Annotated in this window: 46 protein-coding genes, 1 pseudogene and 1 riboswitch (2 of these 48 running past the window's edge); of the genes and pseudogenes, 25 read left to right on the top strand and 22 right to left on the bottom strand. The window is 42.0% G+C overall.

The annotated features are described in order from the left end of the window. From AN394_RS01060 to AN394_RS01040, 4 genes are all read left to right on the top strand, one after another. A protein-coding gene (locus AN394_RS01060) for a TonB-dependent receptor (RefSeq protein ID WP_054562985.1) crosses the window boundary here: on the top strand, nt 1-2,142 show its 3' portion. Its footprint begins 675 nt before the window's first position; only the last 2,142 of its 2,817 coding nucleotides appear in the window; its start codon lies beyond the left edge, outside the window; its stop codon occupies nt 2,140-2,142. 272 nt (nt 2,143-2,414) lie between these two features. Further along, a complete protein-coding gene (locus AN394_RS01050) occupies nt 2,415-3,752 on the top strand; it encodes an MFS transporter (RefSeq protein WP_054562984.1) in 1,338 nt (445 codons plus the stop codon). 77 nt (nt 3,753-3,829) lie between these two features. Next, entirely contained in the window at nt 3,830-6,274 is a 2,445-nt protein-coding gene (locus tag AN394_RS01045; protein ID WP_055020600.1) for a glycoside hydrolase family 127 protein, read from the top strand. Nucleotides 6,275-6,284: 10 nt separating this feature from the next. Continuing rightward, nucleotides 6,285-6,710 carry an FKBP-type peptidyl-prolyl cis-trans isomerase gene (locus tag AN394_RS01040; protein WP_055020599.1) on the top strand — a complete coding sequence of 142 codons (426 nt, stop codon included), beginning with the start codon at nt 6,285-6,287 and terminating at the stop codon, nt 6,708-6,710. Between the two features lie 84 nt (nt 6,711-6,794). Here AN394_RS01040 and AN394_RS01035 read toward each other — a convergent pair whose 3' ends face one another. Then, nucleotides 6,795-7,769, bottom strand: a complete 975-nt coding sequence (locus AN394_RS01035) for an arabinan endo-1,5-alpha-L-arabinosidase (protein ID WP_235576230.1) — start codon at nt 7,767-7,769, stop codon at nt 6,795-6,797. A 133-nt stretch (nt 7,770-7,902) separates the two neighbouring features. On the opposite strand from AN394_RS01035, the gene AN394_RS01030 reads away from it, so the two are divergent. Further along, complete coding sequence (locus AN394_RS01030; RefSeq protein WP_055020597.1) at nt 7,903-8,931, top strand: family 43 glycosylhydrolase; 1,029 nt, start codon at nt 7,903-7,905, stop codon at nt 8,929-8,931. A gap of 43 nt (nt 8,932-8,974) precedes the next feature. Here AN394_RS01030 and AN394_RS01025 read toward each other — a convergent pair whose 3' ends face one another. After that, the gene (locus AN394_RS01025) at nt 8,975-10,603 is read right to left on the bottom strand and encodes a sodium:solute symporter (RefSeq protein WP_055020596.1); all 1,629 of its coding nucleotides are present in this window, start codon (nt 10,601-10,603) and stop codon (nt 8,975-8,977) included. A gap of 261 nt (nt 10,604-10,864) precedes the next feature. Between AN394_RS01025 and AN394_RS01020 the strand changes: the two genes are divergently transcribed. The 4 genes from AN394_RS01020 to AN394_RS01005 all read left to right on the top strand — a co-directional run bounded on the left by AN394_RS01020 (nt 10,865) and on the right by AN394_RS01005 (nt 14,160). Continuing rightward, nucleotides 10,865-11,587, top strand: a complete 723-nt coding sequence (locus AN394_RS01020) for a FadR/GntR family transcriptional regulator (RefSeq protein ID WP_054552285.1) — start codon at nt 10,865-10,867, stop codon at nt 11,585-11,587. 45 nt (nt 11,588-11,632) lie between these two features. Beyond that, nucleotides 11,633-12,412: an SDR family NAD(P)-dependent oxidoreductase gene (locus AN394_RS01015; protein WP_054562977.1), complete on the top strand. Its 780-nt coding sequence runs from the start codon at nt 11,633-11,635 to the stop codon at nt 12,410-12,412. Between the two features lie 128 nt (nt 12,413-12,540). Continuing rightward, nucleotides 12,541-13,248: a sulfite exporter TauE/SafE family protein gene (locus AN394_RS01010; protein WP_055020595.1), complete on the top strand. Its 708-nt coding sequence runs from the start codon at nt 12,541-12,543 to the stop codon at nt 13,246-13,248. Nucleotides 13,249-13,275: 27 nt separating this feature from the next. Beyond that, nucleotides 13,276-14,160 (top strand): SMP-30/gluconolactonase/LRE family protein, encoded by an 885-nt coding sequence (locus AN394_RS01005; RefSeq protein ID WP_235576229.1) that lies wholly within the window; start codon nt 13,276-13,278, stop codon nt 14,158-14,160. Here the strand turns inward: AN394_RS01005 and AN394_RS01000 are convergent. Genes AN394_RS01000 through AN394_RS00990 form a run of 3 tightly spaced genes read right to left on the bottom strand, consistent with a single transcriptional unit; the run spans nt 14,155 to nt 16,449 of the window. Further along, a complete protein-coding gene (locus AN394_RS01000; protein ID WP_055020594.1) occupies nt 14,155-15,042 on the bottom strand; it encodes a LysR family transcriptional regulator in 888 nt (295 codons plus the stop codon). The genes AN394_RS01005 and AN394_RS01000 overlap by 6 nt on opposite strands. A 54-nt stretch (nt 15,043-15,096) precedes the next feature. Further along, nucleotides 15,097-15,963: a pirin family protein gene (locus AN394_RS00995; protein ID WP_055020593.1), complete on the bottom strand. Its 867-nt coding sequence runs from the start codon at nt 15,961-15,963 to the stop codon at nt 15,097-15,099. A 60-nt stretch (nt 15,964-16,023) separates the two neighbouring features. Beyond that, on the bottom strand, nt 16,024-16,449 hold the full coding sequence (locus AN394_RS00990) for a DoxX family protein (protein ID WP_054562973.1): 426 nt from the start codon (nt 16,447-16,449) through the stop codon (nt 16,024-16,026). A 128-nt stretch (nt 16,450-16,577) separates the two neighbouring features. Here AN394_RS00990 and AN394_RS00985 point away from each other — a divergent pair, with 128 nt between their 5' ends. Next, the gene (locus AN394_RS00985; RefSeq protein WP_055020592.1) at nt 16,578-17,114 is read left to right on the top strand and encodes a hypothetical protein; all 537 of its coding nucleotides are present in this window, start codon (nt 16,578-16,580) and stop codon (nt 17,112-17,114) included. Nucleotides 17,115-17,140: 26 nt separating this feature from the next. Here the strand turns inward: AN394_RS00985 and AN394_RS00980 are convergent, their stop codons facing one another. From AN394_RS00980 to AN394_RS00950, 7 genes and pseudogenes are all read right to left on the bottom strand, one after another. Continuing rightward, the gene (locus AN394_RS00980) at nt 17,141-17,983 is read right to left on the bottom strand and encodes a DUF4198 domain-containing protein (protein WP_054562971.1); all 843 of its coding nucleotides are present in this window, start codon (nt 17,981-17,983) and stop codon (nt 17,141-17,143) included. A 9-nt stretch (nt 17,984-17,992) separates the two neighbouring features. Next, a complete protein-coding gene (locus tag AN394_RS00975) occupies nt 17,993-18,493 on the bottom strand; it encodes a DUF2271 domain-containing protein (protein WP_055020591.1) in 501 nt (166 codons plus the stop codon). Next, nucleotides 18,493-19,125 (bottom strand): PepSY-associated TM helix domain-containing protein, encoded by a 633-nt coding sequence (locus AN394_RS00970; protein ID WP_055020590.1) that lies wholly within the window; start codon nt 19,123-19,125, stop codon nt 18,493-18,495. The genes AN394_RS00975 and AN394_RS00970 overlap by 1 nt, the downstream gene beginning before the upstream one ends. Before the next feature lie 196 nt (nt 19,126-19,321). Further along, nucleotides 19,322-19,711, bottom strand: a pseudogene (locus tag AN394_RS00965) (YbaN family protein); the annotation flags it as partial. Beyond that, nucleotides 19,711-20,289 carry a biliverdin-producing heme oxygenase gene (locus tag AN394_RS00960; RefSeq protein WP_054562968.1) on the bottom strand — a complete coding sequence of 193 codons (579 nt, stop codon included), beginning with the start codon at nt 20,287-20,289 and terminating at the stop codon, nt 19,711-19,713. The gene AN394_RS00960 and the pseudogene AN394_RS00965, both read right to left, overlap by 1 nt. Nucleotides 20,290-20,646: 357 nt before the next feature. Next, the gene (locus AN394_RS00955) at nt 20,647-21,966 is read right to left on the bottom strand and encodes a porin (protein WP_054562967.1); all 1,320 of its coding nucleotides are present in this window, start codon (nt 21,964-21,966) and stop codon (nt 20,647-20,649) included. Nucleotides 21,967-22,071: 105 nt separating this feature from the next. Then, the gene (locus tag AN394_RS00950) at nt 22,072-22,557 is read right to left on the bottom strand and encodes a MarR family winged helix-turn-helix transcriptional regulator (RefSeq protein WP_054562966.1); all 486 of its coding nucleotides are present in this window, start codon (nt 22,555-22,557) and stop codon (nt 22,072-22,074) included. 329 nt (nt 22,558-22,886) lie between these two features. Here AN394_RS00950 and AN394_RS00945 point away from each other — a divergent pair, with 329 nt between their 5' ends. From AN394_RS00945 to AN394_RS00925, 5 genes are all read left to right on the top strand, one after another. Continuing rightward, a complete protein-coding gene (locus AN394_RS00945) occupies nt 22,887-23,738 on the top strand; it encodes a D-hexose-6-phosphate mutarotase (RefSeq protein ID WP_054562965.1) in 852 nt (283 codons plus the stop codon). Nucleotides 23,739-23,806: 68 nt separating this feature from the next. Continuing rightward, nucleotides 23,807-24,340, top strand: a complete 534-nt coding sequence (locus AN394_RS00940) for a PH domain-containing protein (protein WP_054562964.1) — start codon at nt 23,807-23,809, stop codon at nt 24,338-24,340. Further along, nucleotides 24,303-25,865: a PH domain-containing protein gene (locus AN394_RS00935; RefSeq protein WP_235576228.1), complete on the top strand. Its 1,563-nt coding sequence runs from the start codon at nt 24,303-24,305 to the stop codon at nt 25,863-25,865. Before AN394_RS00940 ends, AN394_RS00935 begins: the two co-directional genes overlap by 38 nt. Before the next feature lie 79 nt (nt 25,866-25,944). Beyond that, on the top strand, nt 25,945-26,187 hold the full coding sequence (locus AN394_RS00930) for a hypothetical protein (RefSeq protein WP_054562962.1): 243 nt from the start codon (nt 25,945-25,947) through the stop codon (nt 26,185-26,187). Nucleotides 26,188-26,272: 85 nt separating this feature from the next. Continuing rightward, nucleotides 26,273-29,095: a hypothetical protein gene (locus AN394_RS00925; RefSeq protein WP_055020588.1), complete on the top strand. Its 2,823-nt coding sequence runs from the start codon at nt 26,273-26,275 to the stop codon at nt 29,093-29,095. A gap of 1 nt (nt 29,096) precedes the next feature. Here AN394_RS00925 and AN394_RS00920 read toward each other — a convergent pair whose 3' ends face one another. Further along, nucleotides 29,097-30,236, bottom strand: coding sequence for a lipopolysaccharide assembly protein LapB (locus tag AN394_RS00920; protein WP_055020587.1), 1,140 nt, complete (start codon nt 30,234-30,236; stop codon nt 29,097-29,099). 271 nt (nt 30,237-30,507) lie between these two features. Between AN394_RS00920 and AN394_RS00915 the strand changes: the two genes are divergently transcribed. Further along, entirely contained in the window at nt 30,508-31,122 is a 615-nt protein-coding gene (locus AN394_RS00915) for a PQ-loop domain-containing transporter (RefSeq protein WP_054562959.1), read from the top strand. A gap of 45 nt (nt 31,123-31,167) precedes the next feature. Here AN394_RS00915 and AN394_RS00910 read toward each other — a convergent pair whose 3' ends face one another. Next, nucleotides 31,168-33,678, bottom strand: coding sequence for a zinc-dependent metalloprotease (locus AN394_RS00910; RefSeq protein ID WP_055020586.1), 2,511 nt, complete (start codon nt 33,676-33,678; stop codon nt 31,168-31,170). 265 nt (nt 33,679-33,943) lie between these two features. Here AN394_RS00910 and AN394_RS00905 point away from each other — a divergent pair, with 265 nt between their 5' ends. The 5 genes from AN394_RS00905 to AN394_RS00885 all read left to right on the top strand — a co-directional run bounded on the left by AN394_RS00905 (nt 33,944) and on the right by AN394_RS00885 (nt 41,979). Beyond that, complete coding sequence (locus tag AN394_RS00905) at nt 33,944-35,116, top strand: efflux RND transporter periplasmic adaptor subunit (RefSeq protein ID WP_054562957.1); 1,173 nt, start codon at nt 33,944-33,946, stop codon at nt 35,114-35,116. Nucleotides 35,117-35,125: 9 nt separating this feature from the next. Next, nucleotides 35,126-38,263, top strand: a complete 3,138-nt coding sequence (locus AN394_RS00900) for an efflux RND transporter permease subunit (protein WP_054562956.1) — start codon at nt 35,126-35,128, stop codon at nt 38,261-38,263. A 134-nt stretch (nt 38,264-38,397) separates the two neighbouring features. Next, a riboswitch (cyclic di-GMP riboswitch) is annotated at nt 38,398-38,481 on the top strand. Between the two features lie 107 nt (nt 38,482-38,588). Next, nucleotides 38,589-39,158, top strand: coding sequence for a hypothetical protein (locus tag AN394_RS00895; protein WP_055020585.1), 570 nt, complete (start codon nt 38,589-38,591; stop codon nt 39,156-39,158). Between the two features lie 274 nt (nt 39,159-39,432). Then, nucleotides 39,433-41,511 carry a S9 family peptidase gene (locus tag AN394_RS00890; RefSeq protein ID WP_055020584.1) on the top strand — a complete coding sequence of 693 codons (2,079 nt, stop codon included), beginning with the start codon at nt 39,433-39,435 and terminating at the stop codon, nt 41,509-41,511. A gap of 66 nt (nt 41,512-41,577) precedes the next feature. Beyond that, nucleotides 41,578-41,979, top strand: a complete 402-nt coding sequence (locus tag AN394_RS00885; protein ID WP_095209738.1) for a hypothetical protein — start codon at nt 41,578-41,580, stop codon at nt 41,977-41,979. 58 nt (nt 41,980-42,037) lie between these two features. Here AN394_RS00885 and AN394_RS00880 read toward each other — a convergent pair whose 3' ends face one another. Beyond that, nucleotides 42,038-42,511, bottom strand: a complete 474-nt coding sequence (locus AN394_RS00880; RefSeq protein WP_054562953.1) for a Dps family protein — start codon at nt 42,509-42,511, stop codon at nt 42,038-42,040. A gap of 365 nt (nt 42,512-42,876) precedes the next feature. Here AN394_RS00880 and AN394_RS00875 point away from each other — a divergent pair, with 365 nt between their 5' ends. Beyond that, on the top strand, nt 42,877-43,086 hold the full coding sequence (locus tag AN394_RS00875) for a hypothetical protein (protein WP_054562952.1): 210 nt from the start codon (nt 42,877-42,879) through the stop codon (nt 43,084-43,086). A gap of 4 nt (nt 43,087-43,090) precedes the next feature. On the opposite strand, the gene AN394_RS00870 is transcribed toward AN394_RS00875, so the two are convergent. After that, nucleotides 43,091-43,696 (bottom strand): lipase/acyltransferase domain-containing protein, encoded by a 606-nt coding sequence (locus tag AN394_RS00870; RefSeq protein ID WP_055020583.1) that lies wholly within the window; start codon nt 43,694-43,696, stop codon nt 43,091-43,093. Nucleotides 43,697-43,704: 8 nt separating this feature from the next. Beyond that, nucleotides 43,705-44,241, bottom strand: coding sequence for a YaeQ family protein (locus AN394_RS00865; RefSeq protein WP_054562950.1), 537 nt, complete (start codon nt 44,239-44,241; stop codon nt 43,705-43,707). A 91-nt stretch (nt 44,242-44,332) separates the two neighbouring features. On the opposite strand from AN394_RS00865, the gene ylqF reads away from it, so the two are divergent. Next, nucleotides 44,333-45,277 carry a ribosome biogenesis GTPase YlqF gene (gene ylqF, locus AN394_RS00860; protein WP_054562949.1) on the top strand — a complete coding sequence of 315 codons (945 nt, stop codon included), beginning with the start codon at nt 44,333-44,335 and terminating at the stop codon, nt 45,275-45,277. 730 nt (nt 45,278-46,007) lie between these two features. Continuing rightward, nucleotides 46,008-49,457, top strand: coding sequence for a PAS-domain containing protein (locus tag AN394_RS00855; protein ID WP_055020582.1), 3,450 nt, complete (start codon nt 46,008-46,010; stop codon nt 49,455-49,457). Here AN394_RS00855 and AN394_RS00850 read toward each other — a convergent pair. After that, complete coding sequence (locus AN394_RS00850) at nt 49,454-52,426, bottom strand: DUF3857 domain-containing transglutaminase family protein (protein ID WP_055020581.1); 2,973 nt, start codon at nt 52,424-52,426, stop codon at nt 49,454-49,456. The two genes, AN394_RS00855 and AN394_RS00850, sit on opposite strands and share 4 nt — an antisense overlap. Nucleotides 52,427-52,570: 144 nt before the next feature. Continuing rightward, nucleotides 52,571-53,740 (bottom strand): DUF547 domain-containing protein, encoded by a 1,170-nt coding sequence (locus AN394_RS00845; protein ID WP_055020580.1) that lies wholly within the window; start codon nt 53,738-53,740, stop codon nt 52,571-52,573. Between the two features lie 132 nt (nt 53,741-53,872). Here AN394_RS00845 and AN394_RS00840 point away from each other — a divergent pair, with 132 nt between their 5' ends. Beyond that, complete coding sequence (locus tag AN394_RS00840) at nt 53,873-54,397, top strand: DUF2569 domain-containing protein (RefSeq protein ID WP_054562945.1); 525 nt, start codon at nt 53,873-53,875, stop codon at nt 54,395-54,397. A 1-nt stretch (nt 54,398) separates the two neighbouring features. Here the strand turns inward: AN394_RS00840 and AN394_RS00835 are convergent, their stop codons facing one another. The 3 genes in view from AN394_RS00835 to AN394_RS00825 are tightly spaced (at most 57 nt apart) and all read right to left on the bottom strand, a layout consistent with a single transcriptional unit that may run on beyond the window. Beyond that, nucleotides 54,399-55,679, bottom strand: a complete 1,281-nt coding sequence (locus AN394_RS00835) for a PAS domain-containing sensor histidine kinase (RefSeq protein ID WP_055020579.1) — start codon at nt 55,677-55,679, stop codon at nt 54,399-54,401. Continuing rightward, nucleotides 55,680-57,056: a sigma-54 dependent transcriptional regulator gene (locus AN394_RS00830; protein ID WP_055020578.1), complete on the bottom strand. Its 1,377-nt coding sequence runs from the start codon at nt 57,054-57,056 to the stop codon at nt 55,680-55,682. 57 nt (nt 57,057-57,113) lie between these two features. Then, nucleotides 57,114-57,671, bottom strand: the 3' end of a protein-coding gene (locus tag AN394_RS00825) for an ABC transporter permease (RefSeq protein ID WP_055020577.1). 1,893 nt of this gene lie beyond the right edge of the window; the window shows 558 of its 2,451 coding nt (coding positions 1,894-2,451); its start codon lies beyond the right edge, outside the window; the stop codon is at nt 57,114-57,116.

Below are 57,671 nucleotides of genomic sequence, written 5' to 3'. Positions count from 1 at the left end.
ACCATCACAGCGGGTGCTGCATTCCCATTCTTTACTGATAAACCACAGTACAACTACTCACCGTATTCACGTGTTCCAAATGAATTCTGGACTCAAGGTACTGAGTTAGGTCTACCTACTGCGGCTGGTTCTACTTTAGACGTAAATGGTGAGCCAACTGAATACCTATTAGCACGTGATGCTATTTTTGGTACTTCATTCACCGGTCTTCGTAAGCGCCCGGCAGCGTCTGTATCTTTACAGTGGGCACCAGATGAAACCCTAGAAATCACAGCTGAAGGTTTCTACACAGGTTACGAAAACGAATCGCAAAACGCGATGTGGTTCTCAAATACGTTTGAAAACGGTAACGGCTTCATTGAAACACCAACTGTGTTTGATGGCACTAACGTAGTTAAAGAAAAGCAAGCGATTGGCGCTGGCGGTTTCCAAAGTGGTGACTTTTCATATGGTAAAACAGATAGCTACTTATATGCGCTAGGTGCAGAGTGGCTAGCAAGCGATTACCTAACCATTAATACAGAAGTTGTTTACCAAGACAGTGAGTACGAAACAGATTTCTTCGCAATGCGTTTTGATCGTGTAGCGACGGGTCTTGACGTTGATTTTAATGATAAAGACGGCGTACCAGGCATCGCGTTTTGGGATGATCCAAACACAGCGGTAAACGAAGCAGATATGGCTGCTATCGAAAACTGGAATGCAGGTACTATTTATGACAATGGCGGTGGTAATGCCGGCGATGCACTAACATTCACATTTGATGCTGAATACCTAATTGGTGGTACTTATTTTGATAAAGTGAAATTCGGTGGTCGCTACGAAAAACGAACTGCGCAAGAGTACACACGTGGTCAAGATACTGGTATTGCAAACACATCTGTGGCTAGCTTAATTGAGCAGCTAGCAGCAGCGGGTGCAGCAGGTGATGGTTCTGGTATTGTGTTCCAAGTTGATGATTATTTCGATGGCCGTGCTGACGTATTCGACAGCTTTGTAACTGCTGACGGTGGCTACATGCTTGATAACGGCGATGCTGTTCGTAGCGTATATGGCCTTGAGGCTGAAGATGTATACAAAACATTTGATATCGAAGAAAACTCATACGCGCTATATGCCACAACTAACTTCTTCTTAACGGAAGATATTAGCGGTGAGTTTGGTTTACGTTATGTAAGCTACGAGCAAGATATGGACTTTGTTGCTGAGTCTGGCGGCATGAACTCAAATGTATTTGAAGAAAGCTCAGCAAGTGCTGATAGCAGCGCATTACTACCAAGCTTAGTACTTAACTGGAACATCACTGATGATGTAGTGGGCCGTGTAGCGTACACAGAAACATTACGTATGCCTAACTTTGCTGACTTAAACGCGCTGCAATACTGGTACGATCCTTTAACAGAAGGTGCTACATACGGTACAGGTAATGGTGGTAACCCAGAGCTTAAACCAACAGAATCAAAGAACTATGATGTATCACTTGAATGGTACTTCGCAGATACAAGCTCACTTTACGCGGCTTACTTTAAGCGTGAAATAGAAGGCTTAGTTGTTGCGGGTCGTAAGCAAGTTGTGCGCGAAGGCGATGATGGCGTAACACGCCCATATGTATTAAGTGCACCAGTGAATGCTTCAAACGGTGAACTGTCTGGTTTAGAAGTTGGTTTAGTTTACTTCCCAGAAAACTTACCAGAGTACTTAAACGGCTTTGGTGTGCAAGCAAGCTACACCATGCTTGACTCAGAGCAAGATACACCTGAATTCAATGAGTTAGGTGAAATTTCTGGTTATGTTGATTCACAAATGGCAGGTGTTTCTGATGAATCGTACAGCATCGTAGGTATCTACGAGCGTGATTCATTCGACATGCGTTTATCATATGTATGGCGTTCTGAGTTCTACACAGGTAACGAAGCGGCAATCTTTGCTAACCCGATTCAATTCTGGAATCGTCCAGAGCAAAGCTTAGACTTCCAATTTAGCTACAATGTGAATGATGATTTAGTGGTTACTTTTGATGCAACGAACATCCTAGATGACGTATATCAGAGCTACTACGGTGAAGGTAACGACAACCTATTTAACTTTGGTAACGGTATCTACTCACGTACATTCGCACTAGGTGCACGTTATTCTTTCTAAATTTCTTTTATAGACCTAAAAACCCCGGCTCTGCTGGGGTTTTTTATTGGTTTTTATAAACCAAACCATCGGTCGAAAAGAGTTGCGATTTAATAAGTATGATAATACTATTAATTAGATTAGCATTAAATTTACAAAAATAACGAACGCAATGGCCAAGCTGTGTAATATCTAGGGCTATAAATTTATTTGATACGCAATGTTGAAAGCTTTTTAGCATTGCTTGAAATAGTGAGCGGCGGCTCATTATTGACCAATTAGGGTGTTGTTGTATGGAATCTCAAAAGTTATCCGTTGTAGAAAAGGTCGGCTTTGGCGCCGGCGACATGGCAGTAAATGTCATGGTTGCAGCGTTATTCTATTTTATGTCTTTCTTTTACACCGATATCTACGGGCTTGATCCGGTTGATATGGGTGTGTTGTTCTTAGTGGCGCGTTTTGTTGATGCCTTTACCGATCCATTAATGGGGGTGATCACCGACAAAGTGAAAACCCGTTGGGGTCAGTTCCGTCACTGGTTCTTATTTTTATCTGTTCCATATGGTTTGTCGGTCGTACTGTTATTTACCACGCCTGATTTCGACTACAACATGAAGTTAGCGTGGGCTTATGCCACTTACTTGTTTGCGACCTTGATGTTTACCGGTGTTGCTATTCCTTATATCTCTTACATTGGTGTATTAACTGCCGATCCTAAAGAGCGTTTGTCAGCCAATGGCTACCGTATGTTCTTCGCTAAGATTGCCAATGTAGTGATCGTATTTTCAGTGCCGCTACTTGCCTCATATTGGGGAGATGGCAGCTTGTCGTATGGTTATAAACTGGCAATGGCATTGGTATCGGCATGTGCCGTAGCACTATTTTTGTTTTGCTTCTTTACTACTCGCGAACGTATTACCCATGAGCCACAAACCGAAGGCGTACTTACGCAATTAAAAGTACTTATTAAAAACGACCAATGGTTACTACTGTGTGCAGCATGTGTGCTTGGTACGCTTGGCTATGCGATTCGTGGCAGTGTTGCTATGTATTACGCAACCTATTACTTAGGTGTACCAGATTTAGCAGGTGCCTTTACCAGTGCAGGTATTGCAGCATCTATTGTCTCAATGGTGGCAAGTACGTGGATCACCCAGCGCTACTGTAAAATGAAGCTATTCCGTCAATCACAAATTGCAGTGCTATTTATTTCATTACTAATGTACTTTGTAGTGCAGCCTGGCGATGTGATGACGGCGTTTGTGCTTTATATCATTTTGTCATTTGTGGTTGATTTACATGCGCCAGTGTTCTGGTCTGCAATTGCTGAAGCCGTTGATTACGGTGAAATTAAAGACGGCGTTCGTGCATCGGGTCTATCATTTGGTGGTATTTCATTCTGCCAAAAAGCCGGGGGCGGTTTAGCGGGCTTAGCGGGTGGTTTATTACTGGCATTTTTTGAGTACAAGCCTAACGTTGAGCAAACTGAATTTACCCTTATGGGCTTAGCACTGATGCTAACTATCATTCCGGGTGTTTTCCACGCCTTACTAGGTCTGATTTTGAAAAAATACAAAATTACCGATGAGTACTATACGGATATGGTTATTCATAAGCGCCTACCAAAATAACCACTCTTTAAACGCACACACTAAATAAGTGTGTGCGCTTTGCTCTTTAAAATAATAATTCGCTGGGAGACAACAGTATGAACACATTCAAGGTTAGCTATTTAGCAAGCGTTTGCGCTGCAATATTAACTGTTAGCGGTTGCAGTGAAATGCCAACAGAAAGTAAACAAGCCGCTTCAGTGGAGCATGCTGAACATACCAGCGAACAACATTTATTTGCCCTAAATCAAGTAAGTTTAAGCGCCAGCCCGTTTTTACATGCGCAGCAAACGAATGTGCGTTATTTATTAGCTCTTCATCCTGATCAGCTGCTTGCTCCTTATCTGCGTGAAGCAGGTCTTGAGCCAAAAGCGCCTAACTATGGCAACTGGGAAAGTACTGGCCTTGATGGCCATATTGGCGGTCATTATCTTTCAGCCTTAAGCCTTGCGTGGGCAGCCACAGGTGACGAAGAATTAAAGCAGCGTTTAGATTATATGCTAAGCGAGCTGGATCGCGCCCAGCAAGCCACTGGTGGTTACTTAGGCGGTATCCCAAATGGCGATGAAATGTGGCAGCAGATTGAAAAAGGTGAAATCAAAGCCGATTTATTCAGCTTAAATGACCGCTGGGTGCCTCTTTATAACATCGATAAAATCTTCCATGGCTTGCGTGATGCATACGACGTTGCTGGCAGTGATAAAGCCAAACAAATGCTATTTAAGTTAGGTGAATGGTTCTTAGCGACCACTGCTAAGCTAACTGATGAACAAGTTCAACAAATGCTGTATTCAGAGCATGGTGGCTTAAATGATGTGTTTGCTGATATGTACTTTATTAGTGACGATGAGCGTTACTTAAAACTAGCCCGTCAGTTCTCTCATAACATCATTATTGAACCCTTATTACACAAAGAAGATAAGTTAACTGGCCTGCATGCAAATACGCAAATTCCAAAAATTATTGGCATGTTGAAAGTAGCAAATGCCAGCGATGATAAAGCATGGCAGAAAGGTGCTGACTTTTTCTGGAAAACAGTCAGCCAAGAGCGCTCAGTATCAATTGGTGGTAACTCGGTACGTGAGCATTTTCATGATAAAAGTGACTTCACGCCAATGGTTGAAGATGTTGAAGGCCCAGAAACCTGCAACACTTACAACATGATGAAACTTAGTAAGTTATTATTTTTAAAAACCGGTGATACGCGTTATTTAGACTATTATGAGCGCGCCACATATAACCATATTTTATCGTCACAACACCCAGAGCATGGCGGTCTTGTTTACTTTACCTCAATGCGCCCTGGGCATTACCGTATGTATTCGTCAGTGCAAGATTCAATGTGGTGTTGTGTAGGCTCAGGTATTGAGAATCACAGCAAATATGGTGAGCTGATTTATAGCAATACCGGTAAAGAGCTATGGGTAAACTTGTTTATTCCTAGCACGTTAAACTGGCAACAGCAGGGTTTGCAAATCACGCAAGAAAGCCAGTTCCCAGATGATAACAAGGTCTCACTGACCGTGAATCGTTTGTCTGAGGGGCAAAGCTCTGAGTCGGTGATTCATATTCGTAAACCGTCTTGGCAGCAAGGTGAGCTGAGCTTTACTTTAAATGGACAAGCTGTAAGCGCAACCGAAAAAGACGGTTACTACAGTATCAGCCATGCTTGGCAAAGCGGTGATAAGCTTGCCTTTGAACTTAGTCCTAAGCTTTATACTGAGCAGCTACCTGATGGTCAGCATTATTACTCTGTGATGTATGGGCCTGTTGTAATGGCTACCAAAGTACAAGCATTTGCAAATGAGCAGCTTAACTTTGTTGCTGACAATAGCCGCATGGGCCACATCGCCGCTGGGCCAACTTGTCCGCCAGAGGCTCTTCCAATCATGCTGAGTGAGCCAGAACAATTTATTGCCGATCTCACTCGTAAACCGGGCCAAAAGCTCGCATTTATCGCCGATAAAAATGTGGCGATTGCCAAGCAAGGTATCGATAACACTAAGAGCACAGAGCTAATTCCGTTCTTCCGCTTACACGATAGTCGCTATCAAGTGTATTGGCCTCAGCAAAGCGAAGCAGAGTTCACGCAATTTGTTGCCGATGCAAAAGCGGCTGAGCAAGCGAAAGAGGAACTTCGTTTATTAACCGTTGATCAAATTACACCGGGTGAACAACAACCTGAAGTCGAACACGATTTTAAAGGTGAGGGAACCCGTGCAGGTGTTAATAATGGTCATCACTGGCGCGATGCGACAGGTTGGTTTGAGTATCAGCTTAGTAACCCAGAACAAAAAGCGGTTGCTTTGCGTGTTCGCTATTTTATTGGCGATGTAGATCGTCATTTCTCTATTAATTTAAATGGAGAGCAATTAGCTGCAGTTAGTTTGCCTGTAGGTAAACCGATGGATGAGTTCTACACCATTGATTACCCATTAACAGAAGCAATGAAAAAGTCGAAAACGCTTACCTTACGTTTTGCTGCCGACAAAGATTCTGTTGCCGGTGGTATCTATGGTATTCGTTTAATCAACGCACAATAAAGAGTTGGCTATGTTAAGCAACAATGTGTTTGCGACGGCTAAAGAGCATGTTTTACCGTCGCTTTTAGATAACAGCGCAGAGCAACACTGTTTTTACCAAACCCCGACAGGACTTGGTTATCGAGTGATTGAGCAAGGTCAGGGGGATAAACCTAGTTGGGATGCCACAGTGACTGTGCATCAACGAGTTACCCTTAAAAATGGTCGAGTGTTATTCGATACTCGCAAGCAAGGTGCTGCTGTAGAGTACGAAATTGCAGAGGCGATAGTGGGCTTACAAGAAGCATTGCAACTAATGAATAAAGGCAGCCGCTTTGAGGTGCTAATACCTGCGCATCTTGCACGTGATGTGTACAGCGCATTTATTGAAGAAAAGCATCAGCAAGGCTGCCAAAGCCCCATGCTCGTTGATATTACCTTGGTTGATTTTAGTTAATAACACCTACTTTCAACCTCAAACTAGGTCATTAAAGCAAATAAAAAACCTGCAATTTTGCAGGTTTTTTTGTGTGTTGGATAATTACTTCTTAAGCTTGGTTTTAAGCTTATTTAGGTCGGCTGGGTTAACAACCGGCCAATCGTTTTTCCAACTCATAGGTAAAATACGTAGTTTTTGCACGCCGTTATCGGCTGTTTCGTAGGCGTGTAATACTAAATAGTCTTTGCCATCAAAGGTGTACGCAGCGTTATGACCAAGAGCTGCCCAGTCTTTATTACCTTCAATAACTAAACTGCCACCGCCATCAACCATAGAGCGACCTTGTTGATCTAAGTATGGGCCTTCGATGTTTTTGCTGCGACCTACGCGTACGTTATAAGTACTCTCTACGCCACGGCAGCATTTATCAAACGAAACAAATAGGTAGTAATAGTCATTCTTTTTAAAGATATAAGGTGCTTCAATCGGGCCATGTTCCGTGTTTGGGCGACTCGCAATGTGATGCCACTTTTCAGGTTTTGCTAAGCGCACCATGTCATCATCAAGTTTTACTAGTTTAAGACCACCCCAGAACGAACCAAAGCTCATCCACGGTGTGCCATTGTCATCTTCGATTATTGCAGGGTCGATAGCGTTCCAATCGTCACGTTCAGGCACTGATTCAACCACTATGCCGTAGTCAATCCACTTGTAATCAGGTGATGATGGGTCAAGTGTTTCATTAACCGTTACACCAATTGCCGAAGTGTTTTTGCCGAATGCAGAGACTGAGTAATAAAGGTAAAACTTACCATTTTTCTCATACACATCAGGTGCCCATAAGTGGCCATCAAAACTTGGTGAAATACGCTTTGCCCAACTCGGCTCATCTTTAAAAACGCGGCCTGTGAGTTTCCAGTTGGTTAAATCTTTAGATTCATAATAGGTAATACCAGGGCCTGTGCTAAATACATAGTACGTGTCGCCTTCTTTGGTCATTACCGGATCATGTACTTCAACTTGCTTTGCAGATACGGCTGCGGCAGAAAAAAGTAGCCCTGTTGAAAGCCACTTCATTGCGTGTGTCACCTTACTTACGGGTCTCATGCTTGAATACCTTTTGTTGTTTTAACTCTTGTGTTCATTCAGCTACTATATAATATGTAATACAATATTAACAATAAAATCGAGACGAAATACAGGACACATTATGCTCAAAAAATTATCTCGGCTAACGCTTCTTAGTGCGTTAAGCGCCTCGTCATTGTCAGCCCTTGCTGATGCTAATAGTAGCAAGACTTTAGCGCCAATTGATAACCCCATTGTACTCAAACGGGCTGATCCTTGGTTAGTTCGTGATGATAAAAGTGGCTGTTACACGTTTATAGGTAGTTCGCCGAAATTTGATGAAATTGAGCTGCGCCAAGCTTGTCGTTTAAACGATTTAAAATTAGCTGAGCCGAAGGTTATTTGGCAAAAGCGCGATAAAGGCCCAATGAGTGTCAATATTTGGGCCCCTGAGCTACATCAGATAGATGGCAGTTGGTATATCTACTTCGCCGCAGGTGATATCGAAAAGCCGTTCAGTATTCGCATGTATGCACTTAAAAACGACAGTGCTAATCCGATGCAAGGTGAGTGGCAAGAAATGGGGCAAGTAATTAGTCACCTTGATAGTTTTTCGCTTGATGCCACAAGTTTTACGCACAAGGGTAAGCGTTACATGATTTGGGCGCAGCAGAACCAGCCTGCAACTTATAACTCAGCTTTATGGTTAGCTGAAATGGACTCACCAACATCAATTAAAGAACCCATTATCGCGATTACTGAGCCAACCCTTGATTGGGAAGTGCAAGGCTACAAGGTGAATGAAGGTGCTGCAGTCATCACCCACGGCGATAAAATATTTGTCACTTATTCAGCCAGTGCCACCGATCATCGATATGCGATGGGCTTGCTATGGGCAGATGTGAATGCTGATTTGCTTGATCCTGCTAGTTGGCATAAAAAGGCTGAGCCGGTGTTCACCACCAATGCTGAGCTAGGTCGCTTTGGCCCTGGGCACAACAGTTTTGTAAAAGCTGAAGATGGTGTAACCGATTTAATGATTTATCACAGTCGTGACTATAAAGAGCTGAAAGGCACACCGCTTACAGACCCAAATCGCCATGCGCGAGCACGCATTATTACGTGGGATAAGAACGGTTTTCCAGTGTTTTCACCAGAACTCGCTGATTAAAAAAGGGCGCCAATTGGCGCCCTACAACTTTGGGAACGAACGATTACCAGAAGCGGTAGTAAATAAAGGCAGTAATACCAATAATACCCGCGGTATGAATGTAATCCCACTTATCTAAGCCGGCCGCTACTTCTTTCATAGTTGCTTTATCTAGGCTTGAGAAAGTAAGACCTTTCAATTGTTCTTCGTCTGCTTGTTTGGTGAAAATACTCACCACAATCATAATCGCAACGACCACAACAAATAGCAGAATACAGTAATATAACCAGTTCATTGTGGTGATCCACGCAAATGATGAACCTGTTAAATCATCTTTAAATGGCAGTAACACTAAGCGGATCATACCAAGCACAAAACCTGATACTAAGCCCACAAAACCCGCTGTTGGAGTGATGCGTTTACTACATAAACCGAGTAAAAATACTGCTGCAATTCCCGGTGCAATAAGAGACTGCACACTTTGCAGATATTCATAAAGCACATCGGCAATTAAGCTCATGACGGGTATCCACAGAAGACCTAATACAACAATCACGATAGTGGCAATACGGCCTACTTTCAGAAGGTGCTTCTCAGATGATTCAGGTTTGAATTTCTTATAGAAATCAATGGTAAATAAGGTTGCTGATGAGTTAAATAATGATGCTAAAGAGCTCATAAGAGCCGCTACTAAACCACCGATTACAATCCCCTTTACGCCGGCTGGTAATAGCTCAGCAACGAGAGTTGGGAAAGCTTGGTCAGCACTTTCATAGCTAATAATACCTTTAACATTCAATGCGTATGCAATCATGCCTGGTACTAAGAAGATAAATACAGGAAGTAATTTTAAGTAACCGGCGAACATGGTACCGCGACGGGCTTCTTTAATACCTTTTGCAGATAAAACACGTTGTACGATGTATTGGTCGGTACACCAATACCAAAAACCAATAATGAATGAACCAAATACAATGCCAGGCCAAGGGAATTCAGCATCTGAAGCGCTACGAATAAGGTGCATATTAGCATCGTTGATACGCTCAACTTCTGCCCAGCCACCTACTTTATCTAGACCAACAACTAATATGACTAAGGAGCCAATAATGAGTACAGGGGTCTGCAACACCGAGGTCCACATAATGGCTTTCATACCGCCAAGTACCGTATAAATACCGGTGATAACGACTAGGCCAATAGCTGAAATCCAGAAGAAATCGATGCCCCAAATGCTCTCAATACCTAAGATTGTTTTAAATGCGATGCCGCCGGCATAAACCGTTACCGCAACCTTGGTTAGTACATAACTAATCAATGAGATAACAGATAAGAAGGTACGTGATTTAGAGTTAAAGCGGCGCTCTAAGAATTCAGGCATGGTGTAGACTTTACTACTCCAATAGAAAGGCACGAAAATCCAACCGAGTAGTAGAATGATCCACGATTGCATCTCCCAGTGAGCTAGTGCCATACCCGATTGTGCACCTGAACCTGAAAGGCCCACCAAATGTTCCGAGCCAATGTTTGATGCGAAAATAGAGGCACCAATCACTAACCAACTTGCATTACGACCCGCTAAAAAGTAATCAGCGGTGTCTTCTTCTTTTTGTCGCATAGACATCACGACAACGCCTAGTAACAGGACAAAAAATCCTGCTAGCACTGCCCAGTCTAAGGTACTTAGTTCGACCATCGTGTGTTCCACCTAATTTTGAAAGAGAATTTTGCTTTTTTAGTTGTTGAATAAAAATATTATATTATAAATAAGGTAAGTGAAAGAGATTTGTTAAAATAAGGTGACAGTCTGTAGGTGAAATGGTGACTATGTTGTTCGAAATATAGACACTTGTATTAGGTTGTTTTTTGCTTGTTATTGATTTTAATCAATTATTTCCAGGATGACGGAATAGCTTTATAGATGTATCATATTACTCAGATCTTTTGAGGAACACACATGGCGCGTTTAGAAAATTTAAACCTATCACAACAAGTTACCAATGAGCTTGGTAAAGCAATTATTGTTGGTGATTATAACACTGAAACGGGGCTACCAACCGAAGCACAACTTTGTGAAGTGTATGGTATTAGCCGCACAGCTGTTCGTGAAGCAGTGAAAATGCTTGCTGCAAAAGGACTGATTTCTTCTCGTCCACGACAAGGTATTCGTGTTGAGTCGGCGGAGAACTGGAACTTATACGACACAAGCGTATTAAAATGGTTGTTGGAAAGCAGCCCATCACTTTACGTACTTAAAGAATTTCTACAAGTGCGCTTGGCGATTGAGCCACAAGCAGCAGCTCTTGCAGCAAGAAAAGGCGACCAAGCAGCCATTGCAGAAATTAAAATGGCACTCGATAAAATGCAAGCGGCTGCAGAAGAGCCAGAAGGCGTAATGCATGAGCCAGATCTTGCCTTCCACACAGCAATTTTACATGCCAGTGGTAACCGTTTTTTCTATCAATTGCGTGATTTTATTCGCACCGCATTACATGTGAGTATTCAACATACTACACCTGCTAAGGGCAATAAAAAGGCTATCGCTGAAGAGCACTTTAAAGTGTATAACGCGATTGCGAGCGGTGACCCTGAGCGTGCTAAAAACATGATGACGTATATGATTGATGAAGCAATGGCGTTTATTGAAAAAGAAATCGCTGATAAAGAAGCGGCTCAATAAGTATCACTTTTTGACGTTGTAATTACTTTAAAACAAAAGGTTATCATGCCAAATTCGAACGAGCTAAAAACAGTTTACCCAAGCCTTGCTGGTAAGAGTGTGTTTATTACTGGTGGTGCATCGGGAATTGGTGAAGTAATGGTAACGCGGTTCTGCGAGCAGGGCGCGAAAGTCACCTTTGTTGATATTGCAACTGAGCAAAGCGATGCGTTATGCGCTAAATTAGCGGGTAAATATGAGTTTGATCCGCAGTTTATCCATTGTGATATCCGTGACGTTGAAGCCTTAAAAGCGGCCATTGAGCAAACGCGTCAACAACAGGGTGACATTGGTGTGTTAATTAATAACGCAGCCGATGACACCCGTCATGCTGCTGAAAATATGGATGTGAAATATTGGGAAGATAAGTTTGCCGTTAACTTACGCCCATGTTTCTTTTCATCGCAAGCTGTGGTTGAACAGATGCAGCGTTTAGGTGGTGGTAGCATTATCAATATGGGGTCGGTAAGCTGGCGTATTAAGCAAACAGGTATGCCAGCCTATACAACCGCAAAAGCAGGGATTGAAGGTTTAACCCGTTCATTAGCTGCTTCATATGGTAAAGACAATATTCGTGTGAATTCACTGGTTCCGGGTTGGGTGATGACAGAGCGCCAAATCACTCATTGGCTAACCCCAGAAATGATTGAAGATGTTCGTTTAAGTCAGTGTATTAACGAAACAATTCAACCAGACCATGTGGTAAACGCGGCATTGTTTTTGGCCGCTGATGACAGCCGAATGATGACAGCACAATCATTGATAGTGGATGCAGGTTGGACATAATTTTGCGAAACAATCGTAAAATAACTAGCTTGCAATAAAAATTTTTACATAATTCAAATGATACTATAATAATAAAATATGGGTTATAGAATCAACAGAGCTCATACTTAGGAAGGTGGTAAGAAAGTTTGACCGACTTTGTACTTGTTTATTTAATTCTGATTATTGGCGCTTGCCTGCAAAGTGTTATTGGCTTTGGTCTAGGCATGCTATGTGTGCCTGTGCTTTACTGGCTTATGCCAGAGCTGGTGCCTGGGCCAATGATTCTGAATGCGCTGTTTTTAACGTCGGTGTTAATGATTAAACACCGCGGCGCGATAGACATGAAACAAACAGGCATTTCCATTATTGGTGGTGCAGTGGGAGTTATCCTTGCTGCTGTGGTGATGTGGTATGTCAATGCGAAGCAGTATCAACTCTTGCTCGGAGTGAGTATTTTGGTGGTGGTAGCGTTGTCTATCATAGGTATGAAACCGAAAATTTCCACCATTACAAGCTTACTCGCGTCAATGTCGTCGGGCTTTTTAGGTACCACAACGTCAGCCGGTGGCGCGCCAATGGGGTTACTCTATCAAGCTGAAGATAAAGACAAAATTAAAGCAAACCTGAGTGCCTTTTTTGTATTTATAAACCTGTTTGGCATTATTGTATTAATGCTGACAGGTTCTGCCGATATGGCCGATGTAAAGCTGTTCTTTTTCTGTTTACCCGCTATTTTAATTGGTTGGGGCTTGTCGTTTGTGATCAACAATAACCTCAATGAAAAGGCTATTCGCGGCATAATCTTGCTGGTTGCTGGCTTATCTGGTCTAGCACTTATTTTCATACACAGATAGAATGAGAATAGTTCAGCAGTTTGTGTAATGAAGCCTATGCTCGATGACACCATTAAAGTAATCATTTCTAGCCAATGCCAATTGGGCGAAGGTGCCTATTTTGCTAAGGCACATAACTGTTTATTTTGGGTCGATATTTTAGGGCAGCGTTTGTTTCGTTTGCAGTGTCAATCGATGCGAGTTAGCCAGTTTACTATGCCAGAACCGATTTGCTGGGTGATGGAAACCGAGCAAGCTGAATTAATCGCAGGCTTTGCCAAAGGCATTTATAAGCTCAATAGTGAAGACTTTAGCCGCGAACTTCTTTACTCAATCGATCACGAACCCTCAAAAAACCGCTTAAACGATGGTAAAACGTCTCGCCAAGGCTTTGGCTTTTTTGGCTCAATGGACTCTCAAGAGCAAACCAATAGTGGCAAGTTATACCGTTTTGGTCATGGCCAGGCTCCGACAGCAGTTGATCATGACTACACCATTAGCAATGGGCCTGCGGTAAGTAAAAATGGCCAGTTTCTATATTCTACAGACTCAGATAAACAAACAATCTACCGCTTCACTCTGAATGAGCATGGCGAGCTTGCAGATAAACAAGAGTTTATTCGCTTTACTGACAATATGGGTTTTCCTGATGGCATGACAGTTGATAGCGAAGATCATCTGTGGGTTGCTGCATGGAATGGTTATGGCGTGTATCGTTTTGCTCCAAACGGTGAGCAAGTACAGTTTATTCGCTTACCCGCACCGCGTGTTACAAGTGTCGCATTTGTAGGTGAAGAGCTCACGCATCTGGCAGTGACAACTGCGGCAGTAGGGCTAGAAGACTCTGTGCTCGCTGATTACCCTCACAGTGGTGGCGTGTTTATTCTCGAGCCGGGCGTTAAAGGTATTGCTGAAACGCCCTTGAAGCTATAGGTTTTCCATTACTTGATAACGCAACTCGCCAATAAACGAGCGTGCTGCAGGACCCAGTTTGTCACCGTCTTTAAAGAGTAAATGTAACTTAGCGCTGCGACTGCTGTTATGGGTTAAATTAAGTGCTTTCATTTGCCCTGCCGCAAGTTGTTTTTCTATCGCGACTTTTGGTAACCACGCAAAGCCCAGTCCATTACTGATCATATCAATCGAAGTGCGCATATGAGTGACGGTCCAGCGCTGATCGGCACCTAACCAGCCACCATCTTGTTTGTGCTTATTCGCTGAATCGCGAACTACTATTTGGCGGTGTGATTTTAAATCTTCGAGGGTAATTTCACGCTCTATATCATGCAAGGGGTGCTCTGGGTGGGCGACGGCAATAAACTCGATATCACATAACTCTTCGTGAAAGTTTGCCGCAATTGGAAAGCCGGTAATGGCAATATCAACCTGATCGTTTTCGAGCAGTTCATTGCCTCCCATTAGTACAGACTCATGCAGCTCAATACGCAGTTGTGGGTATTGCGATGACGTGTCGTTAAGTACTTTATAAAGCAGTTGTTGTGGGAAAATAGCATCAACAGCAATGCGTAACTTACTTTCGATACCTTCACCCAAGGTTTGCCCAATGGCCTCAACTTTAGCAGCTTCATCAAGTAAGTAATTAGCACGGCGCAGCATCATTTCGCCGGCTTCAGTGAGCACGGTTTTACGGCCTTGAATGCTGAATAACTTTACATCGAGTGCAGATTCAATTTTGCCAACTGCATTATGAATACTCGATTGGCTTTTATGAATACCTTGTGAGGCTTGGTTAAAGCCTCCAAATTCAACAACAGCACGAAACATGCGCCACTGTTCTAGCGTAATTCTTAGCATGATGTTCCTTTGCTTACTTAACTACCTAATAGTACCTGTAAATGCTGAAAAAGTTTACTTTTTAGGTGAGGGCAACTCAATATACTCAAGCTCATCACCGGGAATTTTAGCAAAACGCTGTGCTTGCCAATCTTGTTTTGCTTGCTCGATGCGCTCTTTGCTGTAAGCAACAAAATTCCAGTGTAAATACGGGACTTTATTGAATTTACTGCCACCGAGTAAAATAAAGCGGCTGTGCACCAGAGTCGTTATTTCGTGTTCACTGTCATCAAGTAGTACAAAGTCGCCTTGGGTATAGCGAGTATCACCCACACTAATTTCACCATAAATAACATACACGGCGGTTTCATGATGAGGATGCGGTTTAGTAATATGGCTGCCTTGCTCTGCTACCGTATCTACATAAAACATCGGAGAGTAGGTTTTGACAGGGGAGCTTAAGCCATAAGCATCACCGACAATGAGCCGCATCAGCACGCCTTTTTCGATTTTCTCAGGCAATTGTTGTTTTTTGATATGTTCAAAATGCGGTGCTATTTCGGTCATACTTTCAGGTAAAGCAACCCAGCATTGCAGACCATTAATGTCGTGCTCGATCGCCCGCACTTCTAGGCTTTCTCTTTCTGAGTGAACTATACCGCGACCTGCGGTCATCCAGTTAACATCGCCGGGTTCTATTTGCAGGCTATTACCTAGCGAATCGCGATGGTAAATACTGCCAGTAAATAAATAAGTGAGCGTTGATAAGCCAATATGAGGGTGAGGCCTCACATTTATGCCTTCCCCGCGAGGAAAGTGATTTGGCCCCATGTGGTCAAAAAAGACAAATGGCCCAACCATTTTTTTGTCAAAATGAGGCAAGATGCGTTTCACATCGAGCCCACCAATATCATGGCTGGTTGCTGTTAATAACGTTGCCATATTCGCGCCCTCTTAAAAACAAATTCAGCCAACAACCTAGGTTATTGGCTGGGATAAATATTATGCCTGACTACGTTTTAACACTAGTTGATCTAGGCTGATTTTGCCTGCACCAACACTGGCTAATGCTAAAAAGCCGCCTGCCATCGCAATATTTTTGTAGAACATTAAAAATTGCATTTGATCATCAAGTTGAAAGTGGAATAACAAAGCACTAACTAGGCTGAAACCAGCAAAAGCGACAGCGGTTAGTTGTGTTAAAAAGCCGAGTAAAATAAATAATCCGCCAACAATTTCAAAGGCAATCACAAACGGCAGTAAGAACTCTGGTAAACCTACTGATGCCATGTACTGTGCTGTTGCATCAAAAAATTCTATTTTGCTAAAGCCGGTTAGTAAAAAGATGGCCGATAAACCAATACGTGCCAATAAAGTGCTAATATTTTGTAAGTGTGGTTGAGCTGAGATTAAAGTAAAAAGTTTCATAGTAGGTATCCTGTTTAGTTAAGCAGTGTGTCTGCGATGGAGTAACTATAAGTTCACTTTAAAAGAATTAAAAATTGTAAAATTAGTATTTATCATTCTTTAAAAAAGAACATAAAAGAAGGTTGAATATGAAGTTGTTGTTATTAATAGGGTTTTGTTTTTCGGTGGCTACAAGTAGCTTGGTGTTTGCCGAACAAAATTTACCAAATAGTCGTCATTATGAGTTGCTAGCTTCAGATATTGCGGTGCAGCAAAGCTGGCAAGTTAAAGACACAATTAAAGGTTATGAGATGCTGGAATATCAAATTAACCTTAATAAAGGCACTACTTTAAAGGTTGATTTTGCTCCATCAAATTCAAGCAACTACTTTAATATTTTACCAAAAGGCAACCCAACTGCTTTGTTTGTTGGCCCGGCAAAAGGTGATCATGCCGAGCTTACAATTCCTGATAATGGCGATTATGTGATTCGGGTGTTTCTCATGCGCAATGCTGCGCGCCGTGATGAGCAAAGTGAATTTACAGCCGATATCTCGGTATTAAAAAGTACATTAAAAGGCATGCACCCAAGCTGGGATGTAGATGGTGATGGGGTAAATGATTGCGAGAAAGACGGTAGCTGCGATCACACGGTTGACTACAGCCTTCCTCGTAAGTCGAATTAGGCCTTTGCTAAGGCCTAATCAGCATATTATTCAGGCGCTACTTCAAGCGTTGTGAACAATGAATAGCGTACGTTATCGATATCAGCCTCTGTTGGCTTTTGATTTACAGATGCTTCAATCAAATACATATCAGCGTGAGCGAATGTCACAGTAAAGAAACCTTTTTTATCGGTTGTTACTTTAACTTCGTCACGCTCATTACGGTAGCGAGCACTACCACGAACAATAGCAAGCTCAACGTCAGCAGCTGGTTTGCCATCCATTAGTAATTGGAACTTAGCTTCTTCACCAGCAAATAGATCGTTCGGGTGAGTAGGGCCTGAAATTTCTAAGCCCTGACCAAGCAATGTTGGCTTAGAAGTACCATTACGGCTAACAAAAGTATCAACAGTTGCGATTGATTTTACAGTGCGCACGTCGGTTGCGCCTGCTGGTAGGTCTGCTTCTTTTTTACCTGCGAAAACACGGCCGCGATTGCCGTCTTTATCTTTATAGAAAGTCATTAGCATTGGCTTTTGCTGCATAGCAATATGGTAAGTACCATCTTGCGTTAAGCTCACTGCCGCTGAGTTTTTGCGTTTTAAATAGTATGCGCGAATCGTTTCTTCAACCGGCTTACCATTTGGAGCAAGGGCAATTAATAAGTTGTCGTCATACTCTGCGCCTTTTTGTTTTGGGCGGTATGCTTTATCTGGGCTAAACAACTCATTAGAAATACTGGCATCAATCATCACATAGTGAGTTTTCTCACCAGATAAAGAAGTGTGAGATGGCATTAACCAACGGGCATGTGCTTGTGCATAGCCAGATGCAATTGCTGTGAAGGTCACGGCGCCGATCAGCGCCGTTTTTAATAATTTTAATTTCATTGTTTGTCCTTAATTACTGGTAATGGTAACAAAGCTAGTCGCGAACTCTTTTTCGCCTTCAATTGTGACTTTGCCGTCTTTCGTTAAGTCGATTTCAACGCGGGTGTAATCTCGGCCACCTTCTTCACGTACAACTTCAACATTTAGTAGGTAGCTACCAGGTTTAACTGGATTACCTTTTAAATCTTTACCTTGCCACTCAATGGTGTAAGTGCCTGGGCGTTTTGTTGCACCTGTTACACCATCAAAGCTGTCGTTGCTACGACCTGCTTTTCGCCACCACTGACGTAAGTCTTTAAACCATTCAGCTTTTTCGACCCAAAGTGCAATAGTGGTAACGTGTTTACGTTCAGGTGTTTCTAGCCATAACGCCACGTAAGGGCGATGATATGGAGAAACATCTAGCTCAGGTAAGGTAAATTCAACGGTTAGGTTGGGATCTTTTGCAAAGCTCAGAGGGCTGAACAAACAGCCAATTAGTAGAGCAACGAGTAAGTGGGCTTTTTTCATTAAGATACTCCTTTAAGTTGAGGCACCCAAACTAGATAAATAACCAAAGGCGTGGCAACACCAAGCAGCGTTAACCAAAGGCCTGCGGCACGTTTTTTACGGTTTTGAAAGAGGATAAATAATCCGGTAATAGCAAACAGAATTATCAAAACAGCTGAGATATCAATCACCCAGCTCCATGCTTCGCCTGTATGGCGGCCCTTGTGTAAGTCGCCTATCAGACTCATAAAGCCACCAGTTTGATAATCAATATTAAGTTCACCGGTTTGAAAATCGATTTCGGCGTAGGCAAAGCCAGCCGGAAGCGGGTAGTCGAGCATTACCAAGGCATCTTCTTTTTCCCACTCAATACTTTTTACATTGTTGAGTGAAAACTGCTGTTGCATGTATTGCTCTATTTCAGGGTAAAGGCTTGGTAATGTATCGAGGTTTGCTTGTGCTTTTTCGAATAGCTCTGCAGAAACAAGTAGTTGGTTCTGACCATTATGTTTATCATTTTCGAGCCAACTAACGTGGTTAAGAATGATGCCACTGACACAAAACAAAATAAGCAAAAAGAATAAGGCCGTTGAAAGGTATATGTGTAAGGCGCGGCTAACGCTATAAAAGCTGCGTTTGTTAAATGAGAACATAATGCGGTTTATTCGTTAAAGATACAAATATGATAATGATTTGTATTACTGATAACAAGCGGGTTTACGTTCTTTACATTTCTTTGTGCTAGAAATGAATAGCGAGGTAAGCCATAACAGCTAGTTGCGAACTGAGAAAACAAGCAAGCAACATCAAGCGCATCTGTGTGGTTATATTAACTTGAATTAGGGTTGGTTTATTTGGCTCAGATGGGCGGTTAATTAAATAGGCTAATACGCTCAATTCAATCACTGCTACTAAATACATCACCCAAATTGGCGCGGCACTTAGTAGTAAAAAAGCATATCCGATAGCCATACCAAAACCTGCTAATAACTTAGCACGGGTAGGGACAACCTTATGCTCTTGCCAAAACCTTAACGGTTGGCCGTATCTGGGGTGGTTTAGCAGCCAGGCAGAAAGCTTGGGTGATGAGCGGGTAAAGCACGCCAATGCGAGTATAAAAAAGATAGTCGTAGGCATCACAGGTAATGCAATACCTATGATACCTAAACCCACCATCAATAACCCGAGTAATTGATAGCAGCCATTTTTATAGGCGGTAAACGCCGCTCTCACATTCATCAATAAAACTGGGCCTGATAAAACTTAAATCGTTGCAGTGCTTGCTCGGCACCTTTTATCAAGGTGGCTTGTTGCTGTTCACAGAGCTCAAGGTTATCAATAAGATGACTTAGTTGACAGTCTTTAGAGTATTCACTGGCTTTAGCAAGGTAGCGTGCACCACGTTGATTATTTAACTTTAGCTCAGCTTCTACCTGTTTGCCTAATGTAGCTGCAGAAAATTGCGATCCTTCAATTACATACAGCCAACCAAGTACATAGGCAAAGTCAGCATTTTGAAAGCGGCAGGGTTGCTGATGATGATTTGGTAATGGGTGCTTTAAATCGTCTAAGTCCTGCTTGATTAAAGATAATCGCGTACGATCATGTAAGTTATCTATATATTGATGTAAACCAGCATGCTCGTAGAGGCCTTTTAATTCTAACTGGTAAGCATACTGTAAGGTTAAAAACTTTTTATAGTTATCTAAATCAGCACTAGGCGCTAGCGCTAATAAATGATGATCAATATCATCGGTTATGATGCTTATCGCTTGTTTTAGCTTTTCAGCTCGAGAAAGTAGCTCGAGTATTGGCATGAATATGTTCCTCAGCAACGTCTTTAGAGTAAATGCACGGAGTAGTTGATGTTGTCATAGGGTTATACCCATAATTTCTAAGTGATAATCAGACAAAGCAGCTATACAGCTTTTAACAATAAATCGGGCTTAGAATGATACTATATGATAATGATTTTCATTTGTATATCCATAGAATGTTTTAACTAAAGGTACAGGTCGGACCTTAGCCTTAAGCATAGTGGACAACTTGGGAGTGAAGTAAGAAGTTTGCTAGTAATGAATGAACGTTAAGGATAGCGTGAGGTTGTTGTGTGGTTTCGAGTAAATAAAAAAGCAAGGAGGCCAGCTCCTTGCTTTCACTTAATTAAGCGTATCTTAAAAGTAATAACCTATATTGATATTGAAGCGGGTTTCAGTCTCGTCGCTGTCGCCAGCAATTGAACCACCAACAAATGGTTGGTTTTTCGCTTGTACAAAATCAAAGTAAGTGAATAAGCCACCTGCGGCAACAGATACACCGGTTACATTCATCCATGTATCTTCGCTGTTATCTGACTTGTCATAAATGATGCCGTAGTCATTATAAAACTGCAGGTTTGTTACCGGACCCCACTCTACAGGCAGGCTGTAAGCGATATTAGCATTAGTCATGGTCGCTTCTGCGGCAATACTATCGTAAAACGCATAAGCACCCACGGCCATACGGTCGACGTTGTCGATATCGTAGTTATACTCACCATGCTGTAGCTGGAAATTCCATGGACCGATAGTACTGTTTAAGTGCACAGCCCAGGCGTAGTAATCGCCGGCTTTATCTTCACCGTCATGCAAGCCACCCGATAACGCAGAAACACCTAGCTCGGTGGTGCCGCCGTCATGCTCAAAGTGATAACCATAACGACCAGAGAAGGTGTTGTACTCACCAATCGCATTGGTTGGTTCGGCATAGATACCTTCATCAGCAGAGCGGAAACCGACAACATCGTATGAATAGCGGTCGCTTCTGTCGCTTACGTAACCATCAACGCCACCTAGCTCATCATTTTTGAAAAAGCCAAGGTCAATTTGCCAGTTATCAGCAATTTTGCGCTTGAATAACACACCTAAATCATGGTCATCTTCAAGACCAATATAGTAAGTAGTGCCAAAGAAGTAGTTGTGTGAGTTATAAGGCCAGTTACCAAAAGGCACTTTGGTAATACCTGCCTGTACCTGCCAGTCTTCGGCAAAGTCATAGGCTGCATAGGCATACTTAACTGCAGTCATGTAATCGAAAAAACGGATCTCAGCGTTAAGCTGCACATCACCGACATCGCCTGCAAAATTTAGCCTGAAGATGTCAAAATCGAAGTCACCACCGCGGTTTTTATTACCATCATTATAAGATGTATGGCTGAAGTTGGTACGTACTGCACCCCCGACCTTAATGCCAGATTCTTTTTTAGGCGCTTCAACAGCTGCTGTTTGCTGCTCAAGTTGCTTTTGTTGCTTTGCTACTTGTGCATCAATTTGCGCTTGTTTTTCGGCTTGTTGCTGCGATTTTTCTTCGGCAGCATCAAGTTTGCTTTGCAGTTGTTGCATTTGCTGTTTCAGCAATTGCAGCTGCTTTTGAAGGTCATCAATTTCAGATGCCTGACTAAGACTTGAAGTTGTGCCCAAGGCTATTGCGAGGGCTAACTTTGATAGTTTAAGCATGAATTTTCGCTAGTGTTGGAATGGGTACTACCAAGCATAGTTGATAATCATGCTGAACCCAAGACTAGACACAGAAAATTAATATTAATCAATCAGTTTTAATTTTTACTGTGGTTCTAATGTCTTGGTGATTGCGCCAACTTCAAGCAGAGGTGAAGCATCAAGCTGATCTGCATCCATCATTGCGGCAATACGTTGCATTGATGAAAGTAGTAAGCTTTGCTCCCACTCATCGAGTGCTGAGAACTTTTCAATGAAGTGTTCTTGCAGAGGCTGAGGTGCTTGATCTAGTAGCTGTTTACCCGCTTCTGTGAGATGCAAACTAACTCGGCGTTTATCTAATTGGCTACGAACACGGGTGATCAGGTTACGGTTTTCTATACGGTCTAAGATATTAGTAACCGTCGCTGGGCTTAGATTTACATTTTGTGCAATGCGACTAGCGGTTATGCCATCGGTTTGTGCAACCTCGTTCATAATCAGTAATTGTGGGCCTGTTAAGCCAGAGGTTTTATTGAGCTGTTTTGAATGAAGGTCGATGGCTCTGATCACTTTACGCAGCGACACTAGTAGCTCGTCATACTTTTGCATGTTTCTGTCTCTTAAATAAGGCGGCGTGGAGCAACCGCAATCAAAAAATTTTACACATCTAATAAATTGAGTTCAAATAAATAATGACTATATTGCTTATAATTTATGGCCATAAAGGTTGTTTTTGTGCTTTTAAAATAATTAGAGCAGAAATTAAAAAGCAAAAGTTAAAATTTAGATGGAGTAATTGTTGTTAACACTTAAAATGTAACTACGAGGTGACACCATCACTTTGTAGTAAAACAATTTATACAAATAACTAAATATTATTTACTAAAAGCCACTGCATTGGGTAAGGTGGATTTTTCTTTCATTAAATGGGACGAATTATGAAGTTATCGCCATCAGTTACGATTGAGCAAAGTGAAACCGGGCTTGAATTTATTAAAGTTGCTAGTGAGTTTTGTAGCGCAACTATTTTTCTGCAAGGTGCGCAGATCACTGAGTTCACGCCAACCGATAAAAAGCCATTATTATGGGTCTCAGAATTAGAAGATTACCAAGAAGGCAAAGGTGTGCGAGGCGGTATTCCGATTTGTTGGCCATGGTTCGGAGTAAGCCAACATGAAGGCTGGCCAGCTCATGGTGTTGCTCGCACAAGTTTATGGCGCGCAGAAGAAGTGAAAGAACAAGACGATTCTATTTATATCAGCTTGTCATTGCCGATGGCGCAAGTTGATGAAAAGTATTGGCCTTATAAAACTAAGTTATTGGCTGAGTTTATTTTAACCTCTAGCTTAGAGATGCGTTTAACAACCACGAACTTAGATAACCAAACAGTACAGTTTACTCAAGCACTACACACGTACTTCCCAACACCAGCAATTGAAGAAACAAAAGTAGATGGTCTGCAAGGCGCGAAATACATTGAATTTGCTGAAGGTCCATTTGAGCAAAATGAATTAGTGTCGTTCGCACGTGAAACAGACATGGTTTACACCGAAGCAAAAGACACTCAGCGTATCATTACACCTGATGGCATTATTGAAGTAGGTCGCGAAAATTCAACATCGTGTGTTCTTTGGAATCCATGGATTGATAAATCAAAACGCCTTTCTAATTTTGCTGATGAAGAATACCACGTAATGCTGTGCTTAGAAGCGGCTAATGTCCTTGATGATAGTGTTGAACTTGCACCAGGAGCAAGCCACACACTTGCAACAAAACTACGCTGGGTATAATTTATAACATATAACAACTCAGTGTTAGCACGTAAGGCCAGCACAGCTGGCCTTTACAAGGAATTACCGTGTTTAGTAATCAACAAATAGAAACCCTTCCAAAGCATCAAACGATTCAATTCCAACCACTTGCTGATAATGCGATATGGCATGTACAACTAAATTGGTTGTTGTTTTATGTGCCTCTGATGGCCGTGATCATTGCGGTACGGCACTTTAATCCTGCCGTTAGCGAAGCTATTGCTACACCTTGGCTTTTGGTTTTGCCATTGTTGGTAATACTGTCGATGGTTTACAACCTTTACAGCGTTCGCGCTAAAGGGGTGGCAGTAAGAGAGCATGATATTGCCTTTAAGCGAGGTTTAATTTGGCAACAAATCACTTTATTGCCTATTTCTCGCGTGCAACACACCGAAATTCATCGCGGCCCAATTGAGCGAAAGTTAGGACTCGCAACACTCAGGCTTTACAGTGCGGGTGGCATGAGTGCTGATTTACATATCAGTGGGTTAACTGACGAACAATGCAATGATGTTCGCCAGTTCGTGCAAAGTTATGGTGATAATGCAGCAACTCAAGAAAATGAGCTTGCCGATGAGTGATCAACAATGGCAACGCGTGTCGCCATGGGCGCTACTGTATTTTATTGTTCACTTTGCACTGCGCTTCATAAAAGATGGGCTACTTAATTTACTGCCAATTTTGGTGTTATTTGTTACGCAAGTTGAGCAAAAGCTGTTTTGGGGGCAAATAGCTGTTGCCGTAGCCTCTTTAGTTTTAGTGCTGTATGCCTTTGCTTATTATCGTAATTTTAAATACCGCATAACAGATGGTCATGAAATACTGCTCAATAAAGGGGTATTTAAAAAAGAGCGGCTAACCCTAAAATTTGCTCGAGTACAGAACGTAAACATTGCCGAGCCTTTTTATTTTCAGCCAGTTAATTTAGTTAATTGTATTTTCGATGCCGCCGGTAGTAGTGCTCAAGAAGCTGTTATCCCGGGAGTTAAGCTTAGCTATGCCGAGCAAGTTCGTGAACAAGTTATGGAATTTAAGGCTCAGTTACAACAGCAAGAGCAGCTACCTGTTGAGCAGAGCGAAGCAACAGATAAACCGAAAACCTTAACGATCAGCAATGCTGAAATTGCTAAGTTTGGTTTGATGTCGAACATGGCAATTTTAGCATTGGCTGCGCTTGCCCCATTTATGAATGTGATTTTTGAGTACCTCGAAAAAACTATCATAAACCGCCTAGAGGCCATACTGAATGAGCAAGCTGCTTTTGTTGGCAGCGCAGCTGCAATCGCTGTGTTAATTATGGTTGTTGCCATTGTTTTATGTGCCATTTTACTTTCTGTTGTCATGGCCTTAGTGCGCTTTTTTAACTTTCAGCTGTATTTTCAGGACGATAAGTTTAAGCGTGTGGCAGGTTTATTTGAGCGACAGCAACTCTCGATCAGCGTGTCGAAAATTCAAAGTGTGCAAATCAAACAAAATATTATTGCTAGGTTCCTTAATCGCTATACCTTAATTTGCCCACAAGTGAGTAGTGGTGGGATGGCAGCTGGAGTTGCGGCACATAAAAATAAACAAACGCTAGTGATGCCAGTAATCACCAAAGAGCAAGTGCAAGCCGTGTGTGGCTGGTTATTTCCATGGTTTGTTGATTTAACAGAGCTTAACTTTATTAAGCCTGAGCGAGCTTTACTTTATAAAAATACGTTTTTATATGTGATCCTGCCAACTGTATTTTCTGCTTTAATTTTCAACGGCTTATTTGATGCTGCTACGATGCTGTGGAGCATTGTCGTGGGCTTAGTTTTGATGACCGGTGTGTTTTTGAATTATCAAAAAACGGGTTTGGCTATGTATCAACATGACGGCCGTTTTTTTGCCGTATTTAAAACCGGCATGCTGGGTGTGCAGTATCGTGTTTTTGAAATCTATAAAGCGCAAAGCGTCACCACAATAAGCACTTATTTAATGCGCCGATCACAGCTTAAAAGCTTGTATATACAACTGGCTTCTGGTTCAGTATCAATGCCTTACTTAAAAGCAGAGCTGGCTGAGCAGTTTGCTGATTTCTCCCTATATGAAATAGAAGGCGTTGAGCGGAATTGGTTTTAAATGAAAACAATTCTCAATATCATTGACTCGTTTTAATATCGAGGTATACTAGCGCAACGTCAATAATCACGGGTGCGCAATGATTTATTTACTACCTATTTTAGCTATTTCAGGTGTTGTTGCCTTACTTTGTTATGCACGTTCGCAGCAGGAGTGTAAGGGCTTATGTGTGAGTGTTGCCGTTACAGCAATTGCTTTACTCGTAACCGCAGCTTTAGTCATTGCGGGGCTCGGTGCATTAAGAAGTAGCCTGATGTTTGCCGTGACTATTTTTATTATTTATCAATTACTCGGTTTAGTACGGCCGCTAAAAATCGAGTAATTTCTTACACTTTTTAACTTCAGCCTTTTAAAAAAGCATCGCATACTAGCCCTTAAATTAAGCAACTTGCTAATCAAGGATTGTGATGAAAAAAGCTCTGTTAACTGTGGCATTACTTGCTGCTAGCCACGCTTCAAGCCAAGAGACTTGGCAAACTATTCATACCGAGCACTTTAATGTGCACTTTAGTACTGAGAATCAGCAATGGGCCCGTTCAGCGGCAACAGAGCTTGAAATTGTTCGCGATAAGGTACTAAAACAGCAAAACCGTGCTCTTGATGAAGTGGTCGATGTTCTGGTTTTTGACCCATTTAACGCCTCCAATGGCTTTGCTTTGCCGGTGACTAACAAGCCTTTAATGGCTTTGTTTACTACGCCTCCACAATCCGATACGGTGATTTCTAACACCGATGGCTGGCAGCAGTTATTGATTTTGCACGAATATATTCATTTGGTGCACCTTGCTCAGCCTACTCGAAGTGACGTGCGCCAAGCTATTCGTAATAGTTGGGATATTTATGACTTAGTTGAAGGCGAAATGCCGCGCTGGGCTGCCGAAGGGTATGCAACGCTACTGGAGTCGAAAATGACAGGGCGGGGTCGTTTATACGACAACCTTTCAGAGGCAATACTGGTTGAATTTGCACAGCAAGGTGCATTGCCACGATATAGCCAATTAAGTAGTACCGAAGGGGGCTATTTAGCTGGCTCAATGGCATATTTAATGGGTTCTCGCTTTCTTGCTTGGCTTGAAGAGAGCTATTCAGCGCAAACTCTTGATGCAGTTTGGACTCGCATGCAAGCGGTTAAAGCACGTGATTTTAATGAGGCCTTTAGCGGCGTTTTTGGCGACTCACCTGAGCGCCTCTACCGCCGTTTTATTGCAGAATATACTTATAAAGCAATGGCTAAAGAAGTAAGTGAGCAAGCACTTACAAGTAAGCTATGGTTGGAGCTTGATCTATACGCCTCGAACCCTGTTTTAAGTTTAGATAACAGTAAGCTTGCCATTGTTGAGCGCAACAAAGATGACGAAACCCGTTTAGTCATTTATAGCACTGATGACAATCAACAGGCTGCTGATGATTTTGCAAAGCAGCAACAAGCGTTACTCGATGATGACCCTGCTGATATTGCTGATAAAGCCCCCAGTGTTTTTAAACGTAAGCAAAAACATGTGCTTAACCAAATTAATAGGCAGGGTATAAAAAACCCGCAGTGGTTAGACGAAAATACATTGTTTTTTACCGCCACAACAACTGTTGCTAAAGGCTCAATTCAAGGTATTTCTGATTTATACCGTTATGATATCGACACAGGTAAAGTGAGCGCTTTGACCCATCATGCAGGGCTGCGCCGCTTTAGTATCAGTGATAACGGGCAAACGGTTTATGCTGAGCAAACGAAGCATGGTTTCTCGGAGCTAGTGCGCCTTGACCTCAATACTGGTGTCGCTACGCCTTTATTTGAGAAAAGCCTAGAAACGGTTTATGACTATCCATTACTAAGCCCTAATAAAACACAACTTGCCTATTTAAAAGCGACATTGAATGCTAATTGGCAGTTGTATATACAAGATTTAAGTTCCCAAAAATCACTTACTGTGCCAATGCCAGAGGGCTATCAGTATGTGTCACAACCTAATTGGCAAGCCGATGGCAAAGGGCTTTATTTTGTCGCTGGTAAAAATAAAGCTCTCGATTTATATCATTATGATATACAAAGCAATTCACTACGCCAATTAACGCAAGGCCAAGAAGCTGTTGCACACCCAATGGCAATGAATAACGGTGAACTTTTGTATTTATCGATCACTGCTGAAGGGCCGAATATCAAGCATTTTGCTGAGCAACCACAAGGATTAGAGGTTGTTGAATTTGCTAAAAGTGCGGAGCCACCACGAGGGCAAGTAACGAGCGAAGTATTACCTGAGGCTAAAATCTACCCGCAAAGCCCAACTGAGCCAGCCGATTATGATATTTGGCAGCAAAAACCCACCTTTTCATTGGCATCTCAGTATTACTCGGCATCATCTTCGCTGCTTACCCTTGGAGTAAAAAGTAACGACTTTTTAAAGCAGCTCGATTTACAAGCAGGCTACAGTGTTGATTTACATGACAAAGCATTAGAAGGGGTGTTTGCGGCCGCTAAGTACTCAGCGTTTGATTTAAAATTTAAAGCGCTGTTATTTGATTACGACCTTGAATCGGCAAAACAGTACCATTCACAAATACCGGTGAATATAAGTAACACTGGGGCGCATTTAGCCATGAGCTACCCGTTGCAGTTTCAGCAGCTTAGTATTACACCGAGTTTGAGCTATAACTACAGTGATTTTAGTAACGGGGATGATCAATGGTTAACCCTTGGACTTGAACAAAAATGGCAACATGATAGACAGCGATACGGTTTTGCTCAGTCTGTGAGTGCTCAGTGGTTATCCGGTGATGCTAACTCGAATAATTGGCAGGGCTATAACTTTGCCACGGTGTTGAGCGGTTACGCTTTTGATATTCCTGTTTATGTTAATTTTGCACAGCAATATCGCGATGACAGTATTCTTGCACTTGGCGGTTATGAGTCAAACTTAATTAATAATGACACGCAAAGCGGCTTTGTTGTTGCCCCTGAGTTGCCGTTTATTAGTCAATCAGGTAACCGCTATAAAGGTTATGGCGGGGGCATTAGTTACAAAGATTTATTACCTTGGCTTTATTACCAACAGCATCAAGTTGATAACCGAGTCTATGCACAAAGTTACGGGCTAAAATGGCGAGGAGACTTTAGCTTTGGTATGGGCCCCGCTGGTTTAAACGATGTAAACCTTGATTTTGGCGTCGCCCGGGTAGAAGGCGACGACTTTGAAAATGATTTACGGGCTTGGCTAAGCTTCTATTACTCGTTATAGCCTAGTGTTGGTCTTTTAAGGCGAAAAGCTTGGCGTGATATAGCGCCAGTTTTTCGTCTTTATTTTCTATCTCAATGGCTTTTTCTAACCATTCCTTACTACTTTGTTCATTACCTTGCTGATAACTAAGAATCGCTAATTCTATATAGGGTTCAGATAAATAAGGGGCTAATGCAATAGCGTCTTCGAGTTGTTGTTTTGCCTTAAAAAGCTTGCCATTGTTACGGGCGTTAATTGCCGTTGCCAGTAACTCGAATGGATCCTGCTCTAGCATCGCTAACTGTGAATTGAGCTGCTCAGCCAAAACTTGATCATTAAGTTGCTCGGCCAGCACTGCGTAATTATGTAGTAAATTTGTATCGCTAAAGCCATGCTGCATTGCTGTTTGATAAATATGTTTTGCTCCAGCTAAATCACCCGCTTGGCGATGTAAAACGGCAGCTAGATTATAAAGTGCTGCTGCATTTGGGGTGTATTCATTGGCTTTTAATATATAACTATAGCTTAAGTCGAATTGTTTCAAGGCCAGTGCTTTTGCAGCCAAGTTACTGTAATAACGGCTAATTAAATCTTTTAATTCAGCGCGGCCAGAGTAAAAACTACCACGAGCCGGGAAGTAATCGATGACTGTGCCTGGTGGCACCAAGTAATTATCGTCCTCATTTAAAGGGGCGTAGACTTTGGTGCGAAAATGGCCCGATACATACACGATGTTATTTTGTTTACTATAAACAGGCTCACTCGACACTGCCTGAAAGCCTGTTTGAAGTCCTGCTAGTTGAGCATAAGCATGGGTTAAAATTGCTAAGCTAATACAGTTACCTTGATGACCTTGAAGAGTCTGCTGGGCATTGAGTGTGGCGCTAAAGTAATTAAAATTGGTGAGCTTATTTTCTAAATAGTGATATAGGATTTGGTCATCCCTTAAATCACCACCTTGACGTTTGGTAAAATAATTAAGAAAACGTTTTTGCTCATCCGCAGGGAGCGTAAAAAGCTCAGGGTCGCTAAGTTCAACGTGTTTAAAATGTGCTGCATTGAGTAAGCTGGCCACACTCGGTGGTGGCGTTGGTTGTTGTTTTGTACTCTTGCATCCAAATAAAAAAGTACTTAAAACAAGCGCATATAAAATTGACTTCATGGCTTAACCCTCCTGAGCACTATTTAATCAATGTACCCAGATCACATTAATTATTCAAGTCAGTCGTTAGTGTCATCAGCTGTAAACAGCTTGTACGGATATCTTGCCAATAGACTGTTGTTTATTTTTTATTCTTTATTGCATTCTAAAGCGCTCTCATTACAATGCCGCGCTCTTTTAAATTGCTTTAAAAACAGGTATTTACTGTAATTTCATGGGCAGTTTATAAACTGCTAACTTATTAACTAAATTGTAACGAGAGAGGTCTGTTTTGGCGCACTTTTTGCCGATTATTTCATGCTTTATTTTAGCGTTTAGCTTTTATCCGCTTTTAAATAAGATCCGTAAAAATCGCAGTGTGTCGGGCGTTTCGCTGTTAATGATGAGCTTTGGTGTCGCGCAAAGTTTATATTTCATCACCTTTAACCTGTTTTTTCAGCGTTTTTACATGGTTTTGCCGTTTGTTGTTACCGGCATGCTAAGTGGTGTGATTCTTTACTACTTTGTTCGTTACAACGCTGCGCGAAAGCAACGCATGCAGCTAGCTGGGTTATTAGCCATGTCGGTCGTGCCTTTTGGTTTGTTGCTTAACCCTCATTATGAAACAGCAATGGTGCTTAACTGGCTAACCTATGTAGGTTTAGTCATGAGCTCTATTCGTGTTATGCCGCAGACTTATAAAACCATTAAAAGTGGTGATATTAGTAATTTAAGTGCGCGCTACTTTAGCCTACAGTTTGTTGCTGGAAGCTGCGGCCTCGCTGCCGAGCTTGCTATGGCGACACCGAGTGTGTCTCACATATTAACCTTTGTGATGATATTGCTGACTAATGCCGCTCAACTAGGGTGTATTCAGTATTATAAATCGCGCCCAGCAATGGCTTAAAAACAAAAAGGCTGCCAAGTGGCAGCCTTTTTTGTGTTGTTTTAATTATGCTTCGAGGGCCTTACTAATTAAGCGATCGATATATTGCTTATGGGCTTTAGCTGCGGTGTCTGCCCCCCATGGTACGCTCATATCAGCAATTTGATTTAATTGATAAAGCGCAGCAGCTTTGGCTAGGTTATCGTGCTTGCTCGCTTTGCCTAAACCAGCAATCGCGATTAGCTGATTCACATATTCAACTTGTAGATTGTGACTTAGGGTATTTGCTTTTTTGCTGTCTACAAAAATGCTTGCTGTTAAGTCATTCATAAATTGGTTAAGTGAATACTCGTTGCCATACATTGCGCTGTCTGAAATACGCAGCATAACAGCCGGGTGTAACAACTGAGCAAGTACCAGCTTTTGCATGCCTAAAATCATGCCATGTGGTTTAGGATCTTCGTTCTTACCATAATGATTAAAGCCACGACGTTGCTGTAGCAGGTAGTTATACAGTGGCTGCATGCTCGAAAGTACATTTGGCGAGAATACTTTGTCGGCTAATACTTGCATTGCATGTTGCTGGCGCTCAAGTGGCACTGGCGTAAATGGTGCGCCATTTTTGTCATCACCCACCACATTACGTTCTACATAAACACCACCAATTTGACGAGATACCACGCCTGCTTGTGTTCTGTAGCTTCTAAATAAAATGTTCGCTGAGGTAACCAGCTGTTGGTATGACTCACCATTAACCGTGGCTTTGTCTTTAAGTTCAGTAAACAGCTTATTGATAAGCTCCATACGATCATCAGCATATGCGGCAGGGTTAGATGACATATCGCCAATCATTACACGAGGGTCAATATGGCGGCCTGGGGCACGCATATCATCAGCATCATTACCAAACGCTAAAGCATGCTCAGATGAGCGAGCGAGAATTTTTTCAAGGCGTTGCTGCTCAGCGGCTTTATCTGCTAATGCTTGGCTGTAGCCGTATTCAATTGCCCAATCATCGTAAGGGCCTGGTTTTGTTTGGAAGATATCACCTTGCTGCATACCAATAGGGGCAATGTTTGCTGGTGCATAGTCCATAACTGAACCCGTTACGATACCCTGCGTTTTACTCTTATCGTGAACTTCTTTTTCATCCCACAAGATAGATGATTTCATATTGTGGTTAAGACCTAGGGTATGGCCCACTTCGTGTAAAACTAGCTGAGTTAAGCCTTGGCGTAAAATCTCTTTGTCTTCAATGCTCGCACCTGTGCCTAAGCCTTTAGCAAGTAGCATGTTTTCTTGAATGCTGTGGCCCAGTGAGCAATGTAAATCTGTGTTGCTTTGGCTAGTTTCAAGCGTGGCTGCACCTTGAGTGTATAAGGTGTCGTACATCCAACGGTTTTTCATGAAAACATACTCTAACATGATGTCAGAGCCTAAGATTTCACCGGTTAATGGGTTCGCAAGGGCAGGGCCATAACCGCCAAATGGAGGGCGCGGTGATGCAGTCCAACGCAATACATTGTAGTTAATATCGCCCGCATCCCAATCGGCGTCATCAGGTTGTACTTTTACTTTGATGGCATTTTTAAAGCCTGCTTTTTCAAATGAGCTATTCCATGCTAGTACTGCATCGCGAATAGTGTCTCGCCACTCAACTGGCGTAGTGTTTTCAATCCACCAAGTAATCGGTTTAACTGGCTCTGAAAGTGCCGCTGATGGGTCTTTCTTTTGTAAGTCCCAGCGCTTGATGACATCTTCATAAGGTGCCCAATCCGCTGATGTCATATTGTCGAATTCGTTAGTAAAATAACCAATACGTGCGTCATCTTGGCGAGCTTGATAATCATTTTTTGGTAACGCAACGAATGAATGCTGGACTTTAATTGAAACGTTACGAGGATCGCTTACGGCTTTTGAACCTCGTACTGTTGGGTTGGCATTAGAAAATACATAATCCACTACAACATCTAGGTTATTTGGGTAAGGGCGTTGTTTAACGATTCGCGATTTTTTGTCGTTTAACTTACCAAGTTTAAAGCGCTTGCTGGCATTTTTATCTTTTGGGTTCGCCCACGGTGATACTTTATGCAGTGCTTCACTTAAAAAGAGCTTATCAACATTAAAAGCAATTTTACCGTCTTCTTCTTTTTCGATTTTAATACTCGCAAGCACAGCTTCGCTGATGTTGGCATCGGCAGAGCGTGCTAAGGCTGAGTTTTCATCAAATTTATAGCGCGGTGTTTTGCTAATAATATCAATGCGGTCAAAATATTTACGAAACTCAATTAGCTTTGTCTCGCGATATGCCCCTCTGAAGTGGCCTGCGTCAGTAACACCATCAACGGTGTGAGCAAAGTACACAAATGGTGTATCAAGTTGAGATTGGTCGATCACCATTAAGTTATCGCCGGTTTTCGCATCTTGGTAAATGCTGAAAACACCGGCAAACTCGCTTTTATCTTTGATCATTTCAGCCAGTGTTTTTGGCTTCTTTTCTTCTTTCTTTGTTTCGGCGGCGTGGCCATTCATGGCAAACGCTAAGCTTAGTGCCAGCGCAATGTTTGTTATTTTCATTGTTAACTCGTTCCTTTAATTATTTCTCAATCAAGTTTAATGAATTAACCCCTTGATAAAAGGCTGTTTGTTAACAAGTGTGAAGGTGGTTTTGTAAGTTTTTGATATTATGTGACTTTTGTTTGTAACAAATTGTTCTTAGATAAGTTTTGATTTTTGTGTTGCCAATTTATCTGTTTTTGTAACAGTTCCTTACAAATGTCACATTAATGTTTCTGTCAGCTTTGGTATGATAGGGCCAGCGAAAATATTATAGGTGTAAGTTATGCGCACAAGTTTATTAAAATGGATATTACCGTTTGTTGCATTAATCGTTGGTGTTGCTGGTTTTAAGGCAATCAACGCGATTGCTCAAGAGCCTAAAGACAAGGATGTAGTTGATGTGCGTCCTTTAGTACAGGTTGAGCCAGTAGCAAGTGATGATCATCAAGTGATTATTAATAGTTACGGCGAAGTGAAACCGCTTGAAAGTACCTTACTTGCCTCGCAAGTGGCTGGTGAAGTTACAAGCTGGCACCCAAACTTTGTTGCGGGTGGCATCGTAGCTCGTGGTGAAGTGTTATTTACCATCGAAAAAGATAACTACGAAGCAGCTGTACTACAAGCTGAGGCGTCACTTGCTAGTGCTCAAGCGGCACTGATCGAAGAGCAAGCACAAGCTAAAGTGGCAGAGGATGAAGCAAGACGTTACCCAGAACGTGAGCGCACTGACTTATTCCTACGTAAGCCTCAAGTTTTAAGCGCGCAAGCCGCTGTTAAATCAGCGCAAGCTGCATTAAAACGTGCCGAGCGTGACCTTGCTCGCTGTGAGGTAAAAGCACCTTACGATGCATTGGTGATCAGCCGTGAAATAGGTGTCGGTCAATACATTAATGTAGGCAGCCAAGTTGCTGAAATTAATAATATTGAAAGTGCAGAAATCATTGTACCAATCGCTGGTTTCGATAGTGTATTTTTGCCAAAACGCTTAAAAGGCGTTAAAGCGACTATCATCAATAAAGGCTTAAACAGCTTTACTCGTGAAGCCGAAATTGACCGTGACCTAGGCGTTGTTGATAACGCGACTCGCATGAGCAACTTAGTTGTTCGTGTTGATGACCCATACGGCTTAAAGCACGACGTACAACCTATTAAATTTGGTGCTTACGTACAAGTGAGCTTTGCCGGTGCAACATTACAAAACATCTACCGTTTACCACAGTCTTTAGTGAATAACCAAACGGTGTGGATTGTGAACGACGAGAATAAACTTGAACCACGTAAAGTAACCGTAGTGCGTGAAGAGGGTGAGTACTTCTACATTAGTGATGGCCTTGAAGTGAATGACCAGTTGGTTCTGACGCTGCCTGAGTACCCGCAAGAGGGTATGGAAGTGAAGGTTGCTGGAATGAAAGAAATGACAAGCGATGCAGAAACTGCAGCGGTTGAAAAGCTTTAAGGTAGCACTATGACTGATACAAACACAGAAAAACAGTCTGGCCTTATAGCTTATTTTGCCAATAACTCGGTCGCTGCTAACTTAATGATGGTGTTTATCATCATCATGGGGATCATTAGTTATTTCACTATTCAGCGCCAGATGTTCCCAAATGTTGAAATTAACTATATTGAAGTACAAGCCAATTATCCGGGGGCCTCACCACAGGAAATTGAAGAAAGTATTCTGATCAAGATTGAAGAGTCACTAAAAGATGTCACCGAAATTAAACGTGGTGTATATCGCTCGTTTCGAAATAGTGGCCGTGCAAGTTTAGAGATCAACACTGATGCAGAACTTACTGATGTACTCGATAAAGTGAAGCTACGGGTAGACAGTATTGCGACTTTCCCTGCGGGCATGGAGCCTGTGACGATTAGTCAGGTTGAATTTCGCCAAGATGTAATCGGTATGACGCTGGTAGGTGATATTCCACTTACTGAGTTAAAGCCAGTAGCAAATAAAATTGAAGATGAGTTACTGCAATTATCCAATGTGTCACTGGTGCAAAACGATGTACCACTTGATGAAATTGCAATTGAAATTGACCCTGATTCACTGCGTCAATATAACCTTACTTTAAGTGAGGTGGCTAGTGCAGTACGTCGTTACTCTGCGAATATCTCGGCAGGTCAACTACGTACTGACGCAGGTATTATCTCGGTACGTGTTGAAAATCAATACTACAGCGGTGATGAGTTCCGCCAGATCCCAGTAAAAATTGGTGCTAATGGCGCGAAAGTGCTGCTAAACGACATCGCTGTGATTAAAGACCAATTCACAGAAGGTGAGCGCTACTTTAAATTTAATGGTGAAAATGCCGTTTATTTATCAGTAAAAGCAACCAAAGAACAAAACATGATCCCGGTTGCTGATTCAGTTAAAGCGTTTATTGAGCAAAAGAATAAAGAGCTACCGGCGGGCTTGCGTCTTGAGCCATTAATGGACATGACTTACTACCTAAATGCCCGTTTAGACATGATGAAAAGCAATTTATTCCAAGGGGCTATCTTGGTTGCCATTATGTTGTCTATCTTCTTGCGCTTTAAGTTGGCACTTTGGGTAATGATTGGTTTACCTGTGTGTTTCTTAGGTGCAATGATGATGATGCCATTATTTGGTATCAGTATTAATATCGTGTCGTTATTTGCCTTTATTATGGTGCTGGGGATCGTGGTCGATGATGCCATCGTCATAGGGGAAAGTGCCTACACCGAAATTGAGAAAAAAGGCGGTGGTGTTGTAAATGTCGTAAATGGCGCAAAGCGCGTTGCTACCCCAGCAACATTTGGTGTTTTAACAACGATTGCTGTATTTGCACCATTCACCTTATCAAGTGGCCCAGAAAGCGCATTCTTCTTTGGTATCGCCGTGGTGGTAATTCTGTGTCTGATATTTAGTTTGATTGAATCGAAACTTATTTTACCGGCACATATTGCCCACACTAAGTTTCCGCCAATTAATCCTAATAGCTGGCGAGCGCGTTTTAACAAACGTTTCTTTAACTTTGTAAATGGCCCATATAAGCGTTTTATTGAGTTGTGTGTGGAGTGGCGTTGGTTTGTGCTATTTGCGTTTATCGGTTTATTGATTTTGACGTTTGGCTTAATTTCATCAAATCAAGTGCGTGTGGTACCAACACCAAAAGTACCTCATGACTTCCCGCAAATTCGTTTAGAAATGAATGAAAATGCTTCGGATATGCAAACGATTAATGCTATTCGTGAAATCGAAGCCATGGTTAACAAGGTAGATCAAGAGACAGAACGAGAGTTTGGCCAAAAGCTAATTCGCGATATCTTAGTGTTCAACCAAGGTCGTACTGAAGCACAATTACTTGCTCCGCTGGTAGATGAGGAGCTTCGCCCGTATAACGCATTCGAATTATCTCGTCGTTGGCGTGAACAAATGCCAAGTATCCCAGGTGTGAAATCGCTGCAAATTTACGATGATGTAAATGGCGGTGGAATGGATGGTGAGTTTGGTTACTTACTTTACGGCCCAGATATCGATACTTTAAACGAGGCAGGTCGTCGTTTCATCCAACTATTACAACAGCAAAAAGGCTTATTTGATATTAGTTCGACCATCGATCCGGCGAGCAAAGAAGTGCAGTTAAGTCTAAAACCTGTGGCATATGATCTAGGTTTAGACCTTGCCAACATTGCTAACCAAGTGGGCGCAAGCTTTTACGGTGGTGAAGCTCAGCGTGTTATTCGTCGCGGTGAAGAAGTACGTGTTATGGTTCGTTACCCGAAACTAACACGTGAAGCGTTTGCATCATTAAAGCACGCTGTTATCACAACGCCTGCAGGCCAAGAGGTGATGCTGGGTGATGTTGTTGAACTGAACGAAAAGCCAGGTATTAGCTATATTCGCCGTGAAGGTGGCTATCGTACTGTGTATATCTACGGCAGTATCGATGAAGAAGCGATTGAACCGGGTGAAGTGGTTAAGCAAGTTGATGAGAACTTATTACCGCAGTTAAAAGAGGAATACCCATCAGTTAAAACTGAGCTAGGTGGTTCTATTGAAGAACAACAAGCGCAAGCTAACGAGCAAATCATGTTCTTTATCGGTGGTATGATTTTAGTATATATCTTGCTTGCAGTGCCGCTTAAGAGCTATTCGCAGCCTCTTATTGTTATGTCGGTTATTCCATTTAGCTTAACCGGAGCTATTTGGGGTCACTTCTGGTTTGGTCTAGATATTAGCTTGATGTCGGGCTTTGGCTTGATTGCCGCAGCCGGTGTTGTAATTAATGACTCGTTAGTTATGACCGACTTTGTAAACCAAGCACGCCGAGAAGGTATTTCAACTCGCCAAGCGGTTATTGAAGCAGGTTGTGCGCGCTTTAGAGCAATCACCCTGACATCAATTACAACCTTTGCCGGTGTATTACCGATTATGTTCGAAACCAGCTTGCAAGCTAAGTTTGTAATCCCAATGGCGGTTGCACTTGGTTTTGCGGTTATGTTTGCAACTCTAATCACTTTAGTACTAGTACCTTGTTTGTATATTGTAATGAGTGATGTGGGAAATGGCTTCTTGAATGTATTCCGTGCCGGGCACCGAGTAGCGACCAGAAGAAAGCTAGCAAGGGATTAACAACCCACTTGCGAAAAGCCAACCTAGAGGTTGGCTTTTTTGTACCTAACGCATTTGCTAGTAACTATTTGCTATATAAGACGTTTGGTTACATTCTTTTGTTTGATTTGTGGTTCGGTCACGATTATACTCAGTCTTGTTTTTGGCAAACTAACTGAAAGGTTAGGACGCAAAGTTTCCGGTCTAAGGTTTTAAACTATGATAGCGGGACCGCTGATAAGCACATAATCTAGTGCTTTGGTTCACTTGCCTCAAACTAAAAGTATTTATTTTGTTCGGTTGTTAGATAATGCCTATTAGTTGTTCTTAGGGTGATATTTTGTTTATGCATACGTCAATGGCCTCCGGGAAGTGGTTGCCGATTGGTTGCTTAAATCATCATACCCAACTGTTTGTTGGAGATAGGGTGATTGTAACCTTTTATGACATGCAAGGAGAGCTAGTCGATTTATCATTCGAATACCCGATCAGCAGTTCCGATCAGGGTGAGCCTCATAATTGGCCACGTTCTGTTGCCGAGCATATAAACGTGCATGTTCCGCTGGTAAAAGCGGGCAAAATGACTGAACAAGGTTTAGTGGTTGCGTACCGTTCAAACCAAATTTATGCCCTTGAAGGTTCGGGCATTACGCATGTAAAAGTGGCGTTTAATTGCATCGCAAAATGTAAAGAGCGAGTGCAAGATAGTCTGCAAGATTATGACTATGTCTACCCACAAGCATGCAGCGATTACAGTGCAGGTGTTAAAGTACTGCAGCCAAAAACGGGCCATATTTATATGTGCAAACCGTGGCCATTTAGCGAGTTTTGTCGTGTTAAAGATTCACACAACCCGCTGTTTGAGCCAGGTGTAGGAAAAAGCTGGGCTATGGCTTGGCAGCAAGTATCACATTAACAGTTTCCCCCTAAATGCTATTTTAGCATTGCTTAGCCCACTCAATTTGAGTGGGCTTTTTTAATACCAACCCGCAATAATACTTAATCATTTTGAGGGATTAAACCTGCCGCTAACTGCGTTAAAAATTTCTCATTTAGAACAACTAAATAACGACATTTTTGCCTTGTTATCAACGAGGTTTTATTGCCTCAAAATAGACTACTTAATTAAGCTGATTGGTATAATTCTGTGATAAACTGCCAGCAATTCGTTTTTTATTTTGGTTTTTCTTGTGTCGTCAAATTCGTATTCTTTGTCTTTATTAGCGCATCCTCCTGTTGCAAAAAAACACCCTCAGCAATTAACTACACATCAACTGATGCGCACCGATAATTATTATTGGATGCGTGATGATGAGCGCGAAAATGAAGATGTATTAGCGCATTTAAATGCCGAAAACGATTATTGCGATAAACAACTTACCGACATAAAACCACTGCGCGAACAGCTATTTAATGAGTTAAAAGACCGTATTGTAAAAGACGACAACACGGTACCCGTGAAAGATGGCCAATATTGGTATCACTCAGAAGTACGTGGTGACGATGAATATGCACGCCATTATCGTAGCAGCTCAATAGAAGCGCGCGACAAGCACCTGTTGTTAGATGTAAATCAATTAGCTGGCGATTACGAATTTTATGAGTTAGGTGAAGTTGCAATTAGCCCTGATGAGCAGCTGCTTGCTTACTCTGAAGACACCGAAGGTCGCCGTATTTATACCGTGCGTTTTAAAAATATTGCCAGCGGTGAGATGTTTAGTGATGTGCTGGAAAACACCGAAGGTCAAGTGGTGTGGGCTAATGATAACAAAACGGTGTTTTATGTGAAAAAAGACCTGCAAACCTTATTGGGTTTTCAGGTTTACCGCCATGTTTTAGGCACCCCGCAAGCTGATGACGTACTTGTTTATGAAGAGCAAGATAAAAGCTTCTTTATGGGGCTTGGCAAAAGCCGCGATGAAAGCCTTATTATTATTGACCTTGCGACCACAGAAACAAACGATACTTGGGTGCTTGATGCCAATAACCCAGAGGGTGAATTTAGCGCCTTAATGCCACGCGAAGAAGGCCATGAGTTCGATGTCGATAAGCTAGGTGATACCTTTTACATTGTTACCAACTGGCAAGCGAAAAACTTTCGTTTAATGACCGCGACGCAAAGCACCATTGCCGATAAAAATCGTTGGCAGGAGCATACACCGCATCGCGAGAACGTGTTGCTAGAAGGGGTCGAAATTTTCGATGAGTATCTTATCCTCACTGAGCGAGAGCTTGGCCAAACACGTTTTGTGGTGGTGGATCAGCAAGCAGAACGTCTTACTTTAGAGTTTGATGACCCTTGCTATTATGCTGCTATTGCCATGAACCCTGAGCCGAATGTGAGCTCTGCGCGTATTTACTATTCAAGCTTAACGACGCCAGGTTCTTTGTATGATGTTGATTTAAAAACAGGTAACAAAACCTTATTAAAACAACAGCAAGTGTTGGGTGATTTTAACCCAGAGCATTATCGCTCAGAACGTTTAATGGTTACTGCAAGGGATGGCGAACAAGTGCCGGTTTCTTTGGTTTATCGCATTGATAAATTTAATAAAGATGGCACTAACCCAGTACTGCAATACGGCTATGGCGCGTACGGCATTACCATCGATCCAAGCTTTTCAAGCAGCTCACTAAGCTTGCTTGACCGAGGCTTTGTTTATGCGATTGCACATATTCGTGGTGGTGAAATGCTAGGTCGTCACTGGTATGAGCAAGGTAAAAAGCAATTTAAGCAAAATAGCTTTAGCGATTTTATTGATGTTACGCAAGCGCTTACCAAGCAAGGCTATGCACACCCAGAAAAAGTATTTGCGTCTGGTGGCAGTGCTGGTGGTTTATTAATGGGCGCTGTGGTTAACCAAGCACCTGAGCTTTATTTAGGTATAGGTTGTCATGTGCCATTTTTAGATGTGCTTACCACCATGCTTGATGAAAGTATTCCACTGACGACCAATGAATACGACGAGTGGGGTAACCCAAATGATCCAGCGTTTTATGATGTGATTCAGGCTTACTCGCCGTACGATAATATTAAGCCGCAGGCTTACCCTAATATTCTTGTTACCACCGGGTTCCATGACTCTCAAGTGCAATACTGGGAACCAATGAAGTGGGTTGCTAAGCTGCGTGAACTTAAAACCGATGACAACATTTTGGTGTTTAAAACCGACATGGATGCAGGCCATGGCGGCGCATCGGGTCGCTTTAAAAGCCTTGAGGAAAAGGCATTAGAAATGGCGTTTTTTATTGCTTTATTACCGAATTAAGGCTTAGATAAATAAGTAAATAAATTTTATAAGCGTAAACTTAAGTTGTATTTCAAAGGGGTGAGCATGTTTAAAGCCCATGGTGATTGGCGTTATTTTGTTGAGCCGCCAGTGATTTATGTGGAAGTTAGTGGCAGCTTTAATAAAGAAGCCGTTGCTTCATTTAGTATTGAAGTCGGTCAAGAAATCATGAAGTACCCTGAAAATTCAATTCAGTATGCTGTGGTTAATTTGGAACAATTTGAATTAGCAACTGCAGATAGTATTGAGATTGCAAAGGCTTACTTTCAGGCTGTAAAAGCGCGGGGTTACAAACGCGTTGATTATATTAAAGCGAATATCATTGCTCGCAATTTATTAGAGACAGTTTGGTCTGGTGTAGAAATGGATATTAACTTTCACCCAGATGCTGAAAGCTTTTTTCAAGCAAGACCCGAGTACGATAATTTAAGAAAGTGGTTAAAGTAATGCTTTCTAAATATAAAAAAGCCCTCATTTGAGGGCTTTTTCGTGTCAATTCTAAATATTAACCAAGGTAGGCTTTTAACATCCAAACAAGTTTCTCTTGTTCTTTAATGTAGTCGCCCATTAGCGATGCTGTACCTTCGTCATCTGCATCACCTGCTTGTGCAAGGATTTCACGCTGCATTTGAATAAGCGTGCTGTAACCTGCTAAAAGGTTTTCTACTGCAGCAGTACCTTCAGTAATATTTTTAGCTTCACTGATCTTGCTATCTTCGATGTACTCAGAGAATGCATGTACCGGTGTACCGCCTAACGTTAAAATACGCTCTGCAATCTCGTCTACTTTCTCAAGTAGTAAGTTATAAATTTCTTCAAACTTAAGGTGTAATTCAAAAAAGTTACGACCTTTAATATTCCAATGAAAGCCGCGTGCGTTCATGTATTGGATTTGGTAGCAGCTTAGTAAAGAGTTTAGTGAATTTACGATATCTTCACTTTTTGCGCTGTTTAAACCAATTGCATTTACCTGTGACATAGATTGCTCCTTAAAAAAACCGTTAAGTGTTTACTTGCTAGTGCTTGGTGTTAAGTATTAGCCATCTTGGCTAATCTGTAAAATGGTTTAATTCGAACATAGTGATAGGTTTTAACTATCAAAGGTTGGTTTTGTCCATTTGTGCACTATCAACATAACTTTGAATTACTTTTATATAGACTTGGGGCAACTGAGCAAAAAATCTACCTTATTTTGCAAATATTCAAAAATTAGGTAGAAAGTATGATCTAAAACAAGGTTTGTACTCGCTGATAAGTAGGCCGATTTAGAACTTGATTTAGGTCAAAAAAACAACGAACCATAAGCGCATAATGACTTTACCGCATTTAACCAGGAGAAGAAAAATGGACGGTAAAACAGTTAAAGAAAGCAAAGCTGAAATAGTTGTTGTAGTGATTGCATTACTTGCATTTGTTATCGGTTTGGTAGGTCATCTAGCAGGTGCTAGCTTCGCAAACTTTGATACCTTTGGCTACATTGCTGCACCTGTACCATTGATCTTAGGGATCATTGTTTTAATCTCATATAAAGTGGCTGCAAGTGCTGAAGATTAAAGTATCACTCACTTTGATTTATAAGCTTAATAATGTAATCCATCACTTGGCGTGAGTAGATCATACTGGTGTGACTCAAATGAAACACCTTATGTTCTGCCATGCCATTGAGCTTGGTTTCATCTATCAAAACTGTACCATCAGAGACACTGCCTTTAGCAATCAGTGGCATTAGCCCTATTGGTAAGTCACCAGCAATACTATAAAGCTTGGCATTAAACGGCCAATCGCCATTCTCAGATAATAAAAACTCCACGCTGTTTTTTAACAGCATATCAAAGCCTTTTTGCTGCATTTGCTTAGCAATATGACTACCTTTATGCGGGGTGCCTAAGGTGATCACCTTTTCAACGTGGCGACTTTGAAGGGAATTGGCCTCTAAGTAAGCGCGAGCCACTAAGCCACCCATAGAGTGGCAAACTAAGGCGGTAGGTTTACCACCGATAAAGCGATCAATCTTATCGAATATTGCCGCTCTATCGGGAGAGAGCGTGTTATAGGTCAAATTGAGTATTTTTAGACCTGACTTTTCAAGGCGCGCGCACAGTGGACGCATCACAAAGCCTGACATATAAAGTCCGTGTAATACTACAACTTGCCTAATTGCCATCGCATTCCTTACATTAACTGTTGCGGTTTAATTTCGATATTTGCTGTATCTGAGCTAACCCATACTTCACCATCTTGAATGGTAATAGTGAGCTTAATATTGCGATCAGCTAAGTCGGCTAATGCCTGAGTCGCGGCATAATCGAGACTAAAAATACTTAAGTTTTTAAAATCATACAACTTAGGTTGATGTTTTTGCCACCAAATCGCTTGGTTATTTTCGCCGTAGGTATATAAAACAACTTGCTTCGACTTATTGCAGGCTTTTTTCAGGCGTTTTTCATCAGGTAAACCTAGCTCAATCCATAATTCAATTTCTTCGCTATAGTTAATGTGCCAAAGCTCAGGCTCATCATCGGCGCATAAGCCTTTAGTAAACTCTAAGCCTTCACGGGCATTTAGCGCAAAAGCCAACAAGCGGATCATCAAACGTTGTTCGGTTTCTGATGGGTGTTGTGCCAGTGTTAAATTGAAATCTTGATAAATGTGGCGATCCATATCGCTTAACGATAATTGCGCTTTAATAATGGTTGATTTAAGAGCCATAACTGCTTACTTGAAAAAATTTGCGTCATTATAGCGCAATTCGTTGCCGAGCCAGTTAAAATACCGTGAAATTATCTTGTAGGAGTTAAAAATGGCCATCCAGTGGTTCCCGGGTCACATGAACAAAGCCCGAAACGAAATTAAAGAAATCATGCCACAGATGGATGTGATCATTGAGGTACTTGATGCCCGTATTCCTTATAGTAGTGAAAACCCAATGGTTACTGCGTTGCGTGGCGATAAGCCGGTGATCAAAATCATGAACAAGGCGGACTTGGCTGATCCTAAGTTAACGCAAGCTTGGAAAGACTACTTTGAGCAGCAAAGTGGCGTAAAAGCGATTGATTTTGGTAATGATAAAGCGGGTGAAGTACATCGTATTAATGAGCTTTGTAAAAAATTAGTGCCGCATAAAGTAGGCGCTGATAAACAAATTAAAGCCATGATCATGGGTATTCCAAACGTTGGTAAATCAACGCTTATTAATACCTTAGCTGGCCGTATCGTGGCAAAAACAGGTAATGAACCTGCGGTAACCAAAGCGCAGCAACGTATTAAGCTTGACGATGGCATTATGCTTTACGACACCCCGGGTATGTTATGGCCTAAAGTAGAGAACGAAAACTCTGGTTATCGTTTAGGGGCAACTGGCGCTATTCGTGATACCGCTATCGACTACGAAGAAGTGGCAAGTTACACCGCTGAATATTTATTGCAAGCATACCCAGAACTTTTAAAAAGCCGCTATAAAATTGATGAGCTACCAGAGTCTGACTGGGAGTTTGTTGAAATGGCAGGTAAAAAGCGTGGTTGTATCCGCGGTGGTAATCAAATCGATACTTACAAAATGTCTGAAATTCTTATCAACGAATTACGCGATGGCATTATTGGTCGTATTACCATGGAAACACCGGCTATGCGTGAAGAAGAAGAGCAAATGGTTGCTGAGCTTCGCGCTGCTGCAGAGGCGAAAAAAGCCGCTAAAGAAGAAGAGAAAAAACAACGCCGTGCACGTGCACGTAAGAACCGTCGATAAAGTTAACGCATTAACTTTTAGACATAAAAAAAGCCCTGCAAGGGCTTTTTTAGTTTCATATCTACCGTCACCGATATGAGCAATGTAGCAAGTAAAATAAGTAGGGTCGCTTATATGTCGCCAATATCAAGGGGCGTTGCCATTAGTAACATATAAGCTAGAGCTTTAACGTGGCGACACGTGTTTCAGGGTAGAGAAACAAATTTAATCTGAACAAGTCATCATACTTCGCTTGGCTTGTTGAGATTAATTATCAATTAGGTTTTCGATGCTGTCAACATGTTTTTGAAAATAATTCTCATTTAGTTTGGCTTGCAGGTTTGGTACGAATTTTAGACATAAAAAAAGCCCTGTAAGGGCTTTTTGAGTTTCATATCTACCGTCACCGATATGAGCAATGTAGCAAGTAAAATAGTAGGGCGATCACCTGTTGCCAATATCAAGGGGCGTTGCGATTAGCAACAGGCGATCTTAGCTTTATCGTGGGCCACACGTGTTTCAGGGTCGAGAAACAAATCAGTTTATTCCGAACAAGTACTTTATTGTCTTGTTGATAGTGATTATCAATTAGATTTGCGTATCTGTCAACACTCAATTGAAAATAATTCTCATTTCTTTATGTTTGTTTTTTAAACTTCCGTAATACAATGCATTAGCACTAAAGTTAGGCTGTAAATTACGTGCAATAAAAACTATGCTGGGGCTATAACAATTAAAATAATCACATGCGATGTTCTCAATTTGGTCAATAAGCCTTCTTGCAATTGTATATCTGGCAATTTTATTTGCGGTTGCAGGCTGGGCTGATAAAAGAAAAGTATTGCCTTTTAAAGGCTTAACCTATGGTTTATCACTTGGGGTGTATTGCACCTCTTGGGCGTTTTTTGGTACCACAGCACAAGCTGCATACAATGGCTGGTGGTTGGCTCCGACCTATGCCGGTACTATTTTGTTATTCATTTTTGGCTGGCAAGTTTATTGCCGCATAGCGCATATTTGTCGGCAGCAAAAAATAACCTCAATGGCAGATTTTATTGCGACTCGGTATGGTCAGTCGTCGAGTTTGTCTGGGCTCATTTCATTGATTTCAGTGATTGCCATTGTGCCCTATATCTCTTTACAGCTAAGTGCAACTGCACAAAGTATCAACTTACTTACCGACCGTGCTGCCACACAAAGTCATGAAGTATGGGCCGATAGCACTTTTTATATCACGATTGTATTGGCACTGTTTGCTATTTTATTCGGCGCGAGGCGGTTAAAGCCCAGCGAACATAATCCAGGTTTGATAGCCAGTATTGCCTTTGAATCTGTGGTTAAGTTGTTGGCGTTTTTAGCGGTGGGTTTGTATGTATGCTTTGCTCTATTCGACAGCCCAGTGGCGCTGTTTGAAAAAGCGCATGACCTAAATATTGATCAGCAAGTGGCGGCCACACAAAGTCCAACCTATGTGTATGTTGCTCATACTTTGCTTGGTATTTTGGCGACCTTATGTTTGCCAAGACAATTCCACATGAGCTTTATCGAAAAAAATAACGATAAAGAGCTGGCCTCGGCACGTTGGCTGTTTCCGATTTACCTCTTACTTATTAACCTGTTTATTCTACCGATTGCATACGCCGGATTAATTTACTTTCAAGGTCAAGAGGTCGGCTACGACACCTTTGTATTAGCTTTACCGATGGCGGCTGATGATGCTTTTGTGGCGTTATTAGCCTTTTTAGGCGGCTTTTCAGCGGCAACCAGTATGGTGATTGTGTCATCAATTGTGCTTTCAGTGATGATCACTAATGACTTTATTAACCAATTTATTTTACGCCGCTCGCAACTTACATCGAGTAGTCGCGGGCTTGATAAAAATAACCTATTACATGCGCGTAAAATCGTTATCGTATTGATTTTATTGCTTAGTTACTTCACTCACCGAGTGCTAGGCGAAAGTACAACCCTTGCCAATGTGGGTTTGATGTCGTTTACCTTAGTCGCGCAATTTTCGCCTGCCATGATCATAGGCTTATGGTGGCGACAAGCATCGTGTCGCGGTGCTCAATTGGGGATTTTAAGCGGTTTTATTATTTGGGGATACACACTTTTACTACCGAATATCGCCGGAGGTTTAGGAAGCGATAGCTTATGGCTTATGAATGGACCGTGGGGAATAAGCTGGTTAGCGCCAACCGACTTATTCTCATTAGGCATGGAAAGCATTAGCCAAGCTTTATTGCTATCGCTAGGTGCGAACTGTTTAGTGTATTTCTTAGTACCGTTATTTAGTCGAGCAACCTTAGCTGAACGCTTGCAGAGCAATAAGTTTGTGTCGCAGCTTAGTGATTCTCGAGTGAGTAATCATCTACAGCCTTTGAGTTACCATGACCTAGGTGCGCTAATGCAGCGATTTGCCGAAAAAGAAGCGGCGCAGTCGTTGGTAAATCATTACTTTCCGGATGATAAAAGTAAGTGGAAGCGCCCTGCCAATGTTGAGTTAGAACTATTAGTTGAGCGCGAGATGTCTGCCGTGATCGGCGGCGCATCGGCGCGGCTTATTTTAGATGTAGCGAAAAATGAGCAGCGCCAGCCTCTAGAGCAGGTTGCCGAGTTTGTTGATGAAGCAAGCCAAGTACTTAAATTTAATCGTGACTTACTGCAATCAACAATCGAAAACATTCAACAAGGGATCAGTGTAGTTGATAGTGAGCTGCGCTTGGTAGCTTGGAACCAAGGCTACAAAAACATGTTCGCCTACCCAGATGATGCGCTTTACATAGGCCGCCCTGTTGCCGACATTATTCGTTTTAATGCCGAGCGTGGCTTATTTAGCGGCGAGAGCATGACCAGCGAAGTCGAAAAACGCTTAGCCTATTTACGCCAAGGCAGCGCTTATAAATATCAGCGCTCGCACAATGATGGCCGCGTGTTTGAAATGCAAGGTAACCCACTGCCAGGTGGCGGCTTTGTAACAACCTATACCGACATTACCGAGTTCGTAAAACAACAAAAAGCGTTAACCGAAGCAAATGTTAGCCTTGAAGAAAAAGTCGCAGCCCGCACCTTGGCATTGACTCAAGCAAACCAAGAGTTGTCGATGGCAAAGCAAGTGGCGGAGCAAGCAACGGTCAGTAAAACACGCTTTTTTGCTGCTGCCAGCCATGATTTACTGCAACCTTTCAATGCTGCGAGCTTGTTTTGTTCTTTAATGAATGAAAAAGCCCAAGATACCGAACTTAAAGAGCTGGCGATGAATATTAAGAATTCATTGGGCAGCGCCGAAGAGTTGTTATCGAGTATTTTAGAGTTAACCAAGCTCGATTCGGGCTCGTTTAAAGTACAAATGAGCGAGTTTGCTGCCAGCTCGTTGGTTGAGCCACTGCGAAATGACTACGAAGCCCTTGCCCGCGAAAAAGGCTTAAAGTTTATTATTGAAACCTGCGATGTTCGCTTGCATACCGACAAAGCGCTGCTGCGACGAGTACTACGTAACCTTTTGAGTAATGCGATTCGTTATACCGAGCAAGGTGAAGTGCGCTTAAAAATGCAGTACGACGATGACCATGTATCCTTTATTGTTGAAGACACAGGGATTGGTATTGCATCGAGCGATCAACAAACTATTTTCCAAGAGTTTAAACAGCTTGGTGCAAAGCCAAGCGCCGAGGGATTAGGCTTAGGGTTGGCAATCACTAAACGTATATGTGACTTACTTAAAATACCCCTAGTGATGGGGTCTGAGCTTGGTAAAGGCACGCAATTTACCCTAACTCTGCCTTGTAGAGTGAGTGCTGCGCCAGCGCAAACGAAAGGTGCTGAGGCATCACAAGAAACAGAGCTGGGGCAATTGCGTATTTGGTTGCTTGATAACGACCGCAACGTGTTAGAGGCATTAAAGCAGCTACTCGAAAATTGGGGCTGTGAAATTTCAACAGCCACTAACTTAGCGGAGCTTGAGCAGTTAAAGGCAAGCCAAGCCCTGCCGCAATTGTTGATCATTGATTACCAGCTTGATGATGGGGTAACAGGCCTTGAAGTGATTGAACAAGCGGCATTAACACGCTTACCTGCCATAGTGAATACCGCGAATCATGATGAAGGCATACGCGAGTTAGTGCTAGATGCGGGCTACCCATTACTTTATAAGCCTCTGAAAGCGCCCGCCTTAAAGCGCATGATTAAGCGACTGACTTAATCTGCGTTTTGCTCAGTTGTTGGGGTATTGGCTTTAATTAAGCGCTCTACCTCAGCGACAAACTTTTTATCTAAGTCATCTTCATGGCTCAAAAATAACAGCATTTCATCACCATTGTGGTCAATGACCGTTACCGTGGTGGTTAGTAGGGCGCTTTTAGCATAATCAACGTTGATCTCTTTAATGTCACTAAAGCGGCGCTGATCTTTTTCGAGCACACCTTGCTCATTTTCCCAGTAACTAAAAATAGTGTTTTCTGTGATGCCGTTTCCATCAGTTTTAAAATCGATAAATGCGTCACTATAAAAATAATGTACACTCTCGTTGGCAGGGATAATTTCTTTTCTTTTTAAAAAGTTAACTTGATAAGACCAAAGCTTGTCACCGGTTACTATGGTTGAACTTGGCAACAAATATAGCTCATAAATTAAGCCATAAAATAACCAAGGCAACATGAGTATCGAAATGATAACCTGCCTCGCTCGCCACTGAGAGTGGTACTCAAGAGCCTGCTGTGGTTGCTTGAGGTTTTGAATGTAATTAACCAGAGGCAACCATAGAATAGGTGTAACTAAAAACAGCCAAGTACCATATTCCCAGTTATAGCTTACGACTTCAGAAATGATAATCGCCAGCCATAACACGAACCCAACCGCAACGGGCATGATCTTATTTTTGCCAAAGGTTTGCTCGCTGTGCTTGCAAAGCTCAAGTAACAACGGAATAAAAAACAGCGGTGCAAATATCCCTCGAGCAATCGGCATAATATGGCTTTGTTGTTGCTCTTTTATCGCTTTCCAGTTGCGATAGCTCCAGTAGTGAATGAATATTCCTAAGCTTAATAAGCTGTAAATAACAAACTTACTGTTACTGACAGGGTAGAACTGTTGCTCAGCAAAAACTGGGCGGTTACTTGCTTCTATACGCCAAGCCGCGATGAAAAAGATGATTGCCGCCAAGTAACTTAAAATAAAAACGCTATACCAGTTGGTTTCGTCATCTGCTGGTGTGGTTGTGGCGCTATTTGTGCCGTATTTAATGATGCCGTAATGGGTCGCGTTATTGAGTTTTTTACGCTCGCTTAGGTAAAGGTCTATTTGATCGGCTGGAATATGATCCTGCTTAGCACTGTAATCAAAGTATAAGGTCAACACCGAGTCTTTAAATGTCACGCGTTTTTCGAGATGAAAAAATGGGTTGTCGACTGTGACCTGCTCATCATTAAACTGCCAATTAGTATCCGTAAACGTAACCTTTATGGTTGTTTCGATATTATTTGGGTAACGAAACCACATTGGTGCATTGTTACGTTCTCGCTGTTCCGGCTTATAAACTGAGTTTTGAATTTCACTAGCGTAAAAGTCGTTTTGAAAATCATTACCCTTAGGTCGCCAAAAGTTATCAATAGTATAGTGCTCATTGGTAATTAGCTGACCGGTGTCTTCTGGAGATTCAACCAGCATAGGTTTGAATGTTTTTAAGCCCTTGTAGGTATCTTGATAATATTCGCGGTAATCATCTTCTATGCTTTTTAAGCTGTTTTCAGCGATTGAGCTGCGGCGGTTAATTGCTTCAAAGTCGCCGTATTTATATTGAGTTGAGAAACTAACTGGCTCATCAATACCTTCTGGGATCTGATAACTATCAAAAACCTGTATGCGTTTTAGGGCAGGCTCTGTGAACATATCTGTAAAGCCTGTCTCACCTTGCTTTATGATTAACGCTACATCGTAGTTCGGTTGAGCTAAATGTGCTAAATCGCCGCGCTGGTACGAAATGGTCGGATCAAGCCAATAGCGTTTACCTTGGTGCTCTAAGGTGACAATCACATGGTCAAACAAGCTAGGAGAGACCGGTAAGCTGGCAGTACGTTTTCTGTCTTCGGTGTTAACTAAAGCTGGATGAGCCTCTACGCCGAGCGCTTTAAGTAAAGAAATGAGCAAGACGGTTTTGTCTTTACAGTCGCCATAGCGCAGTGCCAAGGTTTCTGATGCAGGAGTAGGCTGGTGCGAGTTAGTGCCCATTTCTAGGCCTAAATAACGTACTTCGTCTTGGCTAAAGCGCAGGGCAGCCACAATTTGAGACTCTAAGTCGGTATGTTGAAACTTAATTTGACGGGCAATTGTTTCAATAGCTGGGCTCACTTCGATGGCCGATTGGTATAAAGGTAACGACCAATTGACTACCTCTTGCCAATTATTTACTTCAGAGAAATACACTTCCTTGTAAGGCGAATACCAATGCGGTACTTCGCTTGCGGAGCGAATGGTCGGCTCATTGTGTTGGCTAATTTGGTAGTCAAAACCCGTATCGAGCTTGGTTTTAGTAACTGGCGACTCGCCATTCATAAAATTGATATATAAGGGCGTAGGCTTTTGCCACTTTACCCGCATAAATTGCTGCACTATCGGCACAGACCAGTTCAGTGTACGCATGGTGCTGAAGTGTTGATAAACCGGATTACTGCCCGAAACCGTATAGCTGTAATCTAAAATATCCATGACCCGCATATCATCAATAATGACATTTAGGCTTAAGGTGCCATTGTATATACGACTTGCTAAGTCAGTCTCGCGCTGTAACACCTGTAGCTCGGCACTATTTAGTTTATCTATATATTGGCCGTCACGAATAATGCCTAAACTATTGAGCGTAAGAGATTGATAATTTGGGTCAAAATCAATATTCAGCTGGCTTATATAATCAACCCCAGACTGATTGACCGCCTGCATTACAGTACGATTAAAGCGTTGCTGTGGGGCTTGCTCAGATACCTGAAGCTGAGTGTCGAGCATCAGGTAGAAAGTCCCGTCTCGTATTTGGTCTCGAGGAATCTCTGGGGTAAGTAACTCATGGTGTTTTACCCAGTTAGCTGCAGGCGCAACCTGATAGTCTTCAGCGGCTGCAAAGCAGCTCACAAAGAATAAAAAAACAGCGAGTACCTTAAGTTGTAAGTGCATCCATTTCATTGTTATTTTCTAATTACGTTTAGTTTTATATGACAAATTACTGAATTTCACGGCATGAGCCAAATAAAAATTAAATATTTATAGGTAGGTCTCGTAGGAAGTGGTGAGTTTAAGCGGCTCATAGCGAGCCGCTTTAGGGTTATATTATTTATCTTCAGACTCTTTAGCTGGTAAGTCTTTTATTTCAACGCGAGTATTTGCTTCATAGTATTTTTGCGTGATTTTTTGCAAAATCTCGCGACGTAACGGGCTTACATGGCCGACTTCTTTGGTTAAGTTTTTACCATAAGCAACAAAGTTAGTATCAAAGCCATCTGCTACTATACTCGGATCGGCGACAGTCGCGTTACCTCCACCATATTCAACATCGGTACCTAGAATGTCGGTAATGTCGTAGTTATCGATACTAAAAGAGAGGTTTTGTACAACTTGGTCTTTATCTGGCTCTTGAATTACTAACGATTGAAGGTGGTCAGCTAAATCTTCTTCAAAGTTAGGAAAATAGTTTTTCTTTTCAAGGTATAAAGAAGAAACACGAGTGCTATGGTTACCTATCACACTACCACGGTTTGAATTAACAAATTGCACTGCATTGGTGGTTAGGGCTGCAAACACATTTTTTGCTGTATATGGGTGGTCAAGCAAATTTGGGCTGCCAATGTAGCCACGGTAGTAGCCATATATTAATAGCGGGTCATTGTTAAATAGCGGTGCAACAATGTTGTACTCAATGTCGTTTAATGAATACTGGTTACCGTTAAAGTTAAAGCGTGGCTTATCAAAAAAACTTGGCTCTTCATTTAATAACTTGGTCAGGTTCTTAACAGGGTACTGCTGCACTAACTCATTGAGTACCGTCACGTTATAAAGATTGAGCCAGTAAGCGAGTAACTCTGATTTTGGTAAGTTACTTAAATTAATTTTGTTTGGCAGGTCGGCCATATTTTCTTGCACTATTTGCAAGTCTTGCTTCATCTGAGGATTCTTTTTGTACGAATCATAATAAAAGCGGTTTGCTTCTGTTGCAGTCGACGGTTTTGGGTTCGACGACAACCGGGTGCCAATTTTGGTTGTGTTTTGTGAAATGCGATAGCGGTCTGACATACCTAAATCAATCACCGAGGCATTTAATATTTGCCCGTAGTCAGTGTACTCAAGGGTGATATTTGATTTTTCATCGTACTGATGAAATTGGCTAAATTTTTCTTGGTTTATGGCTGTCGTTGCTGTTTTATTAATAGGAGCCGTTGAATTACAGGCTGTAACTAGAATAAGTGATGTTGCTAATACGATGGGTTTTATAGCGTTTTTCATTTTTATGACCTTCCGTAGTTTAAAAAATAAACATAGCGTGGTTTTTCTGAAAGCGCAACAATCTGTTGTTTTTGTGAATTTTATTAAAAAATAAGCGTATAGTAGAAGAAATAAAAATAAAAAGGAAAACTCATGGAAGAAGCAAAACAACAAAACCAAATCGAAACACCAGAAGCTAAAAGCTCCGTAAATGATGACTTAGTTGGCATAAAAGGTTGGCTCATTCTTGTGGCGATAGGTGTAGTGATCAGCCCTTTTAGAGTATTTATCGAATCAATTAATACCTTTAAACCCATTTTCACGACCGAGATGTGGCAACGTTTAACGTCGCAATTTGGTGATATGTATCATCCGCTTTGGGAGCCTTTACTAATCATTGAAATGGCTTTTAATGCAGCATTATTTTTAGCTTCGCTCTATTTAATCGTGTTGTTTTTTAAGCATAAGAAAGCGTTTGTAAGTTGGTACTTAGCGATATTATTTGGTGGATTAGCGTTTATTGCTCTCGATGCCTATGCGGTTAGTTTAATTGTGCCCGATGTCGATGTGTTCGACGATGAAGTTAGAACTATGATTATCAGAGGCCTTATTCAAGCTGTGATCTGGGGACCTTACATGCTGTTATCTAAGCGTGTGAAAGCCACATTTGTAAAATAAGTTAGCTGAGCACAGTAATTGTAGCTTGCGTGCCTTGCTGGGGTTTTGAGTTTATTGATAACTCAAAACCTTGGTTGCGCACAAGTTCTCGGGTGATCACAAGTCCTATACCTGTGCCATTTGCTTTGGTTGAGTAAAATGGCACGAACAAGTTATCGGGGTTTTGAATGCCACAACCTTGGTCGCTAATTGTAATATTTAAGCTATCACCTTGCCTTGACCAAGTGAGGGTTGGGGCAGAATTGCTGCCTGCTTCAAAGGCATTTTTTATCAGGTTGATCAACGCTTGTTCTAGCTGACCAAAGTCGGCATTAATATGTAACTCTTCGCTGCTATTTATTACTAGTTCAGGAAAAATAGCACTTAAACGAGTATTTAATTGCTCGCTACTGATTACCTGCTTTTGTGCGGGTGGTAGCTTGGCAAACGCACTGTAACTGGCTACAAAATCAAGCAAGTGCTGAGCGCGTTTTTCTATTACTTGCAGCATATCTTGGGCGAGATCATCGTGACTGCTAATTTGCCCTTGGCGCTTAAGGGTTTGCAATGATTGACTCATCGAATAAATCGGCGTGAGTGAGTTACGCACTTCATGATTTAACACTCGAATTAACCGTTGCCAAACAAGTTGTTCGTTATCGCGAAGCTGTTGCTCAATTGAAAAGAAGGTTAGTAATTCAAAGTTTCTGCCGGTCCGCCAAAAAGTCTGCGATGAGATTTGAAAGCGTTGTTTAAACAGCGAGTCACTATTTTGTTGCCATTCGCCATCATGCAGAGCAATGCCTAAGTCGCTGGCCGATTTACCTTCAATTTGGCGATGGCTAATACTATTTATAAACGCCTTATTACTAAAGTAAATTAAGCCATGGGGGTCTAGTATAACGATGGGTAAGTCCAGCATGCTGGCAAACTCAAAAACAAACTCTTCTGTTTGCATATAATGGCGTTTGTTCTTGGCTATTTTATTGCTGAGCTTGGCAAAATCTTGCTTAAGCGCTGCGACTCGTCCACTTTGATAAGACGCTAAATGCCAACTATTACTTTCGTCATTTGCCAATGCATCTAGTTGCAGGCCAAAGCGTTCAACCACATCGGTGATCGCACGGTAGCTTTTAATTAAAGCAAAAGCGCTTATCCCGATAAACGGCAATAATAGGCTGATACTGGCGAACCAATCTAGTTTTAAGCTGAGCGAAAGGGCAATACCAAGCGTTAATAGCACCGCTATAAGCATATAAAAATAGCGTCGAATACGCTGCTCTAACGACAACTTGTTACTCATTTAGCGTTCTACTTCTTTTAAATCGAGCTGATGTTTATCAATGCGACGATAAATCGCCGATTTGCTTAACCCTAAAAATTCTCCTGCGGCGATAACATTGCCATTAAATTGCAGCAGTGCTTTTTGAATCATCTGTTTTTCAAGCTCTTCAAGGGGCAATAGTGGCAAAGCCTGTTCGGCATTGCTATTTGTTTGCTCGCAACTTGGTTGATCTAAAATGAGGTCATTGGCTTGAATATTGTTGTTATCGCTCATGATCACCGCGCGTTCAATACAATGGCTTAGCTCACGAATATTACCAGGCCAACTGTAATTTTTTAGCGCCTTTAGGGCGTCATCACTGAGCGCCATATTCGCTCTTTGGTATTTTTTACCATGCACTAACAATAAGTGTTCAGCTAAGGGAACGATGTCGTCTTTTCTGTCGCGAAGCGGTGGAATGTGCAGTTCAATGGTATTGAGTCTAAATAATAAGTCACGGCGGAACTCACCCTGCTCAATAGCCGTAGCTAATTCGCTATTGGTGGCAGAAATAATGCGAACATTGGCGGTTTTGGTTTGGCTTGAGCCGAGCACTTCAAATTCTTTGCTTTCTAGCACACGGAGCATTTTACTTTGTAGCTCAAGGCTTAAAGTCGCAATTTCATCTAAAAATAAGGTGCCGCCTTCAGCAATTTCAAAACGCCCTAGGCGGTCTTCTTTGGCATCAGTAAAAGAGCCTTTCTTATGGCCAAATAATTCGCTTTCGAATAGCGTCGGGGCAATGGCGCCAACATTCACGCTTACATAGCGTTTATCAGCTCTGAGCGAGTGCTGGTGGATATAATGTGCCAATAAGCTTTTGCCAGTGCCATTTTCGCCGGTAATTAAAATGCTGGCATCGGTTTTAGCTGCGCGCTCAGCTTTGGCAAGCAACAGCTGCATGATTTCTGATTGAGCTATGTAATGTGCTTGTGTGTCACTGGTAAGCGCCTTTAAGCACGCGTTGTCGTGATTACTTTGCTTGAGCTTGAGTTGTTGTTGTACAACGGCGGTTAAGCGCAAGTTATTCCATGGCTTTTCAACAAAGTCGACTGCCCCTAATTGCATGGCTTTAACAGCGACGTCAATGCTGGCCCATGCGGTCATCACAATGACAGGTATGGTCGAACCTAATTGATTTAGTTGCTTTAAAAAGCGTAACCCTTCTTCACCTGAGGTCGTGTCGAGCTTGTAGTTCATATCAAGCAAAATCAGGCTAATGTGCTCTGATTTTAATAACTCAAGGGCATGTTCAGGGCCTTCGGCCTCATGGCAGTGTAAGCCTAATTGTTGTAATGCAACAGTAGCAGCCAGACGTACATCAGCTTGATCGTCTATGACTAAGATTTTGTCCATGATGTTTTCTTATTATCCTGTTGAGGTGGCTTAAATTTAAGCCACCATTTTGTGCTGTTAATCGTTACGTAGTGCGGCCATAGGTTTTGCTTTAAGCAGTAAAACCAAAGGTCTAAAGCAAGCGAATAGCGCAATAAATAAGGTAATACTCCAAGCGAGTAATTGCAGTCTTACATCAAGTATCAGCCAAGACATTAGCTGTCCTTGTAACATGTAAAAACCCACTATTACCGCGGCGAGAGCAACCGCAAAACCAATGAGCACAGGGATAATCGCTTCAACACTCATCAGCTTGAATAAGCGTGCTTTTTTCGCACCTAATGCCATACGAATACCAAACTCATAGCGGCGCAGACCCAGGTTGTAGCTCAGTACCCCAAAAATACCGATTGCTGCTAATAATAGAGTAAATAGCGCTAAGGTACTACACAGAACCACGGTCAGTCGGCTCATATACAGTAAATTGTCGTACTCTTGTTGTAGGTCATTAAACTGCCACATGGTTAAGTCGCTGTTCTTTTCTTTTAGCGTATTAAGTATTTGTTTGTTAGTCAGCTTAACGCCATCAGAAGCTTTGATAGTAAACATGTAGCTATACGGTGTTGCTGGCCACCA

This window comes from Pseudoalteromonas sp. P1-26 (genome assembly GCF_001401795.1).
GTDB lineage: Bacteria > Pseudomonadota > Gammaproteobacteria > Enterobacterales > Alteromonadaceae > Pseudoalteromonas.
This window is presented reverse-complemented; position numbering and strand designations above follow the sequence as displayed.

Bases quoted from the DNA above. Each gene is read 5' to 3' on its own strand.
- AN394_RS01050 (WP_054562984.1), top strand. From the start codon at position 2,415: ATGGAATCTCAAAAGTTATCCGTTGTAGAAAAGGTCGGCTTTGGCGCC.
- AN394_RS01045 (WP_055020600.1), top strand. From the start codon at position 3,830: ATGAACACATTCAAGGTTAGCTATTTAGCAAGCGTTTGCGCTGCAATA.
- AN394_RS01040 (WP_055020599.1), top strand. From the start codon at position 6,285: ATGTTAAGCAACAATGTGTTTGCGACGGCTAAAGAGCATGTTTTACCG.
- AN394_RS01035 (WP_235576230.1), bottom strand. From the start codon at position 7,769: ATGAAGTGGCTTTCAACAGGGCTACTTTTTTCTGCCGCAGCCGTATCT.
- AN394_RS01030 (WP_055020597.1), top strand. From the start codon at position 7,903: ATGCTCAAAAAATTATCTCGGCTAACGCTTCTTAGTGCGTTAAGCGCC.
- AN394_RS01025 (WP_055020596.1), bottom strand. From the start codon at position 10,603: ATGGTCGAACTAAGTACCTTAGACTGGGCAGTGCTAGCAGGATTTTTT.
- AN394_RS01020 (WP_054552285.1), top strand. From the start codon at position 10,865: ATGGCGCGTTTAGAAAATTTAAACCTATCACAACAAGTTACCAATGAG.
- AN394_RS01015 (WP_054562977.1), top strand. From the start codon at position 11,633: ATGCCAAATTCGAACGAGCTAAAAACAGTTTACCCAAGCCTTGCTGGT.
- AN394_RS01005 (WP_235576229.1), top strand. From the start codon at position 13,276: ATGAAGCCTATGCTCGATGACACCATTAAAGTAATCATTTCTAGCCAA.
- AN394_RS01000 (WP_055020594.1), bottom strand. From the start codon at position 15,042: ATGCTAAGAATTACGCTAGAACAGTGGCGCATGTTTCGTGCTGTTGTT.
- AN394_RS00995 (WP_055020593.1), bottom strand. From the start codon at position 15,963: ATGGCAACGTTATTAACAGCAACCAGCCATGATATTGGTGGGCTCGAT.
- AN394_RS00990 (WP_054562973.1), bottom strand. From the start codon at position 16,449: ATGAAACTTTTTACTTTAATCTCAGCTCAACCACACTTACAAAATATT.
- AN394_RS00985 (WP_055020592.1), top strand. From the start codon at position 16,578: ATGAAGTTGTTGTTATTAATAGGGTTTTGTTTTTCGGTGGCTACAAGT.
- AN394_RS00980 (WP_054562971.1), bottom strand. From the start codon at position 17,983: ATGAAATTAAAATTATTAAAAACGGCGCTGATCGGCGCCGTGACCTTC.
- AN394_RS00975 (WP_055020591.1), bottom strand. From the start codon at position 18,493: ATGAAAAAAGCCCACTTACTCGTTGCTCTACTAATTGGCTGTTTGTTC.
- AN394_RS00970 (WP_055020590.1), bottom strand. From the start codon at position 19,125: ATGTTCTCATTTAACAAACGCAGCTTTTATAGCGTTAGCCGCGCCTTA.
- AN394_RS00960 (WP_054562968.1), bottom strand. From the start codon at position 20,289: ATGCCAATACTCGAGCTACTTTCTCGAGCTGAAAAGCTAAAACAAGCG.
- AN394_RS00955 (WP_054562967.1), bottom strand. From the start codon at position 21,966: ATGCTTAAACTATCAAAGTTAGCCCTCGCAATAGCCTTGGGCACAACT.
- AN394_RS00950 (WP_054562966.1), bottom strand. From the start codon at position 22,557: ATGCAAAAGTATGACGAGCTACTAGTGTCGCTGCGTAAAGTGATCAGA.
- AN394_RS00945 (WP_054562965.1), top strand. From the start codon at position 22,887: ATGAAGTTATCGCCATCAGTTACGATTGAGCAAAGTGAAACCGGGCTT.
- AN394_RS00935 (WP_235576228.1), top strand. From the start codon at position 24,303: ATGCAGCAACTCAAGAAAATGAGCTTGCCGATGAGTGATCAACAATGG.
- AN394_RS00930 (WP_054562962.1), top strand. From the start codon at position 25,945: ATGATTTATTTACTACCTATTTTAGCTATTTCAGGTGTTGTTGCCTTA.
- AN394_RS00925 (WP_055020588.1), top strand. From the start codon at position 26,273: ATGAAAAAAGCTCTGTTAACTGTGGCATTACTTGCTGCTAGCCACGCT.
- AN394_RS00920 (WP_055020587.1), bottom strand. From the start codon at position 30,236: ATGAAGTCAATTTTATATGCGCTTGTTTTAAGTACTTTTTTATTTGGA.
- AN394_RS00910 (WP_055020586.1), bottom strand. From the start codon at position 33,678: ATGAAAATAACAAACATTGCGCTGGCACTAAGCTTAGCGTTTGCCATG.
- AN394_RS00905 (WP_054562957.1), top strand. From the start codon at position 33,944: ATGCGCACAAGTTTATTAAAATGGATATTACCGTTTGTTGCATTAATC.
- AN394_RS00900 (WP_054562956.1), top strand. From the start codon at position 35,126: ATGACTGATACAAACACAGAAAAACAGTCTGGCCTTATAGCTTATTTT.
- AN394_RS00895 (WP_055020585.1), top strand. From the start codon at position 38,589: ATGCATACGTCAATGGCCTCCGGGAAGTGGTTGCCGATTGGTTGCTTA.
- AN394_RS00885 (WP_095209738.1), top strand. From the start codon at position 41,578: ATGTTTAAAGCCCATGGTGATTGGCGTTATTTTGTTGAGCCGCCAGTG.
- AN394_RS00880 (WP_054562953.1), bottom strand. From the start codon at position 42,511: ATGTCACAGGTAAATGCAATTGGTTTAAACAGCGCAAAAAGTGAAGAT.
- AN394_RS00875 (WP_054562952.1), top strand. From the start codon at position 42,877: ATGGACGGTAAAACAGTTAAAGAAAGCAAAGCTGAAATAGTTGTTGTA.
- AN394_RS00870 (WP_055020583.1), bottom strand. From the start codon at position 43,696: ATGGCAATTAGGCAAGTTGTAGTATTACACGGACTTTATATGTCAGGC.
- AN394_RS00865 (WP_054562950.1), bottom strand. From the start codon at position 44,241: ATGGCTCTTAAATCAACCATTATTAAAGCGCAATTATCGTTAAGCGAT.
- ylqF (WP_054562949.1), top strand. From the start codon at position 44,333: ATGGCCATCCAGTGGTTCCCGGGTCACATGAACAAAGCCCGAAACGAA.
- AN394_RS00855 (WP_055020582.1), top strand. From the start codon at position 46,008: ATGTTCTCAATTTGGTCAATAAGCCTTCTTGCAATTGTATATCTGGCA.
- AN394_RS00850 (WP_055020581.1), bottom strand. From the start codon at position 52,426: ATGAAATGGATGCACTTACAACTTAAGGTACTCGCTGTTTTTTTATTC.
- AN394_RS00845 (WP_055020580.1), bottom strand. From the start codon at position 53,740: ATGAAAAACGCTATAAAACCCATCGTATTAGCAACATCACTTATTCTA.
- AN394_RS00840 (WP_054562945.1), top strand. From the start codon at position 53,873: ATGGAAGAAGCAAAACAACAAAACCAAATCGAAACACCAGAAGCTAAA.
- AN394_RS00835 (WP_055020579.1), bottom strand. From the start codon at position 55,679: ATGAGTAACAAGTTGTCGTTAGAGCAGCGTATTCGACGCTATTTTTAT.
- AN394_RS00830 (WP_055020578.1), bottom strand. From the start codon at position 57,056: ATGGACAAAATCTTAGTCATAGACGATCAAGCTGATGTACGTCTGGCT.